Annotated in this window: 42 protein-coding genes and 1 riboswitch; of the genes, 19 read left to right on the top strand and 23 right to left on the bottom strand. The window is 42.6% G+C overall.

Features of this window, described 5'->3' with window-relative positions; translation table 11 throughout:
• Positions 1 to 127 precede the first annotated feature (127 nt).
• The 3 genes from AAC854_RS08705 to AAC854_RS08695 all read left to right on the top strand — a co-directional run bounded on the left by AAC854_RS08705 (position 128) and on the right by AAC854_RS08695 (position 2,464).
• Positions 128 to 1,066, top strand: a complete 939-nt coding sequence (locus AAC854_RS08705; protein ID WP_340616749.1) for a hypothetical protein — start codon at positions 128 to 130, stop codon at positions 1,064 to 1,066.
• 163 nt (positions 1,067 to 1,229) lie between these two features.
• Positions 1,230 to 2,168: a hypothetical protein gene (locus tag AAC854_RS08700; RefSeq protein ID WP_340616748.1), complete on the top strand. Its 939-nt coding sequence runs from the start codon at positions 1,230 to 1,232 to the stop codon at positions 2,166 to 2,168.
• A 158-nt stretch (positions 2,169 to 2,326) separates the two neighbouring features.
• On the top strand, positions 2,327 to 2,464 hold the full coding sequence (locus AAC854_RS08695) for a hypothetical protein (protein ID WP_340616747.1): 138 nt from the start codon (positions 2,327 to 2,329) through the stop codon (positions 2,462 to 2,464).
• A gap of 25 nt (positions 2,465 to 2,489) precedes the next feature.
• Here the strand turns inward: AAC854_RS08695 and dusC are convergent, their stop codons facing one another.
• Both dusC and rhlE read right to left on the bottom strand, forming a co-directional pair.
• Positions 2,490 to 3,422, bottom strand: coding sequence for a tRNA dihydrouridine(16) synthase DusC (gene dusC, locus AAC854_RS08690; RefSeq protein ID WP_340616746.1), 933 nt, complete (start codon positions 3,420 to 3,422; stop codon positions 2,490 to 2,492).
• Positions 3,423 to 3,425: 3 nt separating this feature from the next.
• Positions 3,426 to 4,829 (bottom strand): ATP-dependent RNA helicase RhlE, encoded by a 1,404-nt coding sequence (rhlE, locus tag AAC854_RS08685; protein ID WP_340616745.1) that lies wholly within the window; start codon positions 4,827 to 4,829, stop codon positions 3,426 to 3,428.
• Between the two features lie 368 nt (positions 4,830 to 5,197).
• On the opposite strand from rhlE, the gene AAC854_RS08680 reads away from it, so the two are divergent.
• From AAC854_RS08680 to AAC854_RS08660, 5 genes are all read left to right on the top strand, one after another.
• Positions 5,198 to 5,875, top strand: a complete 678-nt coding sequence (locus AAC854_RS08680) for a transcriptional regulator (RefSeq protein ID WP_340616744.1) — start codon at positions 5,198 to 5,200, stop codon at positions 5,873 to 5,875.
• A 124-nt stretch (positions 5,876 to 5,999) separates the two neighbouring features.
• Positions 6,000 to 7,010, top strand: coding sequence for a secretion protein HlyD (gene hlyD, locus AAC854_RS08675; protein ID WP_340616743.1), 1,011 nt, complete (start codon positions 6,000 to 6,002; stop codon positions 7,008 to 7,010).
• Between the two features lie 9 nt (positions 7,011 to 7,019).
• Positions 7,020 to 8,756: an ATP-binding cassette domain-containing protein gene (locus AAC854_RS08670; RefSeq protein ID WP_340616742.1), complete on the top strand. Its 1,737-nt coding sequence runs from the start codon at positions 7,020 to 7,022 to the stop codon at positions 8,754 to 8,756.
• On the top strand, positions 8,753 to 9,913 hold the full coding sequence (locus AAC854_RS08665) for an ABC transporter permease (protein ID WP_340616741.1): 1,161 nt from the start codon (positions 8,753 to 8,755) through the stop codon (positions 9,911 to 9,913). The genes AAC854_RS08670 and AAC854_RS08665 overlap by 4 nt, the downstream gene beginning before the upstream one ends.
• Before the next feature lie 12 nt (positions 9,914 to 9,925).
• Entirely contained in the window at positions 9,926 to 11,032 is a 1,107-nt protein-coding gene (locus AAC854_RS08660; RefSeq protein ID WP_340616740.1) for an ABC transporter permease, read from the top strand.
• A 103-nt stretch (positions 11,033 to 11,135) separates the two neighbouring features.
• On the opposite strand, the gene AAC854_RS08655 is transcribed toward AAC854_RS08660, so the two are convergent.
• The gene (locus AAC854_RS08655; protein ID WP_340616739.1) at positions 11,136 to 12,332 is read right to left on the bottom strand and encodes an MFS transporter; all 1,197 of its coding nucleotides are present in this window, start codon (positions 12,330 to 12,332) and stop codon (positions 11,136 to 11,138) included.
• A gap of 148 nt (positions 12,333 to 12,480) precedes the next feature.
• Here AAC854_RS08655 and AAC854_RS08650 point away from each other — a divergent pair, with 148 nt between their 5' ends.
• The gene (locus AAC854_RS08650; RefSeq protein WP_340616738.1) at positions 12,481 to 13,071 is read left to right on the top strand and encodes a TetR/AcrR family transcriptional regulator; all 591 of its coding nucleotides are present in this window, start codon (positions 12,481 to 12,483) and stop codon (positions 13,069 to 13,071) included.
• A gap of 213 nt (positions 13,072 to 13,284) precedes the next feature.
• On the opposite strand, the gene AAC854_RS08640 is transcribed toward AAC854_RS08650, so the two are convergent.
• The 8 genes from AAC854_RS08640 to moaA all read right to left on the bottom strand — a co-directional run bounded on the left by AAC854_RS08640 (position 13,285) and on the right by moaA (position 19,380).
• Entirely contained in the window at positions 13,285 to 13,923 is a 639-nt protein-coding gene (locus AAC854_RS08640; protein WP_340616737.1) for a LysE family translocator, read from the bottom strand.
• Between the two features lies 1 nt (position 13,924).
• Positions 13,925 to 14,695 carry a 2OG-Fe(II) oxygenase gene (locus AAC854_RS08635; RefSeq protein ID WP_340616736.1) on the bottom strand — a complete coding sequence of 257 codons (771 nt, stop codon included), beginning with the start codon at positions 14,693 to 14,695 and terminating at the stop codon, positions 13,925 to 13,927.
• A gap of 71 nt (positions 14,696 to 14,766) precedes the next feature.
• On the bottom strand, positions 14,767 to 15,399 hold the full coding sequence (locus AAC854_RS08630) for an alanyl-tRNA editing protein (protein WP_340616735.1): 633 nt from the start codon (positions 15,397 to 15,399) through the stop codon (positions 14,767 to 14,769).
• 853 nt (positions 15,400 to 16,252) lie between these two features.
• Positions 16,253 to 16,963: a Bax inhibitor-1/YccA family protein gene (locus tag AAC854_RS08625; RefSeq protein WP_340616734.1), complete on the bottom strand. Its 711-nt coding sequence runs from the start codon at positions 16,961 to 16,963 to the stop codon at positions 16,253 to 16,255.
• A 222-nt stretch (positions 16,964 to 17,185) separates the two neighbouring features.
• Positions 17,186 to 17,641: a molybdopterin synthase catalytic subunit MoaE gene (moaE, locus tag AAC854_RS08620; RefSeq protein WP_340616733.1), complete on the bottom strand. Its 456-nt coding sequence runs from the start codon at positions 17,639 to 17,641 to the stop codon at positions 17,186 to 17,188.
• A gap of 2 nt (positions 17,642 to 17,643) precedes the next feature.
• Positions 17,644 to 17,889, bottom strand: coding sequence for a molybdopterin synthase sulfur carrier subunit (moaD, locus tag AAC854_RS08615; RefSeq protein ID WP_340616732.1), 246 nt, complete (start codon positions 17,887 to 17,889; stop codon positions 17,644 to 17,646).
• Positions 17,886 to 18,365 (bottom strand): cyclic pyranopterin monophosphate synthase MoaC, encoded by a 480-nt coding sequence (gene moaC, locus AAC854_RS08610; protein ID WP_340616731.1) that lies wholly within the window; start codon positions 18,363 to 18,365, stop codon positions 17,886 to 17,888. Before moaC ends, moaD begins: the two co-directional genes overlap by 4 nt.
• A gap of 34 nt (positions 18,366 to 18,399) precedes the next feature.
• Complete coding sequence (moaA, locus tag AAC854_RS08605; RefSeq protein WP_340616730.1) at positions 18,400 to 19,380, bottom strand: GTP 3',8-cyclase MoaA; 981 nt, start codon at positions 19,378 to 19,380, stop codon at positions 18,400 to 18,402.
• A riboswitch (molybdenum cofactor riboswitch) is annotated at positions 19,370 to 19,526 on the bottom strand. (Overlaps the previous gene by 11 nt.)
• Positions 19,527 to 19,808: 282 nt before the next feature.
• Between moaA and yvcK the strand changes: the two genes are divergently transcribed.
• Positions 19,809 to 20,717, top strand: coding sequence for a uridine diphosphate-N-acetylglucosamine-binding protein YvcK (gene yvcK, locus AAC854_RS08600; protein WP_340616729.1), 909 nt, complete (start codon positions 19,809 to 19,811; stop codon positions 20,715 to 20,717).
• Positions 20,718 to 20,809: 92 nt separating this feature from the next.
• Here yvcK and uvrB read toward each other — a convergent pair whose 3' ends face one another.
• The 5 genes from uvrB to bioB form a co-directional block, all read right to left on the bottom strand.
• Positions 20,810 to 22,837, bottom strand: a complete 2,028-nt coding sequence (uvrB, locus tag AAC854_RS08595; RefSeq protein ID WP_340616728.1) for an excinuclease ABC subunit UvrB — start codon at positions 22,835 to 22,837, stop codon at positions 20,810 to 20,812.
• Between the two features lie 663 nt (positions 22,838 to 23,500).
• Positions 23,501 to 24,184: a dethiobiotin synthase gene (gene bioD / locus AAC854_RS08590; RefSeq protein WP_340616727.1), complete on the bottom strand. Its 684-nt coding sequence runs from the start codon at positions 24,182 to 24,184 to the stop codon at positions 23,501 to 23,503.
• A complete protein-coding gene (gene bioC / locus AAC854_RS08585; protein ID WP_340616726.1) occupies positions 24,174 to 24,947 on the bottom strand; it encodes a malonyl-ACP O-methyltransferase BioC in 774 nt (257 codons plus the stop codon). The genes bioD and bioC overlap by 11 nt, the downstream gene beginning before the upstream one ends.
• Positions 24,931 to 26,082: an 8-amino-7-oxononanoate synthase gene (bioF, locus tag AAC854_RS08580; RefSeq protein ID WP_340616750.1), complete on the bottom strand. Its 1,152-nt coding sequence runs from the start codon at positions 26,080 to 26,082 to the stop codon at positions 24,931 to 24,933. The genes bioC and bioF overlap by 17 nt, the downstream gene beginning before the upstream one ends.
• Positions 26,082 to 27,122, bottom strand: coding sequence for a biotin synthase BioB (bioB, locus tag AAC854_RS08575; RefSeq protein WP_340616725.1), 1,041 nt, complete (start codon positions 27,120 to 27,122; stop codon positions 26,082 to 26,084). Before bioB ends, bioF begins: the two co-directional genes overlap by 1 nt.
• Positions 27,123 to 27,218: 96 nt before the next feature.
• Here bioB and bioA point away from each other — a divergent pair, with 96 nt between their 5' ends.
• The 3 genes from bioA (at position 27,219) to AAC854_RS08560 (ending at position 30,234) form a co-directional block, all read left to right on the top strand.
• On the top strand, positions 27,219 to 28,487 hold the full coding sequence (gene bioA, locus AAC854_RS08570; RefSeq protein ID WP_340616724.1) for an adenosylmethionine--8-amino-7-oxononanoate transaminase: 1,269 nt from the start codon (positions 27,219 to 27,221) through the stop codon (positions 28,485 to 28,487).
• Between the two features lie 386 nt (positions 28,488 to 28,873).
• Entirely contained in the window at positions 28,874 to 29,443 is a 570-nt protein-coding gene (locus AAC854_RS08565) for a hypothetical protein (protein WP_340616723.1), read from the top strand.
• Between the two features lie 218 nt (positions 29,444 to 29,661).
• Positions 29,662 to 30,234 carry a hypothetical protein gene (locus tag AAC854_RS08560; RefSeq protein ID WP_340616722.1) on the top strand — a complete coding sequence of 191 codons (573 nt, stop codon included), beginning with the start codon at positions 29,662 to 29,664 and terminating at the stop codon, positions 30,232 to 30,234.
• A 295-nt stretch (positions 30,235 to 30,529) separates the two neighbouring features.
• Here the strand turns inward: AAC854_RS08560 and AAC854_RS08555 are convergent, their stop codons facing one another.
• Positions 30,530 to 30,913 carry a VOC family protein gene (locus AAC854_RS08555; protein ID WP_340616721.1) on the bottom strand — a complete coding sequence of 128 codons (384 nt, stop codon included), beginning with the start codon at positions 30,911 to 30,913 and terminating at the stop codon, positions 30,530 to 30,532.
• A 36-nt stretch (positions 30,914 to 30,949) separates the two neighbouring features.
• Positions 30,950 to 31,936, bottom strand: coding sequence for a 6-phosphogluconolactonase (gene pgl / locus AAC854_RS08550; RefSeq protein ID WP_340616720.1), 987 nt, complete (start codon positions 31,934 to 31,936; stop codon positions 30,950 to 30,952).
• 148 nt (positions 31,937 to 32,084) lie between these two features.
• On the opposite strand from pgl, the gene AAC854_RS08545 reads away from it, so the two are divergent.
• The gene (locus tag AAC854_RS08545; RefSeq protein ID WP_340616719.1) at positions 32,085 to 32,900 is read left to right on the top strand and encodes a pyridoxal phosphatase; all 816 of its coding nucleotides are present in this window, start codon (positions 32,085 to 32,087) and stop codon (positions 32,898 to 32,900) included.
• Between the two features lie 78 nt (positions 32,901 to 32,978).
• Here AAC854_RS08545 and modC read toward each other — a convergent pair whose 3' ends face one another.
• Genes modC through modA form a run of 3 tightly spaced genes read right to left on the bottom strand, consistent with a single transcriptional unit; the run spans position 32,979 to position 35,517 of the window.
• Positions 32,979 to 34,043: a molybdenum ABC transporter ATP-binding protein ModC gene (gene modC, locus AAC854_RS08540; RefSeq protein ID WP_340616718.1), complete on the bottom strand. Its 1,065-nt coding sequence runs from the start codon at positions 34,041 to 34,043 to the stop codon at positions 32,979 to 32,981.
• Entirely contained in the window at positions 34,037 to 34,729 is a 693-nt protein-coding gene (modB, locus tag AAC854_RS08535) for a molybdate ABC transporter permease subunit (RefSeq protein WP_340616717.1), read from the bottom strand. Before modB ends, modC begins: the two co-directional genes overlap by 7 nt.
• Positions 34,730 to 34,746: 17 nt before the next feature.
• Complete coding sequence (gene modA, locus AAC854_RS08530) at positions 34,747 to 35,517, bottom strand: molybdate ABC transporter substrate-binding protein (protein WP_340616716.1); 771 nt, start codon at positions 35,515 to 35,517, stop codon at positions 34,747 to 34,749.
• A gap of 156 nt (positions 35,518 to 35,673) precedes the next feature.
• Between modA and AAC854_RS08525 the strand changes: the two genes are divergently transcribed.
• The gene (locus AAC854_RS08525) at positions 35,674 to 35,838 is read left to right on the top strand and encodes a hypothetical protein (RefSeq protein ID WP_340616715.1); all 165 of its coding nucleotides are present in this window, start codon (positions 35,674 to 35,676) and stop codon (positions 35,836 to 35,838) included.
• Between the two features lie 56 nt (positions 35,839 to 35,894).
• On the opposite strand, the gene AAC854_RS08520 is transcribed toward AAC854_RS08525, so the two are convergent.
• Positions 35,895 to 36,035 (bottom strand): AcrZ family multidrug efflux pump-associated protein, encoded by a 141-nt coding sequence (locus AAC854_RS08520; protein WP_340616714.1) that lies wholly within the window; start codon positions 36,033 to 36,035, stop codon positions 35,895 to 35,897.
• A 132-nt stretch (positions 36,036 to 36,167) separates the two neighbouring features.
• On the opposite strand from AAC854_RS08520, the gene modE reads away from it, so the two are divergent.
• The 4 genes from modE to gpmA all read left to right on the top strand — a co-directional run bounded on the left by modE (position 36,168) and on the right by gpmA (position 40,699).
• The gene (gene modE / locus AAC854_RS08515; RefSeq protein WP_340616713.1) at positions 36,168 to 36,959 is read left to right on the top strand and encodes a molybdenum-dependent transcriptional regulator; all 792 of its coding nucleotides are present in this window, start codon (positions 36,168 to 36,170) and stop codon (positions 36,957 to 36,959) included.
• 217 nt (positions 36,960 to 37,176) lie between these two features.
• The gene (gene modF, locus AAC854_RS08510; RefSeq protein ID WP_340616712.1) at positions 37,177 to 38,661 is read left to right on the top strand and encodes a molybdate ABC transporter ATP-binding protein ModF; all 1,485 of its coding nucleotides are present in this window, start codon (positions 37,177 to 37,179) and stop codon (positions 38,659 to 38,661) included.
• A 199-nt stretch (positions 38,662 to 38,860) separates the two neighbouring features.
• Entirely contained in the window at positions 38,861 to 39,688 is an 828-nt protein-coding gene (locus AAC854_RS08505) for a CPBP family intramembrane glutamic endopeptidase (RefSeq protein ID WP_340616710.1), read from the top strand.
• A 258-nt stretch (positions 39,689 to 39,946) separates the two neighbouring features.
• Positions 39,947 to 40,699 carry a 2,3-diphosphoglycerate-dependent phosphoglycerate mutase gene (gene gpmA / locus AAC854_RS08500; protein WP_340616709.1) on the top strand — a complete coding sequence of 251 codons (753 nt, stop codon included), beginning with the start codon at positions 39,947 to 39,949 and terminating at the stop codon, positions 40,697 to 40,699.
• 118 nt (positions 40,700 to 40,817) lie between these two features.
• On the opposite strand, the gene aroG is transcribed toward gpmA, so the two are convergent.
• Positions 40,818 to 41,870, bottom strand: coding sequence for a 3-deoxy-7-phosphoheptulonate synthase AroG (aroG, locus tag AAC854_RS08495; RefSeq protein WP_340616708.1), 1,053 nt, complete (start codon positions 41,868 to 41,870; stop codon positions 40,818 to 40,820).
• Positions 41,871 to 42,230: the final 360 nt, after the last annotated feature.

Genomic DNA, 42,230 nt, shown 5'->3' with positions numbered 1-42,230 from the left:
ACCACTGGCGACGCTTTATCACTTGGACTAAAGAGACAATGGAGCATGAGCTAAATACGTTATTGGGAAGTTATGGCAACAAATTTGCAATTAATTTCTCTTGAGGACTTATATGAGATTGTTTTTTATGACTAAGGATAACAAAATTAAATTATCACGATTGTCAACTGCTTGCGATCCTTTCCTGGATGAAGACATTGGCATGCTGGATAAAGAGAAAATAAAAACAGAGGGTTTTATTGAGTTAATAGATGATAAAAAATGTGAAATACGATATGGAAGGAGTAATTATCGGGAAAAGATCTTGCTTGCTTCTTTAGCCGGTTTTTTATTAGGTTTTTTCTTTTTTATTGATGATTACATTACATCATGGAAAGCTAATGAGAGGATTAATTTAAGAATTGTTAGTAACATCAAAGATAAATATGGGGAAAATTTTTATCTAAACCCTAAATTGCCAGATTATTATAAAGCTTATGAGTATATTGCTGATGCAAAGAACATTTCTTTTTCTCAATATTTTCATATTCTTTATACTGATAGTGGTTTTTACGGTAAATCGAGAGCCCGAAAAGGTTTGTTACTAGATGGTGGCTTTTTCCTATTTTCTATTACAATGATTTTAATTCATTTATGGGTGTTGTCTTTAATTCGAAAACTATCCCCTCTTGTTATTGATCGGGAAAAGCAACTATTTTATACATGGCATAGGGGAAGAATGTATGTTGCGCGTTACTCACAAATCGATGTTGTTCATCTCTACGATGTTTTGTATTTAAGAGTGTATGGATTTGACAAAAATAACAAACTGATGATTTATGCTTTTGAACCCCGTATTCCTAACCTGATAGATGATATAATAAGCAAAAAGTATTTATTGGCATTTGTTGCAAAATATCTGATACAAGGAAAAGAATCCGTCAGTTCAGTGGATTTTAAACGTCAATCAACAATATTTCCTTTCCGTAAAAATTCAAAACCAACGGATTGGGAGCAACAGATTTCAGCAATTTTAGCTGAATTAGATAGACTTGGTCCACCAAAAGGAGCTACTGATCCGAGATAATAGTTGTAAAAAATATTAATATAGTGAGTTATATTTTTATTTCAGAAAAAATAGCACCGAAGAATATTACAATTATCTCGGTGCTAATTTTAAAGTTTCAGAAATCATATTATAAATCGTTACTTTATTATTTATATCAAATTGTTATATGGGGTTATTTTGTATGACTAAGGATAACAAAATTAAATTATCACGATTGTCAACTGCTTGCGATCCTTTCCTGAATGAAGATATTGACATGCTGGATAAAGAGAAAATAAAAACAGAGGGTTTTATTGAGTTAATAGATGATAAAAAATGTGAAATACGATATGGCAGGAGTAACTATCGTGAAAAGATTTTACTTGCTTCTTTAGCCGGTTTTTTATTAGGGTTTTGTTTTTTTATTAATGATGTTATGAATACATGGAAAGCGAATGAGGAAAGTTATTTGGAAACTGTTATTCGCACCAAGAAAAAGTATGGAGATGAATTTCATTTAAATCCAAAGTTACCAGATTTTCTTGAACCATATAAGTATATTGCTGATGCAAAGAGTATCTCTTTTTTTCAATACTTTCATATTCGTTATATGGACAATGGTTTTTATAAAAAATCTAGAGTTCGAAAAAATTTATTATTAGATGGTGGATTTCTCCTATTTTCTATTACAATGATTTTAATTCATTTATGGGTATTTTCTTTAATTCGAAAACTATCCCCTCTTGCTATTGATCGGGAAAAGCAACTATTTTATACATGGCATAGGGGAAGAATGTATGTTGCGCGTTACTCACAAGTCGATGTTGTCCATCTCTATGATGTTCTGTATTTAAAAGTTTATGGATTTGACAAAAATAACAAACTGATGATCTATGCTTTTGAACCCCGTATTCCTAACCTAATAGATGATGTAATAAGCAAAAAATATTTATTGGCATTTGTTGCAAAATATTTATTACAAGGAAAAGAGGCTGTCAGTTCTGTAGATTTTAAACGTCAAGAGCGATTACCGTGGTTTCGTAAGCAAAGAAAACCAACGGATTGGGAGCAACAGATCTCAGCAATTTTAGCTGAATTGGATAGGCTTGGTCCACCGAAACGAGCTACTGACCCTAAATGATAGTTGGAAAATATTAATATAGTTAGTTATATTTTTATTTCATAAAAGATAGCATCAAGAATATTACAATTATCTCGGTGTTATCTTTAAGAGTTAAAAAATTATATTTTAATTGGTTGATTTATTTATGTTAAATTGTTATACGGGGTTGGTTTTGTATGGCTAAGAGTAATGAAGTTAAATTAACACGAATGTCAACTATTTGCGGTCCTCTTTTGAAGGAAAATATTGGTATACTGGATAAAGAACAAATAAACTCAGAGGGTTTTATTGATTTAATTGATGATAAAAATTGAGTATTTATTAAAATTCCCCTTTCTTTTATTTGAACAAGATAACACTGGCGATCTCGGTCGATGTTTTTAATGCCCTGACCTGCATAAATAACAGATCTGCTTCCTCATATTCTTTGCGCAAATACCCCAGCCATTGCTTGATACGGGCAACATGATACAACCCCGTATCTCCCTGCTTTTCCAAATAAGTGTAGTTTTGCAGTAATTTGAGCACATCGCTCCACGGCATTCTTGGCTCGTTATATTTGATGACCCGACTCAAGTTTGGCATATGCAGTGCACCACGCCCTATCATCACGGCGTCACATCCTGTGATTTTGATACATTCCTGAGCACTCTGCCAATCCCAGATTTCCCCATTGGCAATCACAGGAATGGAGAGACGACGACGAATCTCGCCAATCGCCTCCCAATTAATGCGTTCTGCCTTATAACCATCTTCCTTGGTTCGACCATGCACGACTAATTCTGTTGCTCCTGCCTGCTGTACGGCATCGGCAATCTCAAACTGACGTGCATCAGAATCCCACCCCAAACGCACCTTTACCGTCACTGGTAAATGTGCAGGTACGGCTTCACGCATGGCTTTCGCGCCGCTGTAGATAAATTCGGGATCTTTCAGTAAAGTCGCACCGCCTCCGCTGCCATTTACCGCTTTGGAAGGACAGCCGCAGTTTAGGTCAACCCCCCAAGATCCCAATTCAACTGCTCTGGCTGCGTTTTCTGCCAACCATTCTGGATACTGTCCCAAAAGTTGAATCCTGACTGGAGTTCCCGATGGTGTACGACTCTGATGATGCAACTCAGGGCACAACCGGTAAAAAGATTTTACCGGTAGTAAGCTGTCAACCACTCGCAGGAATTCTGTGACGCAAAGGTCGTAATCGTTGACTTCACTCAACAGTTCCCTCACCAGAGAATCCAAAACACCTTCCATAGGAGCCAGCAAAACGCGCATCAATTACTGTCCCGATACCGGGGAACGCGATGCTTTTGTGGTTCGCTGACGCCGCTGACCCGATGGGGTTCCTTGGCTGCGTGGGCGTTCACCATTTTGGGTAGCCTGATGTTTTGAGGATTGACCCTGCTTGCCATTTCTACGTTGGCTACGGGGTTGTTCGCTATGTGAGTGATTGTCGCGGAAGCCATTACCACGGGCATTATTTCTACGGGGACTATTATCACGGCTGTTACGCCCGTTTTGGATTGGCTCAGCCTTGATAGAAGGATCTGGCTCATAGCCCGGAATAGCAATGCGTGGAATTTCCCGCTTCAATAGCCGTTCAATATCTTTCAGAAGCTTATGCTCATCAACACATACCAGCGATATCGCTTGTCCGGTTGCATCCGCACGGCCAGTACGGCCAATTCGGTGAACATAATCTTCTGCCACGTTTGGCAATTCATAATTGACCACATATGGCAATTGGTCGATATCCAAGCCACGGGCAGCGATATCCGTTGCTACTAATGCACGAATCTGCCCTGTTTTGAAATCAGCCAGTGCACGGGTTCTCGCCCCCTGACTTTTGTTACCGTGGATCGCGGCAGCAGTCACACCATCTTTATTCAGTTGTTCCGCCAGTCGATTTGCACCATGTTTGGTACGGGTAAATACCAAAACCTGCTGCCAGTTCTGCTTGCCTATCATGTAAGAGAGCAATTCGCCTTTGCGGTTTTTATCTACAAAATGGATTGATTGATCAATCTGTTCAGATGCAGAGTTACGACGCGCGACTTCTACACTCACCGGATTATGCAGCAACTTATTGGCAAGGCTCTTTATGTCATCAGAAAAAGTTGCGGAAAAGAGTAAGTTTTGGCGTTTTGCCGGCAGTTTATTCAATACACGTCGGATATCATGGATAAAACCCATATCCAACATACGGTCAGCTTCATCCAAAATCAGGATTTCAACGTGGGAGAGATCAACGGCATTCTGGTGTTCCAGATCCAGCAAACGCCCCGGTGTTGCCACCAGAATATCCACCCCACCACGCAGTTTCATCATCTGCGGGTTAATACTGACTCCACCAAACACCACGAATGAGCGTAATTTGAGATACTTACTGTAATTACGTACATTTTCGCCAACCTGCGCCGCCAATTCTCGTGTCGGTGTCAGAATCAGTGCTCTGATCGGACGACGGCCTTTTGTCTGAATCGGGGATTCACTCAAAAGTTGCAGAATAGGTAAGGTAAACCCTGCTGTTTTTCCGGTACCGGTCTGGGCACTGGCCAGCAGATCTTTACCAGATAACACAACAGGAATGGCCTGTTGCTGAATAGGGGTAGGTTCCGCGTAGCCTTGTTCTTCAACGGCACGCAAAATATCAGCCTTCAAGCCGAGTGACTCAAAATTCATAAATAAGAAATGCTCCAGACTTCACCATTCCTGATATCAATTCAGGGGCAGTTTTATGGGAAGAAAACAGACGCGTTAAAACGCAAAGAAATTACACAAACTGCGATGTACCATAAGCGCGGCATTATAACAGATATATGATTTCAAACAGCCCTGAAAAGCTAATAATTGGCACGAAATTTCATTGAAAGCGCCCACTTACGAGTATTGACCAAAAATAGGAAAATTATTTTTTATAGATGTCTATTAAAAAGACAGTTTGTGTCAACTTTACATCAACTTACTTTAGTCTTAAAGTCAATCATACGATTGATATATTTACGACACTCCCGGCAATTCTTTTTCTTTATAACAGGATATCTTTTAACATGGCAGCGAAGACGGCTCAGACATCACGAGGCGAACAAGCCAAACAGCCACTTCTTGAATCAGCAATAGAAATTTTTGGTAAATCAGGTCTGGATGGTGCCACGACTCGCAACATTGCCCAACACGCGCAACAAAATATCGCGGCCATTGCCTACTATTTTGGTTCTAAAGAAGGACTATACCTCGCTGTCGTGCAACATATCGCCGATAAGCTGAAATCGGAATTTTCCGCGTTAATTGAATCAATTGACCGTTTTTTTGCCGAAACACCGAAACCCTATCCACAAGAAAAAATTCTGGAATTTATTCATCAAGGCATGGTTAGCTACAACCGCCTGATTTTCGAGAAAAGCAGTATCAATATCAGCCGCATCATGTCACATGAACAACTGACGCCAACAGAAGCTTACAGTGTCATGCATGAACAAGGGCTGGCCCCGATTTATTCCCGTATCAATAAGTTAATCGCCAATTATATCGGCGCTGACGAACGTGAGATTTCAACCCAAATCCACACTCACGCCTTATTAGGGGAGATTCTTTCTTTCCGTCTGGCACGGGAAGCCTTATTGCGCCAAACAGGCTGGGATAATATTGGCACTAAAGAATATGAGTTAATTAACCAAGTCTTGTCTCAACACATCAACTTATTGCTTGAAGGGTTACGAAAAAAATAAGGCAACAAGAATTACAGCAACAAATCGTTATAGACTCAAAAATATGCATACCCGATAAACTTCAAATGACAGCTTAATCCTTTGAAAGATAAGGGTATAAATTGAACAAGGCATAAGGGATAGTATGAACAGTAAAAAGTTTGCTCTTGCCCTATTGGCGCTCATTGTTGTTATCGGTGCTATTGTTGGCACCTATTATTATCAGGAACAAAATGGCAGGGAACTGACCCTGTATGGCAATGTCGATGTCAGAACGGTTAATCTTGGTTTCCGGGTTACAGGTAAGCTGGCTGAACTGCAAGTGGATGAAGGTGATGCCATTACTGCGGGACAGACACTCGGCCATCTTGATGATGCTCCCTTTATTAATGCCTTGAATCAATCCAAAGCCGCCCGGGATGTCGCCAAGGCAAATCTTGCCAAAGCAGAAGCGGGTTACCGCACTGAGGAAATCTCCCAAGTGCGTGCAGAGGTGGCTCAGAAAGAATCGGCATTCCGCTTTGCCGATAGTTTCCTGAAACGCCAGCAGGGATTGTGGCAAAGTAAAACTATCTCAGCCAATGATCTGGAAAATGCCAAAACCGGACGAAACCAGGCATTGGCCGCTTATCAGGCAGCAAAAGATAAATTGCGCCAATTTGAAACCGGTTATCGCATAGAAGAAATTATCGCCGCCAAAGCCCAGCTTAGCCAAGCAGAAGCGGCGGTTGCACAAGCTGAACTCAATCTGAAAGATACCCAACTCACTTCACCATCAGCAGGTGTTATTCTGACCAGAGCCATTGAGCCGGGTACAATGCTGGCGGCCGGAAATACGGTTTTTACTCTGTCACTCACCAAACCTGTCTGGATCAGGGCGTATATTGATGAACCTAATCTGAATCAGGCTACCGCAGGGCGGGAAATTCTGATTTATACCGATGGACGGAAAAATCAGCCCTATCACGGCAAAATCGGCTTTGTTTCTCCAACCGCTGAATTTACTCCCAAAAATGTCGAAACTCCCGATTTAAGAACGGATTTAGTTTATCGTCTGCGGGTTATTGTTCTTGATCCTGATGAAGGGCTGAAACAAGGAATGCCCGTTACCCTGCATTTTGCTGGTACAAATTCTACTGAAGCCAACAATAAGTAAGGCGATAACATGAGCAGTTCAGCTTATACGATCAAACTGAACGGCGTGGAGAAAATTTTTCCAGGATTGGACGCCCCTGCTGTCTCACATCTACAGGCAGAAATTCAGGGCGGATCTGTCACAGGGCTTGTCGGCCCTGATGGCGCAGGAAAAACCACGTTGATACGCATGCTGGCCGGATTATTGAAGCCTGATAGCGGCAATATTGAAATTATGGGGCTTGATCCCATCAAAGATAGTGTCCAGGTCCGTTCTGAACTCGGCTATATGCCGCAAAAATTCGGTCTGTATGAAGATTTGACTGTCATGGAGAATCTCACCTTATATGCCGATTTACGTGGTGTACTTGGCGAGGAGCGCAAAGCTACATTTCAAAAATTACTCACCTTTACGGATTTAACCCGTTTTACTGGACGTCTGGCGGGAAAATTGTCCGGCGGCATGAAACAAAAACTGGGGCTTGCCTGTACTTTACTGGGTAGCCCGAAAGTTCTGTTACTTGATGAACCGGGCGTGGGTGTTGACCCTATCGCCCGCCGTGAATTATGGCAGATGGTACATGAACTCGCTTCCGAAGGTATGCTTATCCTATGGAGTACCTCTTATTTGGATGAAGCCGAGTTATGTCGTGATGTTTTGCTAATGAACCGGGGTGAGTTGCTCTATCGCGGTCAGCCACAAAATTTGACTCAGAATATTGCCGGACGATCTTTTTTACTCGATGTTAAGCAGGGCGACCGACGCAAAACGCTCCAACATGCCCTCATCCTGCCCCAAGTGACTGATGGCGTGATTCAAGGAAGATATGTTCGTTTAATCTTGAAAGAAGAAGCAGATAAAAACGCCTTACTCCAACAAATGGGGCTATCCGAAGCCAATATTCTTGAGGCCGAACCGCGTTTCGAAGATGCTTTTATCGATTTACTGGGCGGCGGCCCGCCCCATCGTTCCGAATTGGCTGAAATAATGCCTCAGATCCCGCCCAATCCGACAGAAACCGTGATAGAAGCCTGTAACCTGACTAAGAAATTTGGGGATTTTGCCGCCACTGATGATGTGGATTTTCAGGTGAAACGCGGGGAAATTTTTGGTCTGTTAGGACCAAATGGCGCCGGAAAATCCACAACCTTTAAGATGATGTGCGGGTTGATGCTCCCCACTTCCGGTAAGGCACTGGTTCTGAAGATGGATTTAAAAACCAGCTCAGGCAAGGCGCGCCAACGCCTTGGTTATATGGCTCAGAAATTCTCGCTCTATGGCAACCTGACAGTTGAGCAGAATCTTAAATTTTTCTCCGGTGTTTACGGGCTGAAAGGCCGGCATCAGAAAGAAAAAATGTCAGATATGATTCAGGCATTCAATCTTGGGCCAATCTTGCAACAAAAAACAGATAGTCTTCCACTCGGTTTTAAACAACGCCTTGCCCTTTCCTGTGCATTGATGCACGAGCCTGACATTCTGTTTCTGGATGAACCCACTTCCGGTGTCGATCCGCTGACCCGCCGCGAATTTTGGCTCCATATCAATGGCATGGTCGATAAAGGGGTTACCGTGATGGTAACAACCCACTTTATGGAGGAAGCAGAATACTGTGACCGTATCGGGTTGGTATTCCGGGGAAAATTGATTGCAGCCGGAACCCCTGACGAGCTGAAACAATTGGTCGCTACGGATGAGCGGCCTAACCCTTCGATGGAAGATACGTTTATCGATCTCGTGGTGAATTACGATAAGGAGCCACAATGAGCCGTTCTGAACATGCAGCATCCCAGAAAGCCGTCAATTTCTCATGGCGTCGATTGAACGCCCTCTGCATCAAGGAAACTAAACAGATTATCCGTGATCCCAGTAGTGCGTTGATTGCAGTAGTGATCCCGCTGATGCTGTTATTTATTTTTGGCTATGGCATAAACCTTGATTCCAGCAAACTTCGCCTCGGTATTCTGATGGAGCAGCAAAGCGAAGATGCCCGTGAATTAGTTCACGCATTTACGGGCTCGCCTTATATTGATGCCACCATCAGCGATAATCGCCACTTCTTAATCAAGAAAATGCAGGAGAACCAAATCCGGGGCATCATCGTCATTCCGGTAAATTTTGATGCCCAACTTGCCCGCGCGGACAGCCATGCACCTATTCAGGTCATTACTGATGGCAGTGAACCCAATACCGCCAACTTTGTTCAGGGTTATACCAAAGGTATCTGGCAAATCTGGATCCAGCAGCGGGGCCAGAATCGGGGTGTCTCAACCACGCCATTGATAGATACGCAAATCCGCTATTGGTTCAATTCGGCGGCTATTAGCCGACACTTCCTCATTCCCGGCGCAGTTTCCATTATCATGACCGTAGTCGGTGCCATCCTCACTTCACTCGTAGTTGCCCGTGAATGGGAACGCGGAACTATGGAAGCATTACTTTCAACCCAAGTCACCCGAACCGAATTATTGCTCGCCAAGTTATTGCCCTATCAAGTCTTAGGCTCTTTTGTCATGGTGCTTTGCATGATATTCACGGTTTTTGTACTGGATGTTCCTTATCGTGGCTCACTCTGGATATTGGCGTTAGTCTCCAGCCTCTATCTTGCCACTGCCTTGGGCATGGGGCTATTGATCTCAACTCTGACACGCAACCAGTTCAATGCAGCGATGATTTCCCTTAACGCCGCTTTTTTACCTGCCATTATGTTGTCTGGCTTTGTTTTCGAAATAGACAGTATGCCGGTGCTTATTCAGGCTTCGACTTATATCGTCCCCGCACGCTATTTTGTCAGTGGCCTACAAACACTCTTTCTGGCGGGTAACATCGGTACGGTATTAATCACAAACCTGCTCCTGCTGATTGCCAGCTCTATCGTTTTTATTGGCTTGACTGCGTGGAAAACTCGTCGGCATCTGGATTAAAAAGGAAAGAGCATGTTTCATCGCTTGTATACGCTAATCATGAAAGAGTTGCAGTCTCTCCTGAGAGAGCCGCAAACACGGAATATTTTGATTTTGCCCGTAATTCTGCAAATGATTTTATTTCCATGGGCAGCAACGCTGGAAGTCAAAAATGCCACTATTGCTATTTATAACGAAGATAAGGGACAAGCTTCGATTGAATTAACTCAACGGCTGGCAAAATCGAAAGCATTTCCTGATGTTATTCTGCTCACCAGTTCGCAAGAAATCCGTCCTACACTGGATAACCGCAAGGCGCTGTTGTTAGTGCGTTTTCCTCAGAATTTCAGTGCCAACATTGCCAGCCATAATCCGACATCAATTCAAGTTTTGCTGGATGGGCGTAATTCAAATAGTGCTCAGATTGCCGCCAACTATATTCAGCAAATTGTGATGGATTACCAGAAACAGTTATTGGGGAATGCCTCTGGTTTCAATAACAGTGAGCTAATCATCCGTAACTGGTACAACGCCAATTTGGATTATAAGTGGTTTGTCGTGCCATCACTGGTTGCCATGATTATCACGATTGGCGTTCTGATCGTCACGGCTTTGTCTGTCGCACGTGAACGGGAACAGGGAACGCTGGATCAATTGTTGGTTTCTCCATTAGCGACATGGCAAATTTTCCTTGGCAAAGCCATTCCGGCATTGGTCGTCGCTACTATGCAGGCAACCATTGTTTTGCTGATTGGGATTCTGTGTTATCAAATCCCCTTCGCAGGTTCATTGTTGCTATTTTATGGCTGCATGTTGATTTATGGATTATCTCTGGTTGGTTTCGGGTTGCTGATTTCTGCGGTTTGCTCCACCCAGCAACAGGCATTTATCGGCGTGTTTGTATTTATGATGCCTGCGATTTTACTTTCCGGGTACATTTCCCCGGTCGAGAATATGCCTGTCTGGTTACAAGATATCACATGGATTAACCCAATTCGGCATTTTACTGATATTACCAAACAGATTTATTTGAAAGGGGCAGATTTATCTGTCATTTGGCCGAATTTATGGCCTTTATTGGTTATTACTACAACGACTGGTGGAATCGCTTATCGGCTGTTTCGAAGTAAGATTGCTTGATAAAAACGCAAATAGGAAAGAGAGCAGGACAGTGATAAATTATGTTCTCTTTCCCCAATATTTCATTCTCTCAGAAAGGCATTGAGCCGTGCGAAGAGTGATTTCAGGTTGTTAACTGGGAAATATGACGTTGTATCAACCGATAACCACAAGAAGCGGCCAATAATACGATAATACCAGCGCTTAATGTGACAATAAATCCGGCCTGAATGCCCATTTCATCAACTACCCATCCCGAAAGCGAAGCTCCCAGCGCAACACCTATACCTAACCCTGTTACCATCCAGGTTAAGCCTTCTGTCAAGTTGCGGGAAGGCACTATACTTTCCACTAACCCCATCGCAATGATCATGGTTGGAGCAAAAAACAAACCAGAAACAAACACTACCGCAGCAAGTGTCAAAACATCGTAAACCAGCAAAAGTGGTACGGTCGTCAGCATTGTCGCCAGTGCTGCAAACATAAACATACGCGGTAAAGGAATATTTATTTTAACTGCGCCAAATACTAAACCCGCCAAACAAGAACCAATAGCATAGGCCGATAAAACAAAACTTGCAGCCGCTGCCTGCCCTTGCCGTTCGGCGAAAGCTACACTGATAACATCAATCGTACCCACAATTGTACCCAGTGCAATTAGGGACAAAATCAATATTTGTACCGAAGGCATTTTCAAGACAGAACCTGTATTTTCAGTTAAATGTGGATACACGGGCGGCTCTGTTCTTTTTTGTAATACAAAAGCCGTTACCCCAATCGCTAATAAAATTGCCGCAACCAATGGCCCTGCTTCTGGTGCTACAACTACACTTAATCCAACAGAAACCGGCGGGCCAATAATGAAACAAAGTTCATCCAAAACAGTTTCAAAAGAAAAAGCGGTATGAAGACGTGGATCACCTCGATAGATTTCAGTCCACCTTGCCCGAATCATCGCGGGCATACTCGGCATACCTCCCGATAACGCAGCAAAAACAAATAATGTCCAATCCGGAGCCTGAAAATGAGTGCAAAGTAATAGGATAAACATCGAAATAACACTAAGTGCAGTCACGTAAGGCAATACGAAACTTTGACCAAAACGATCTACCATGCGTGAAATTTGTGGAGCCAATATTGCCATGGAAAAAGTAAAAGTTGCGGCCACAGTACCGGCAATCCAATAAGATCCTCGCAATTGCGAAAGCATGGTAATAATACCGATTCCCGTCATCGAAATTGGCATGCGAGCAATCAATCCAGCCACAGAAAATGCTAATGCACCGGGCATACTAAACAATTCTTTATATGGATTAGCCATAAATATTCCTGAGTAATGTATGAAATCAGCAGAGTTATAAAATCATGGGCTCTCAAAACACTTACATACGTGACGTATGTTAAGTTACTTGACATACATTGTGTATGTCAAGTATAAAAACCTGACAATATAAATTTGGAGTCGTGATATGACCCGTAGACCCAGATCTGAAATGATTGAAGAAACCCGACGAAAATTAATTGCAACTGCACGCCGACAATTTGGCACTGTAGGGTATGCCAGTACTGTTATGGATGATTTGACAGCCGAAGCAGGAATGACACGAGGTGCGCTATATCATCATTTCGGCGATAAGAAAGGATTGTTTCTGGCTGTGCTGCAACAAATTGATGCTGAAATGGATGCCCGCCTGACAGAAATTTCAATACATGAAACGGATATCTGGACAGCATTCACTAATCGGTGTCATGCCTATTTGAAAATGGCTATTGAGCCAGAAATACAGCAGATTGTCTTATGTGATTCATCATCTGTTTTAGATGCCGAACAATTACAAACTGCCAGATTACAATGCATCACTGCAATCGCCACAATGTTAAGCACATTAATGGACAAAGGCCAAATCGCTTCTACTTCTCCAGAGATTTTAGCTCGCCTAATCAACGGAGGATTGATGGATACCGCTTTATGGATTGCTAAAAACGAGCATCCTGATACTGCGTTATCTGAGGCTTTAAACGCCCTTGATACTTTATTGGATGGATTGCATAAGACATAAATTAATGCAAGAAATACAGATTATTACGTTTGCACATCTGCGGTTGGCAGTTTAGTTGTTTTTTTAATGCCCCGTTAACCCAATATTTCATCGGTTCATAATTCATATTTAAACCAACGTGGATAGTGGCGATATACTGATTTTTATTTTGCCCCCAACTTTGACAACCGAGAGGCTGTTGCCCTCCTTGAACAGCCATTACGGTATCAAGTTTTATACAGATATAAACAACAGTCTGATAGCAAATCCGATCAAGATTAATCCCATAACTCGTTCGAACCAATAGCCCTTTTGTATAAATTTTTGTCTAATCATAAAATTGGAAAAAATTATACTGACCAATACAAACCATAAAGCATTAACCACACACATCCATACCCCATAAATGATTTGTACCGATATCGGCGTACTACTACTTACCACCGTTGTAAAGACAGCTAAAAAGAACAATGTGGCTTTGGGATTAGTCGCATTTGTCATGAATCCCATCAGAAATGCTTTCCATCTACTTTGCAGAACCTGTCCGCCTCCCCCAGTTTCTAAAGCAGTCGGATCGGCAGGTTTACTCCTAATAAAATTGATGCCAATCCAAATGATGTAAATTCCTCCTACTAGTTTTGCCAGCTCCATCAACCACGGAGTGGTATGCATCAGTGCACTAATACCTACCAATGTATAAATAACATGAACCGATATCCCAGCCCCTATACCTACTGCCGTACATATCCCAGCCCAGCGACCAAACCGTACACTCTGCCGTATAGTAACCGCAAAATCCGGGCCTGGTGCCACTACCGCTAAAAAATGAATCACTGCTAATCCTAAAAATTCACTCCAATAGTGATGTAACATATCAACTCCAAAATGACAGCGGATTCGCTGAACCGCGATAACCAATAAAGCATGACAAACTTAAACGCAAATCGTCTGCACCGGCACTCACAGAGTGCATACATCTGGAATTAAAGAGCAACAGCTCACCGATTTCTGGCTGAATCTCCAGTGTTGGCTTGCCAAGCAAAGAAGGCTCAATACCATAATTATCACCACGCATAGCATCAAACTCTTCAGGAGAAAGTTCATCTTTCCAAAGCTGTAAGGCTCCACCTTGATTAGGCATGGCAAGATAAACATTAGCTGCAAACTGTGCCAATAAACTCTTAGCTCTAAAACTATCTGGAGCATCTTTGGCAAAAATATCGTGATGAGCGAGGAAGGTCACACCAGGTCTAACTACCCTTGATAATCCTACATACATTTTTTTGCCATAAAGTGTTTCAAGTTGGGCTCCAGCAGGCCAAATCTCATCCAGAACACATCTCAATGTATCTATTGGAGCTTGATAAGGTGAACAACGTTGCCGCAGATCCTCAATATTTTTAAATACACTTTCAAAATAATCCACCATACGTAATGGTTTATTTTCTGCCTCATAAAATGCCATTCCAATCCGCCCAACGCTAGGTGCATTCAGGTAGTGTTCAAATCCCTGTCCCAATATTTTTTCACCCAGTTGCATCGCCAGATCACTAGGAATAAAGTTCTTCACTCGAATAGCTAGAGCTTTTTGATTAGCAAGTTTTTCTATACATGTAGCATCAAGGCAATTAGTTTCTATAATCATATTTTACTTCTTCTTTTCCATTACCAATAATTATCAGAAAAATATTGTTATCCACCTAATACCGGAAACAATCAGGCAATATCGTAATAAACCGTTAAGTTACCTTTCTTGATCTGCACTGTTTGTATCTTAATACCCTTCAGTTTCCCCAGAGATGCCACGTGAGTTCCCCCACAAGGATAAGGCGTAAAATGACCAAAGCTGACTTCCCGAAACCCATCATCCCGCAGTGTGATATTGCAGGGTAAATCCTGCGTAACGTAATATTCACAACTTATTTGGATGTCCTCTACCGACACATTTTTAGCACCTGCTTCTGGTTTGAAGACCACTTTACTCTCACCCGGCCAATGATGGGCTTTAATTGGCCGCCACATTGCAAGCTCACCAACATGGCCAATAAGATGCCCAGCAGAATGTAAGCGGGAATGTAATTGACGACGATCACCATCAATGCGGGCAAAAACGTTTCCCAATGGCACAGGTTTTGTAGTCAGATGGATGATCTCGCCATTTTCTTCTGAGACATGAACTACTTCTACATCATTGAGCCAACCAATATCACTAGGCTGGCCACCTCCCTGAGGATGAAATATCGTAGATTTCAACCGAATAGAATAACGTTCATCTTCACGGGGAATACAATCAATGACTTCAATATCAGCAACCAGAGTCTGGCTGGACAAATAAATACGCTCTGCCATATATCACCCTACGTTATTATAGTAATCTAGTTTCATTTAATAAAACCAATAAACATAAGTATTCCAAAAATTGATATTCACTTCTAACAACAGGTAAATAGAGATATTTACCTGCAATAAAAAAGCAGGCCTAAACATGAAAGCTTTAACTAAGATGAATTAGTACCATATACACTGATAGATATAACTCAAAATAATCAGCATGCTAATTGAATAGGTAAACTATATTCAAATACCTCATTAAATTTAATAAATATAGAAAAGCAATATATCATAAAACATTATAAATAAATCAAGTTATTTTAATTTAAAATTCCACAAAATTAAGTATATACAATGGTAGGGCAACCACATGAGTGCTCAAATAAAAAAACAGAGTGAATGTAATTTAAGCTACTCTAATCATGACATGTGTTAATTTGCTTTAAATTAAATCAATTTTTGTATTATTTCCACACTAACCGTGTTTATAAAACGTTCACGCGGTTACCCTGCATACAAGAGTCAAAAACACTAAATCCAACTTACTGAGATCATTGCAATTTTCAATTAATACAAATAGTTAATAAAAATCAAACTATCAAATTATCAAATTATCAAATTATCAAAAAGAAAATGTCAAAATGGCATGTGGTTGATAAACAGTTATCAATTTCAAAAAGAGCAGTTTCCCTATATAATCAAAAAGTTAGTACTTAATAGATCAGAATAAATTATTTGAAAATAGAATTTAGTGAATATATAGATTTTACTTTCCCCACTCCTCAATAACATATGTCATTTCCATATCTTTAATATAAAAAGACCCTGCCAAAGCAGGGTTTTTTATTAAAGATAAATTGGATATCAGCAATTACCGACGGTCACCCAAAATACGCAGCAACATCAGGAACAGGTTAATGAAGTCCAGATACAGAGTCAGTGCGCCAGTGATAGAATATTTGCGCATATTCTCTTTATCATTAACATCGATTTGTTCACCCATTTCTTTCAGTTTCTGGGTATCATATGCGGTCAGACCTGCAAAAATAACAACACCGATATAAGTGATTGCCCACATCAGTGCCGGGCTTTTCAGCCAGATGTTTAGCAAAGAAGCCAGAATGATGCCAATCAGCCCCATAAACAGGAAACTACCCAGACCGCTCAAGCTACGCTTGGTGGTATAACCGTAAACACTCAACGCACCAAACATACCCGCTGAAACCACGAATGTGCTGGCAATAGAGCTGGTGGTATAAGCCACAAAGATACTGGAGAGCGTGAGTCCCGTCAGCATGGAATACAGCATAAACAGCCCTGTCGCCAGCGCCCCACTCATTTTATGTACCAAACCAGACAGCACAAACACCAATGCAAGCTGTGCAATGATCAAGCCATAGAAAACAATGGAGTTACTGAAGATGGCATATAAAATTTCAGGTGTATTTGCTACATACCATGCGACAAATGCAGTTAATAACAAGCCACAAGTCATCCAGCCGTAGACTTGTGCCATGTAAGTTTGTATACCAGAACCAGTTTTCTGGACAATCGAACCATTAGAACGTTGATATCGGTCCATGACGATTACCTTTTCATGACAATGTTTAGGGATTAAGAATGTTTAAAAATAAACAATCTATTCAAAACTTATACATTAGCATAGAACATTAATAAAACCATCCGCCAATTAATGGCAATTTCAGTGACATATTATTTATCTACCCGGTTTTCAAGATAACTCACAGAATAAGCTACCACCCACTGTTTCAATGCGTTGTTAAAAGTGATTTTAGTCAGGGTGTTATGCCCAACGATTTGCCGCATCTTCATCACTCTTTCTTGTTTCTACCCAACGTTCACCTTTGGCAAAAGACTCTTTTTTCCAGAATGGTGCCTTGGTTTTCAGATAGTCCATGATGAATTCAGCCGCAGTAAAAGCCGTGCTACGGTGAGAACTGGTAACACCAACAAATACAATTTCATCTCCCGGGTACAATTCACCAACGCGATGAATAATACTGATACGTTGTAGTGACCAACGTTGACGGGCTTCATCAGCAATAACCTGCAACATCTTTTCTGTCATACCCGGATAATGTTCCAGCGTCAGTGTCTTCACACTATCGCCCAGATTATGGTTGCGAACTTTCCCTGTAAAGGTCACAACAGCACCATCCTCATCACACTGCGAGAGCCATTGGTATTCATCACCAACATTAAATATCTCCTGTTGGACACTGATGCGGAGGTTTTCCATTCTCAACCTCCCGTGACAGGTGGGAAGAAAGCCACCTCATCGCCATCATTCAAAGGGTGTTCAACATGGACAAATGATTGATTGACGGCAGCCAGCAGTTTACCTTCCTCCAATGCCAACGCCCATCTCTCGCCTTTTTCAATCAATGCCTGACGAAGATAAGCTACAGTGGGATAGTCATTCGGCAATTCAAGTGAATCTGTTCCCACCAACTCACGGACTTGAGCGAAAAAGAGTACTTTTATCATGCTTCCACCCTAAAATTTCCTGATTTACCACCGCTTTTTTCCAGCAAACGCACCGGCCCGATAACCATATCTTTTTGCACCGCTTTGCACATGTCATAAATCGTCAAGGCAGCCACTGATGCCGCTGTCAGTGCTTCCATCTCCACGCCTGTTTTCCCGGTCAAACGGCAACAAGATTCGATCCTGACACGATTGTGCTCAGTTTGAGCTTCCAATTGAACTTCCACTTTACTCAGCAACAACGGATGGCAAAGCGGGATTAATTCCCAGGTTCGTTTTGCAGCCTGAATACCTGCAATACGGGCCGTGGCAAACACGTCTCCTTTATGATGATCACCGGCAACAATCATAGCCAATGTTTCAGGCCGCATTTCAACGAATGCTTCTGCGCGCGCCTCACGCACTGTTTCTGACTTGGCGGAAATATCCACCATATGAGCTTCACCCGCAGTATTGATATGGGTTAGTTGGGACATTCTTTACTCCTGAAAAATGAGTTTTGCAGTTAAGTTAACCACCAATAAAAGAGAGGTTGGGAGTGATACCACTGTCCCCCTGATGCAGAAAGTGAGTCTCACGCTTATGGCGCAAGCCGCCCTGAATCCGTAGTTTCAGAGCATCAAGAGAGGCATCATCAGACAATAAATCACGCAGCGGAATGCCTTGTTCTCCAAATAAACACAAGTGAAGATTACCAATCGCAGATACCCTCAACCGGTTACAACTTAGGCAAAAATCTTTTTCATAGGGCATGATAAGACCAATTTCACCCTGATAATCGGGATGGTGAAAAACTTGAGCCGGCCCGTCACTGCGCTCTCGTTGTTGTTGTTGCCAGCCTTGTTGCAGTAGTTGGTTGCGAATAACGTCGCCAGAAAGGTGATGGCGATGGAAGATGTCACTACCTTCCCCTGTCTCCATCAACTCAATGAATCGTAATTGGATCGGACGATGTTTAATCCAGTCTAAAAAAGCAGGCAGGTTGATATCATTGACATTCTTCATCAACACTGCATTGACTTTCACTGTGTTAAACCCGGCTTCAAAAGCTGCATCAATGCCACGCATTACCTGAAAAAATTTATCCTGACCAGTAATGGCATGAAATTGACGGGGATCAAGGCTATCCATGCTAACGTTAATCGCTGTCAACCCTGCCTCTTTCCATTGGGATACGTCGCGCTCCATTCGGTAACCATTGGTTGTGACCGCAATTTTTCTGATTTGTGGGTTTTCATGAACTGTCGCGATAATATCGCAAAAATCACGCCGCATCGTTGGCTCTCCTCCGGTCAGTCGGATTTTTTCTGTACCAAGTTCAGCAAATGCGCGGCTGACGCGACGAATTTCCGGTAGGGAAAGAAATGATTTATGGCCATGCGGCCGATATCCATCAGGCAAGCAATATGTGCAACGGAAATTGCACACATCCGTAATAGATAATCTCAAATAATAAAATTTGCGCGAGAATACATCTATAAGTTGTTCCACAATAACACCTTCCAAGTACGGGAGATGAGGGCATTTCTACCTTACATCCTGGTGACTCAGGAGCCACGGCCAGAGCATCATATCAATGTGGTATCCATGTGATAGGACAACGACTTAGACACAGAGGCTAGGAGTTAATATCAGTTAAAAATTTATGTGAAAAATTATGTAAGTAACAATATGCTCGTTGAGGATTCTAACGCCTAAGATAACAAAAAGCTAATCCACACATCGATATATACCTTACTATACAACGAGTTAGATAAAACCCATAACATCAGGTTTCTGTTGTATTTCTACGCGTTCCGCAAAAAATATCAGACAGGAAATAGCACAAAATCACAGCAATTGCTGAAAGCCTTATATTTTATGATAAATTATATGAGATTTATTAAAGCCCTCTACGTTTAGTCAGTAACAGGAACTCTATGCGAAACCGCACATTAGCTGATTTGGATCGCGTTGTCGCCCTTGGTGGCGGCCATGGACTTGGACGCGTTATGTCTTCCCTTTCCTCTCTCGGTACCCGCCTGACCGGTATTGTCACCACAACCGATAATGGAGGATCAACCGGCAGAATACGACGCTCGGAAGGAGGAATAGCATGGGGGGATATGCGCAATTGCCTCAATCAGTTAATCACAGAGCCGACCATTGCTTCCGCTATGTTTGAGTATCGCTTCAGCGGCAATGGTGAACTGGCTGGCCATAATCTGGGTAATTTGATGCTAAAGGCGCTGGATCATTTAAGTGTCCGCCCTCTTGAGGCGATTAACCTGATCCGTAGTCTACTGAAAGTCAATGCTCATCTGATCCCTATGTCTGAACAATCGGTTGATTTAATGGCGATAGATGATCAAGGCAATACCGTATATGGCGAAGTGAATATCGATCAACTCAATTGTGTGCCGAAAGAGCTTTTACTCTATCCCCGGGTTAACGCGACTAAAGAAGCGCTGGATGCCATTGAACAAGCAGATTTAATTTTAATTGGTCCCGGTAGTTTTTTGACCAGCCTGATGCCGTTGCTATTATTGGATGACTTAACCCAATCCCTGCGCCGCAGCAACGCAAACATGATCTATATCGGTAATTTGGGGAGAGAACTCAGCCATGCAGCGGCCGAATTATCGTTAAAAGATAAACTTGAAATCATGGAAAACAGAATCGGCCGCAAAATGATTAATGCGCTTATTGTCGGCCCTCGCACTGATATCAGCCCCTTCAGTGACCGGATTGTAACGCAGCAAGTTTTGGAAGCGCAGGATATTCCCTATCGTCATGATCGCGAGTTATTACGACAAGCAATCGAGCACACCTTGCAAAGATTGGGTTAACAGGCAGATGGAGAGAGATATTATTCACTCTCCATCATTAAGGTATTTATTTCGTCTGGTTACCGCCTATTCAGGTACTACAAATAGGTTACTCAGGAATTAGCAATAAATTGCGCCCTCAATGTCTGTACCTGATCACGAATATGGGCCGCCTGTTCAAATTCCAGATCCCGCGCATGTTGATACATTTTATCTTCCAGTTCACGGATTTTGCTTTCCAACTCTTTCGCCGGCAGTTTATGGTAATCATCCGCGCCCAGAGCAGCTTTGCCTTTTCCTTTGGTTTTTCCTTTACCGTGGGCTGGCTGACCAATTTGCAGAATATCACCGACTTTTTTGTTCAGCCCTTTCGGCACGATACCGTGTTCTTCATTAAATGCCTGCTGTTTGACACGACGGCGTTCTGTTTCCTCAATCGCTTTCGCCATAGAGTCTGTGATTTTGTCACCGTATAAAATCGCCTTACCATGCAGGTTACGTGCGGCGCGACCAATAGTCTGGATCAGGGATCGTTCTGAACGCAGGAACCCTTCTTTATCAGCATCTAAAATCGCCACGAGAGAAACTTCAGGCATATCCAAACCTTCCCGAAGCAAGTTAATACCAACCAAGACATCAAATTCACCTAAACGAAGATCACGGATAATCTCCACACGTTCGACCGTATCAATGTCGGAATGGAGATAACGGACTCGTTCACCATGCTCTTCTAAATATTCAGTTAAATCTTCCGCCATTCGCTTGGTGAGTGTGGTGACCAGTACTCGCTCATTTTTCGCTGCCCGGATACGGATTTCCGACAGTAAGTCATCCACTTGAGTCGATACAGGGCGAACTTCAACTTCAGGATCAATCAGCCCGGTCGGGCGTACAACCTGTTCAACCACTTCGTTGCCCGATTTTTCCAATTCATAACGACCGGGGGTTGCTGAAACATAAATGGTCTGTGGTGCCAGCGCTTCAAATTCTTCAAACCGTAACGGACGGTTATCCAGTGCTGATGGCAAGCGAAAACCATATTCCACCAGCGTTTCCTTGCGGGAACGATCCCCGCGGTACATGCCGCCAATCTGTGGAATAGTCACGTGGGATTCATCCACCACCAGCAAACCATCCGCCGGAAGGTAGTCAAACAATGTTGGAGGGGGTTCACCTGCGGAACGACCAGACAGATAACGAGAGTAGTTTTCAATGCCGGAGCAATATCCTAACTCATTCATCATTTCGAGATCGAATTGTGTTCGCTGAGTGATACGTTGCTCTTCCAACAGCTTACCTGATTCCAGCAACATTTTACGCCGTTGATCCAACTCAACCTTTATTTCTTCCATTGCCTGAAGGATACGTTCACGCGGTGTCACATAGTGTGTTTTAGGATAGATGGTATAACGCGGCACATTGTACTGCACCTGACCTGTCAGCGGATCAAACAGGGAAAGGCGTTCGACTTCATCATCGAACAATTCAACACGCAACGCATGTTCGTCCGACTCTGCGGGGAAAATATCAATCACCTCACCACGTACACGGAATGTCCCACGCTGGAACGCCTGATCATTACGGGTATATTGCAACTCTGCCAAACGGCGTAAAATCGCTCGCTGGTCAATCAACATACCATTAGTTAAGTGAAGCATCATTTTCAGATAACTATCAGGATCACCCAGACCATAAATTGCGGAGACGGAAGCCACCACAACGACATCACGTCGTTCCAGTAAAGCTTTTGTTGCCGATAGACGCATCTGCTCGATATGCTCATTCACCGACGCATCTTTTTCGATAAAGGTATCAGAGCTTGGCACATAAGCTTCCGGCTGATAGTAATCATAATAGGAAACAAAATATTCCACTGCATTCTCAGGGAAAAACACTTTCATTTCGCTATAAAGTTGCGCTGCCAGTGTCTTATTGGGTGCGAGGATCATGGTTGGTCGATTCAAGTTTGCGATAACATTGGCTACCGTGAACGTTTTACCTGAGCCTGTTACCCCCAGCAGTGTCTGATGGGCTAAACCATCTTCCAGCCCTTCCTGTAATTGGTTGATAGCCGAAGGCTGATCACCTCCAGGTCTGAAATCAGAATGTAACTTGAATGCCTTGCTTGTTTCTTTGCTCATTTTTCCCCCACAATCATGTGCACAAGCCCCCATGCCTATCTGTACACAAACAAAACGCCTTTATAATACTGGATAAAAAACCAGCTTCAAGTAAGTTAGTAAAATAATGTTGTTTTTATTTTAAGGGGAAGGCTAAAGAGTTGCAGTAGCGAGAAACCATAATTTATCGCAGGGTGATATTAACCTTTGTTTAACATTAGTCGTGACTATTTTTATCCCCAGATAATGATCTTGCTTTTTTATATTTTTGTATTAGCTACTGAAATGATAAAGCACCGAATGACAAAGGAAGACAAAAATGGATTGCTTTTATTTAATGATTTGATCTTTATAACAAAAAAAATCAAGGAGAGAATAACAGCAAATCTTGCGCAAGCCGCGTATTATCTTGCGTCAGCATACTTGTCTAAAACTAATACACAGGGTTATCCACAGGAATAGTGGATAACTCAGCAAACCCTATTGGGCATGGGAGGTTGCGGAGTCACCCTTGTTTATAAAATTCTCCAATAATAGGAAATTTTTATTCTATTTTAGAATTGGGTTACGCTATTTTTTGTTCAAAAATAGCGCAATCATTGTTGAAATAAGGTATTTTTTATATAGAGAAACTAAATTTAGCTCCCCTCTAGCCGAGGATTTTAACTAACGCAAAGTAAACAATTAGTTAACCAGTGCATCAATGTTTATATATTTCCCTATGTTATTATTATCAATTGACTCTCCCAGATGAGGAATAATCCCTAATAAAGGTGCAGGTATCATGCGTTCCAGCGTTTCCAAATACGCCGACTGGCGTTTACCTGCCGGTTCGATTTCATTAGCAACCCAACCTGCCAATTTCAGTCCTGAATGTTGAATTGCTTTTGCTGTCAGTACCGCATGGTTGATACAGCCTAACTTGATACCCACCGTCAAAATTATGGCTAAATCCTCCTGAATTACCCAATCAGCAAAGGTCGTATTTTCCGATAGTGGGGTATACCATCCCCCCGCCCCTTCAATTAAAACCCAGTCAGATTTTGCCGACAGTACTTCCAGACCTTTTGATAATATTGAAAAATCAATGAGTTGGTTTAATTCGGTGCTCACGATATGGGGAGATGTAGGCTCCACAAATACCAGAGGATTCACTTCCTGATAAGTTAATGGCACTACACTATTACGCTGTAAAGCCAGGGCATCACCATTACGTATCCCTTCAGTTGTTACTTCACTGCCCGATGCGACCGGTTTATAGCCTGCTGTTTGATATCCCTTTTTATTCGCCGCTTGCAGTAAAGCGCAACTGACCACTGTTTTACCTACCTCAGTATCAGTTCCGGTAAGAAAATATTTACTTGTCACAATGAATGACTCCAAAAGCAATTTGATAGCTTAATGGGTAGTTACCATTATTCCGTGGATACGCCTCATCAAGAGCATTTAGGCGTTTTCTGGTCATTAATCCCTGCTGACGTCCATGATGAAGATGCGTTGCACCGATTCCTTTTAAAGAGTTCAGTAAAGGCAGGAGCTGTGAATAATGCTGACGATATTGCCGTTGAATAACCTTATGTCGATACGGTTGACATGCTTGTGTAATGGTTTTCAATGGCAAAAATTGATTAGTGTGCCGATAATCGTCTACCCGCTCCCACGCTGTTTCCAGTTCATGCAGCGAACCTTGTACGAGCGTAGAAAATACGATAAGCCCACCGGGACAGGTAACACGATAAAGCTCCTGCAAGGCACATGACAAATCATTGCACCACTGTACTGCCAGATTGCTGAAACAAATTTCTACGCTGTTATCGGCCAATCCCAAATGCTCGATATCCCCTTGCAGGTAGTAATCAGCCACTTGCTGCCCACGAGCATAATTCAACATACCGGAGGCCAAATCCAACGCGATGACTTGTTTGCCTTCCTGTTTCCAACGGGCACTGAAAAAACCCGTTCCACAACCCGCATCCAATATCTTCATACCGGTATCTTCCACCTGCGCCAGCGCCATCAGGTATTCACCTGTTTGCTGTTGCAGTTTAGCCACCGTGTCATACTTGGAAGCTGCGCGCCCAAATGCACCGGCAATGGCGTGCTTATTAACGGATTTAACAGCCAGATCCATGCAATGCCTCTAGTAATACATCAATATCCTGTTGGGTATGACTTGCCGTCAGTGTAATACGCAGGCGGGCACTTTCCGGAGCAACAGTGGGAGGCAGTATCGCCGTAACCCACACATTTTTCTGCCTGAGCGAATGAGATAATTCGATACAGCGTTGGTTATCGCCTACAATTAGCGGCTGAATCGCTGTTTCTGAATCCATCAAAGCAAGAGGTAAGTGCCGGGCTTCATGGCGAAAGTATTGAATGTTGTTGCGCAACATTTGACGCAGTTCATTCCCGGCCCTGATTTGTTGCACCGTTTCAGAGAGAGCAACTGCCTGCGCCGGTGGCATTGAAGTACTGTAAATCAGGTGTCGAGCGTATTGGAGCAAGTACTCTGCGGTTTGCTCATCACACAAGATTGCAGCGCCGCTCAGCCCAAGTGCTTTGCCAAAGGTGACGACCAGAATTTCCGGTTTGACATTTTTCGCCCAGCAACTGCCGCGTCCTTCCTCTCCCTGAATACCAATACCGTGGGCATCATCCACCATCAGCCAACTCTTTGCAGAACTTGCTTGCTGAGCAATAGCTTCAAGCGGGGCGCAATCTCCATCCATGCTAAAAACGCCTTCCGTTACCACCAACGTTTTACCTGTGCACTTTTTTTCCAGATGCTGTTTCAACGAATTCACATCATTATGTAAAAAACGTCGTAGCTGTGCGGGCGAGTGCATAGCCGCTTCCATTAAAGAGGCATGGCTGAGGCGATCAGCAATAATGCGATCGTTTTTTTCCATCAAAGCCGCAATCACACCTTGGTTGGCGGCATAACCAGAAATAAACAACAAGGCGCGAGAGTAGCCCAACCATTCAGCTAATTGCTGTTCTAATGTGTAATGCGCTGTTGTGTAACCCGTAACATGCCCCGAGCCTCCACTGCCCACACCATATTGCTCTGCGCCTTTCTGCCATGCAGCAATAATCTGAGGATGCCGGCTCAATCCAAGATAATCGTTACTGGAGAAATTAAGATATTGACCATCTGGGGTGGATAAGAAGCGTCCGTCAGAACCCAGATGGACTTGTCTGCCACGCCATAAAGAGGTAGCCCGACGTTCGGCCAAACGTCGGGAGAGTGAATCTGACCAGTTCATCATATTGCCGCATTGTAAAATTGTTCGTTATCAGCACTATTAAAAATGGCTTCAGTCAAGTTTTGTTGCTGTTGATTGTCACCAAATGCCGTCTTTGTCTGTTGAGGGTTAATACCCAACCGGCGGAATAACTGGAGATCTTTATCTTCATCTGGATTTGGTGTGGTCAGCAATTTACAGCCGTAGAAAATGGAATTGGCCCCCGCCATAAAGCACATAGCCTGAGTTTGCTCGTTCATCTGTTCACGTCCTGCGGATAGACGGACATGCGATTTCGGCATCATAATTCGCGCTACAGCAATGGTGCGGACAAAATCAAAAGGATCGACATCTTCGTTGTTTTCCATTGGTGTTCCCTTCACTTTTACCAGCATATTGATTGGCACACTTTCTGGTGGCTTCGGTAAATTTGCCAATTGCACCAACAATGCTGCACGGTCGCGTATTTGTTCTCCCAAACCCACGATACCGCCTGAGCAGACTTTAATGCCTGCATCCCGGACATTATCCAATGTATCCAGTCTGTCCTGATAACTGCGGGTCGTGATGATATTGCCGTAAAATTCTGGTGAGGTGTCTAAGTTATGGTTGTAGTAATCCAGACCTGCCTCTGCCAAACGTTGTGCCTGAGAGTGATTCAGCATCCCCAAAGTCATGCAGGTTTCCATTCCCAATGCTTTGACTTCTCTGACCATTTTTTCCAGATACGGCATATCACGCTCATGCGGGTTCTTCCAGGCAGCCCCCATACAGAAGCGGCTGGAGCCGGCATTTTTAGCTTTATGCGCGGATTCAATGACTTTTTCCACTTCCATCAACCGCTCTTTTTCCAAGCCAGTTTTGTAACGGGAACTTTGTGGACAGTATTTGCAATCTTCAGGGCAGGCGCCGGTTTTTATTGACAGTAATGTACTGACTTGTACCTGCTGCGGATCAAAATGTTCACGGTGTATTTGCTGAGCCTGAAATAACAACTCAAAAAAAGGCTTATCAAACAAATCCTGTGCCTGCTTGATAGTCCATTGTTGACGCTCGCTCACAATCACATCTCCAATATGAAAAAATGTTGTCAGTTTAAATAACGCCGTTATCATGTCAACCAAAACTAACACTCACAGGTTTACAAGTAATTTGTTATGAACCCTTCAGATATTGAATTTGACCAGCGCCATATTTGGCATCCCTATACATCCATGACCCATCCACTTCCTACTTATCCTGTTATATCTGCGACAGGTGTGGAACTGGTTTTATCAGATGGGCGCAAGCTCATTGATGGTATGTCTTCATGGTGGGCTGCTATCCACGGCTATAATCATCCTGCACTGAATAAGGCCGCAAAATCGCAGATCGATAAAATGTCTCATGTTATGTTTGGCGGCATAACCCATCCCCCTGCAGTGGAACTGTGTAAGCAATTAGTAGCAATGACACCGGATTCTCTGGAGTGTGTTTTTCTGGCAGATTCGGGATCTGTCGCTGTCGAAGTTGCCCTAAAAATGGCCTTGCAATACTGGCAGGCCAAGGGAAAAATTCGCCAGCGCTTCCTGACACTGCGTCATGGTTATCATGGCGATACGTTTGGCGCCATGTCTGTCTGTGATCCCGATAATTCCATGCATAACCTGTATAAAGGTTATCTGCCAAACCATCTGTTTGCCGATGCGCCCCAATGTCAGTTTGGTGACGAATGGCAGCCGGAGGATATCGATTCTTTTAAACGATTATTGTTGCAATACCATGCTGAAATCGCCGCCGTGGTTCTGGAGCCAATTGTTCAGGGTGCTGGTGGGATGCGGATTTATCATCCGGAATATCTGCGCCAAGTTCGCCAGCTCTGTGATGAATATCAGATCCTGCTGATTGCAGATGAAATCGCGACTGGATTTGGACGAACAGGTAAATTATTTGCCTGTGAACAGGCTCAGATCGAGCCGGATATTTTATGCTTAGGCAAGGCATTAACGGGGGGATATATGACATTATCAGCAACACTGACAACTCGTCATGTCGCTGAAACTATTAGCCAAGGTGAAGCTGGCTGTTTTATGCATGGCCCAACTTTTATGGGAAATCCTCTGGCATGTGCTGTAGCCAGTGCCAATCTCAAATTACTCTCCGATAGCCCGTGGCAACAACATATTCAGTCCATTGAAGTTCAGCTAAAAGCGGAATTAATTCCGTTAAAATCACACAGTGCAGTCGAAGATGTGCGGATATTGGGTGCTATCGGCGTTGTTGAAATGAAACTCCCTGTTGATGTGGCTTCACTACAACGCCATTTTGTTCAACATGGTGTATGGATCAGGCCATTTGGACGGTTAATTTATTTAATGCCGCCTTATATTATTCAACCAGAACAATTATCAAGACTGACAAATGCGATCGCCAATTCGGTGAGTTAAAGATAATAACCAATATTGGCTGTAACAGTAGTTTATTGAATAACGAAATTATACCCAATAGATTTTGAGTTACATAACGGCGGTAGAAAACAAATCCTCAGAATCATAGAGAATTTATATGATTGTGGTGAGTGGATACCGCCAAATTAACCACATAGAAAACAATAATGTTTCGTAAACAAAAAATAATTGCGTTCTATTAGAACACTAAAAAGTTACTAAGATAAACTTGGTTGATAACCATTAATAATGAGCCAATAAGTACTTTATATCACTTCCCCAGGATTTTCATGATATATTCAAGGCAATAACTTTCTCCAGGAAATTATTCTACATAATACTTACTTAAGAAACAAAAATCGTTTAAAAGGAAAGAGGAATTAACCATGAATAAAGAAGAATTAGCTCTTCCTGACATGGAAGACATGCAAAAGGCATTTGAAGCATCTAAGAAAATATATAAAGATCAACAATCTCACTATGAAAGTGTTTCAAAAGAAAAACCTGAATTAGCACATCTATTTACTATACATCCCAAAATAATTTCGCTATGTGGTTATGGCAATGGGCTGTCAGAATATATTAGTGGTTATTTTAATATTAATACATATCGACAGTGCGGAAATTATCCGTTTATTCAATTATCTTCTTTTGCTACAATAGGGAATGCTCCCAACAATGGACAAAGAGTAAATTTCAACGGGTATATTCAGGGTGGATATGATATGCCTGAAGTTCATTTTGAAAATATTTTTCTTGGTGGAATCGTGCAAAACATTCAATCTATTATCAATGCCCCACTAAATTTTCAACTATTTATTAATCCAGAAAACGTTATTTTACGCCTTTTTGAGTGGAATGTTTATTTAGGTGATTTAGTTACTATATATCAACATAACTTCCAAGCGCCTATGCCCATTGAATTTTCAGGCACGGGTTCTTTTACTTTTGCGTAATATCAATTGGCCGCGCCAAAACAGCGCGGCTCAGTAATCCCTTTGATAATTTAATTCTCCTTTCTAATAAAAAATAAAAGTACGATACCACATCCTCAAAAAACACTCACTGACAAATATTAGTTACCAATTTCTGGCGTATCAGACCACCTAAAAATAAATTTTCTGATATATTCAATCTAGAAATTACATTCATTGAAATAAAACAGGAGCATATTATGAATAATGAAAATTTAATTAATCCTTCTAACGAAGAAATGCAGGCCATATTTGAACAATCTAAAAATAGCTATGAGAAAGAAATTTCACATTATGAAGCTCTGGTGAAAGAAAAGCCTGAGTTAGCCCATCTGTTTGCAGAGAATCTTAAGGAAGAGTCTTTAACCTCTCCTATACGATTACAGACAGAGTTTATTAGTGGGCTTTTTAATATTAATACCTACCATCAATATGGAAGTTATCCCTTTATCCAAGTATCATCTTATCCTGCTATAATTGGACAAGATCCTAATACAGGGAAAAGAGCGAATTTTAACGGCTATATTTATGGCGGATATAACACGCCACTGATAAACTTTAATAACATTCATCTAGGCGGGGTTGTAAAAAACACTCAATCTATTTTAAATGTACCACTCAATTTCCAACTTTATATTTATCCAAGAAGTATTGCCCTGCGTCTACTTAGCGGAAATATCTATTTAGGCGATTTGTACTCTATGGCTCAGAATCATATATTGATTACATACCCTATTGTCTTATCTGGGGTTGGAACTTTTAACTTAGCCTAATTTAAAACAGTATTTATTCGTTATTCTAAAATTAATACATTATTGGATGCCTGATAAATTTTAATTTGCATTTCTGTGGCAAAGGAATGTACCTCCAGCCACATAGTTCGCTATGTGGCTGGAGGTAGCCCATCACAACTTATATTCATAAACATTACAATGAAAGCATAAAATGGCATGTTTTTCATATTAACAGAAAATTGAACTTATCATGTGAATCCAAGCATGTTGAATATTCTTGACGGTAAAAGAGATAAAGGCAGAATTGGGTTTATCGCTAAAAAAATAAGTTAACTTATATTGGCCCTTTCAATCCAATAAGGTTTCCAAATGGATCTTTAACTTGGCACATCCCCAAACCGTTATCAATTTCCATTGGCCCACGGTAAAGTTGAGCACCCAAAGTCTGGAAATGTTGAATTGCTATTTTAAGACAAGGTACAGACCAATATAGAACGGTTCCCTGCTGCCCGGAACTCACTTTTTCGTCTGCTTGTACAATATCTATCGAGAAACCATCAATCTCCAATACAGTGAAATCAAATTCTATCAAATAAATAGCGCGAGCAGATGGAAAGGCGCGTTTATACCATTCCAATCCAGTTTTAACATCAGATACAGGGATAAGTAAAGTAGCAGGCTTCATCTTGATATCCTTTAAGACAAAAATCATAATCATAAAAAATTGCCGCGCCTGAGATAGCGCGGCTGAAATTTACAATGCTAATACCGTTACCCACATCGGGCCTTTGCCAACCGGATAACGCGCCAGTTGAGTGAGTTCTCCCGAATATTTGTCAATGCGTGATACTGAAATATGATCTGATTTTTGTCCCGATGCAATCAGGAAGTTACCACTGTGATCAATGGCAAAACCACGAGGCTGAGATTCTGTTGGATAATGTCCGGCTAATGTCAGGTGGTAGCCATCTTCTGATACGAGGAAGTGGCTAATCAAGCTTTCTGAACGTTCACTGGTATAGAGATGGCGGCCATCCGGTGTAATGTGAATATCAGCCGACCAGCAAACACTGGAAAAATCCGCTGGCAGTGAATTAACCGATTGCACAATGCGATATTTTTCCCATTTACGCAGAACATCAACGGTTGAATCCAATTCATTAATACAATAAATCGCCTGCTTTTTCGGATGGAAAGCCATATGACGCGGACCTGCCCCTGCTGCTGTGGTAATTTCATCAGCCCTGCTTTCTGTCAGGTAACCTTGCCCATCCAAATTGAAAATACGGATGTGATCTTCTTTCAGGCATGGAACCAGTAGTTGACGATTTTCCCGGTCAATATTGGCAGAATGTGGGGCTTGCAGACCTTCCACCACTTGAATCGGAGCCTTGACGATACCGTTTTCATCAATAGGATGAACACTTAAGCTATTGAAACTGTACGAAGCAGAAAATAAAAAACGCCCTGCTCTGTCGGTTGAGATATGCGTAGGACTACCCGGCAATGGGGCTATTGCCTGCTGTTCAAGGCACCCATCTTCCCCGATGGTATAAGTGACGATGCTGAATTGGGGGCGAATCCCCACATATAAATGTTTGCCATCAGGGTGAACTACCATCGGCTGAACTTCACCGGGTGCATTTACTGTCTGAATAAGCGAAAGTTCTCCTGCTACATTAAGCGACCATACGTGAATTTGCCGACTATTCGGGCTGGCTGTATAAACCACCTGTTTCATTTTTTCTCCTTAATGCTTCATTACCATTTCATTGATCTGTAATGACTCTTGAAAACTTTTGTCTGTTAAACTGCCCACATAACAGTTCAACTATTTTTAGCTACTGTATAATATTTGCTTATACCATAGACAACCAAGAGGCCAACTCATGTCATATCGCGTTATCGCGCTGGATCTAGATGGAACATTGCTCGATCCACAAAAACGTATTTTGCCAGAATCACTGGCCGCCCTGAATGAAGCCCGTCAATCTGGTATCAAAATTTTGATTGTTACTGGTCGCCATCATGTCGCCATCCACCCTTTCTATCAAGCGCTACAACTCGATACCCCTGCAATTTGCTGTAATGGGACTTATTCATACGACTACGCTGAAAAGAAAGTATTAGCTTCGAATCCCCTTTCTATTCAAGAAGCCAATCAAGCGCTTTCTTATCTGCAAGGCACGGAAATTGAGCATTTGATGTATGTTGATGATGCCATTTTATATCAATTTCCCCATACTGTAGCTCGAACCCTTGCATGGTCAGACTCTTTGCCTGAGCACCAACGTCCCAATCTCCGGCAAGCCAGTAGTTTTCAGGATGCAATTCAGGATGTTAATTTTATCTGGAAATTTGCCACCAACTCTTCAAATCTAGTGAAACTACGTGAGGTCAGCGAACAAATTGCAGAAAACGTGGGCCTTGAGTGCGAGTGGTCATGGTTTGACCAGGTTGATATTGCCAAAAAAGGTAACAGTAAAGGGATGCGTTTACAGCAATGGGTAGAATCCCAAGGCATGAGTATGAGAGATGTGGTTGCTTTCGGTGATAACTATAACGATCTTAGTATGCTGGAAACTGCCGGGCTTGGCGTTGCTATGGGGAATGGCGTTGATGCAGTCAAAGAGCGGGCAGATCTTGTCACGCAGGACAATACCCAACCCGGCATCGCTGAAGTTATTCGGAAATATGTGCTTTAATTGCCCTTAGCATCAATGGGAGCAATGGGAGCGAACCAGCCATGAATTGTATATTCCCGACTGCGCTCCCCGGATATTTTATAAGTGACGATTTAACGAAACACTCTTTATCTGCGCATACAGCCATTGCCCCGCGCGCAGGTTAAGCTCCTCCTGCGCCCAAGAGGTAATTCTCGCCCACAAGAAATGTTCACTCAACGCCAATTTGACATCAACCTGCCCGCCATCTTCAAAAAACTCGATGACTTTTACCTGCAAGATGTTACGAATGCTACTTGCTTTTGGCGGCTCCAAAACTAAAGAAATATCTGACGCATCAATGCGAATGCGTAAATCAGTCCCCGGAACTGCATCAATTTGTGGTAACCAAAGGGCTTTATCAGCCGCTGCCACGACAGTCATTTGATAACGCTGATGATGCTCCATCACAGACACTTTCAGTATGCTGCTCAGGCTCTCTTTTTGTAGCCACGGACGCAATGCACTACTCGACCAAACATCTTCTAATGTGCCCGTCGCCCTGACTTTTCCTTTATCCATGACAATCACGTTATCCGCCAAACGCAAAATTTCATCCAAACTATGGCTGACATAGAGGATCGGAATTCTGACATCTTCGGACAGTTTTTCGAGATAAGGTAATAATTCACGTTTACGGGGTAAATCCAGTGAAGCTAAAGGTTCATCCATGAGCAAGATTTCAGGGGCAGTCAGCAATGCACGGCCAATCGCTACTCGCTGTTTTTCTCCGCCAGATAACGTGGCAGGAAAACGTGACAGCAAGTGCTCAATACCTAATAAACCAATGATGCTGTCAAACTGCGGTTTCATTTCCGGTGCCATGCCGTATTGTAAGTTGCCTTTCACCCGATAGTGAGGGAACAGACGTGCATCCTGAAAAACATACCCAATCCGGCGCTTTTCTGCTGGCAGACAGATATTTTGCTCCGTATCCACTAACGTTCGACCATTTAAGACAATTCGGCCTTTTTGTGGCTGGGTCAATCCTGCAATGACATTAATTAATGAGGTTTTTCCCGCTCCCGAAAGGCCGAATATGGCAGTGATGCTTTCAGTCGGCAAAGTGGTATCAACCTGCATGTGCAACTCACCCAAATGCTGCTCAAAATCCAGTTCTAACATGCAGCCCCCAGACGTTTTCTACCCCAACGGGTCAGCCACTCGGAAAGCATCAATGAAACCAGAGCCAATACAATGGCTACTACACATAAACGTGCTGCTGCTGTTTCAGCACCGGGCGTTTCTATCAATGTATACATGGCAAGAGGAATGGTTCGGGTTTCTCCCGGTATATTCGAAACAAAAGTGATGGTTGCACCAAATTCTCCCAACGAACGGGCAAATGCCAACACCGCACCAACAATGATGCCCGGTAATGACAACGGCAAGGTAATGGTGAAAAAAACTTTAAGTGGACTCGCCCCCAATGTCCGTGCAGCTTGCTCCAGACGCCTGTCTATATTCTCCAGCGACAACCGAATGGCCCTGACCATCAGCGGAAAGGCCACCACAGCCGAAGCCAGTGCCGCTCCCGTCCAGTTAAATGCAAAACTGACGCCAAACCAATCATAAAGGAATTCACCAATCACTCCACGACGTCCCATGCTGATGAGCAGCAGGTATCCCACCACCACTGGCGGTAATACCAGTGGCAGATGGATAATGCTGTCAAGCAGGGACTTACCAAAAAACTGACAACGAGCCAACATCCATGCCATTAAGATCCCGAATGGCAAACTGAATAACACGGCAATACCTGAGATTTTTAAGCTCAGTAAAATAGCCTGCCATTCATATTCACTTAACATCTCCAAAAGATCAGTTCCTACAGTGGACTAAAGCCATAACGTTTAAAAATTTCAGCGGCTTCAGGGGTTTTAAGGTAGTCATAAAAATCACGCACTGCCTGTTTTTCATGACCTTTGATTATCACAATCGGGTATTCCACCGGCTTGTGGCTTTCTGGTGGAAATACGCCCACAACTTTCACTTTTTTGCTGGCAACCGCGTCAGATCCGTAGACAATGCCCAGTGGCACTTCTGCCCGCTCCACCAGCGCCATGCCACTACGTACGTTGTTGGTACGGGCCATCAGTGGGTTCACCATATCCCATGCTTTCAGATATTGCAGTGATTCCTTGGCATATATACCAACAGGCACATGATCAGGATCACCGACTGCTAAGCGACCATCTGCCAGCAAGGATTTCCATTTTGTTTCCTTATTAATATCGATTTTTTCCAGCTTACTCTCTTTAGGAGCAATCAGGACAAGCTGATTACCCAACAAAGTATGCCGGGTATTCTCAGCAATTAATTGTTTATCAGAGACGTAATTCATCCATTGTTGATCGGCAGAAATAAAGATATCAGCAGGCGCTCCCTGTTCTATCTGACGTGCCAATGTTGAAGATGAAGCGTAGGAAGCAACAATATCTCCTTGTTTTTCTTTCTTATATTGCGCAGCAATATCGTCAAGTGCATTAGTCAATGAAGCGGCAGCAAAAACTGTCACTTTATCTGTTGCCCAAACGTTTCCAACCAGTACAAAAGAAACTACGGCACCAGTCAGTAGCTGATAAACTTTCTTTTTCATTTTATATTCACCTAAAGAATCAATGTGGTGCGTCGTATATAGCAAGATATAACGTTAAATGAAAATGCTATTCAGACATTAATCGGCAAGTTGTGAGCCAGTTTTAGCTTTTGCATTAATTCAATGCAAAAATTGCAGTATCATAATGGCTAACGCGTGCCGCAACAGTGTGAACGGCTACTGACGATTGCTGGCTTAGGCAGGATGTTTGATGCTCTGGATGCCGGCATTCCTGGATCGCTGATGGTAGGCTATCTGGTGGCTGTGGCGGCGGTGATTGGGTTGGGGAAAGAAACGCGTCAAATGGATCTTATGCCGTAATTAAAAAAACAAACCCTGTTATTTCAAACGGGGTTTGTAGCGGCCTGAACCCGGAGTTACTGTTCAATACCTTTCGTTTGGCTTTTGGAAATGAGGTTAAACAATTCCCCCAGCCCATAGATCAATCCCATAATTACTACCATCACAACAGGGATCATGACCAGTGCGAGTCCCATACTTTTAATCAATTCAAGCATACAAACCTCATATCATAAATGACCACTATCCAGTCATTCTAGACAATAAAAAAGTAACAGTAACCGACGAAACGTGCGATTCTTATAGTTATCCTATAAAAACTCTCAAATATTTGCCCGAAATGGATCACTATGCAAGCCGAAATATTGTTAACACTGAAATTGCAGCAACGCCTATTTGCTGATCCACGGCGAATCGAGCTGCTTAAACAGATTAAAATCACCGGTTCTATCAGTCAGGGCGCAAAGCAAGCAGGGATAAGTTATAAAAGCGCTTGGGATGCCATCAATGAAATGAATCAACTCGCAGATGAAGTATTGGTAGAACGCGCCACGGGCGGGAAAGGGGGGGGTGGAGCCTTACTTACACACTATGGCGAACGTCTGTTACAACTTTATGATCTGCTGGCAAAAATTCAGCAAAAGGCTTTTGATGCCCTTAAAGAGGACTCACTGCCCCTAGATAGTCTGCTTGCCGCCATTTCTCGATTTTCATTACAAACCAGTGCCCGAAACCAATTTTTTGGCAAAATTCTTGAGCGTAACCATGAAAATATCCAACAACACGTTCGAGTCCTGCTGGCAGATGGAAAAACATCAATCTATACTGCCTTAACGGAACAGAGTGCAAATCGATTAAATTTAGTGACAGGAAAAGAAGTTCTGGTGTTGATTAAAGCTCCGTGGATAACCTTAACTAAAGAGCCTCTTTCCTCCGTTTCATACGATAATGCCCTGCCCAGCCAAATCAGCCACATTGAAACAGGAACAGAACACAGTGAAGTGATTCTGGCGCTCAATGGCGGTGAATCTCTTTGTGTTACATTGCCCAATCAGGAAATGGAACGCCTGAAACTCCAACCAAATGATCTTGTCACCGCACTTTTCAATGCTGATCAAGTGATTATTGCCACTCTGTGCTGACTACTTGTTCATCCTTTATATCCCCTGATAAACCGCCTGTCAGGGGAATTTCAGTTCTTTTTCTCTTTCAGCAAGACAGTATTCGACGGAACCTCACCATAGATTTCAAAAATCATTACCCCTTAACTATTGACAGACAACTACACATTGACATTGACCATCATTACGCTTATTTCTGATTATTCTTTAGTTGATGTTGCTTAAATAAGGAAGAAGAATGTCTGAATTGCAAATAACGCAAGGTAGTTTCCGTTTAAGTGACACCCGTACTCTGCGGCTACCGTCACTGAAAATTATTTCTGGGGAAAATTGGGCCTTTGTTGGCGCAAATGGCAGTGGAAAATCTTCATTGGCTCGGGCTCTGTCAGATGAATTAATTCAACTGACAGGTGAACGTTATTGCTCATTTCATACACCAATACGCCTCTCTTTCGAACAATTGCAAAAACTCATCGACGAAGAGTGGCAGCGAAACAATACTGATTTACTCAGTGAAGACGAGGAAGATACTGGGCGCACTGCCGCAGACATCATTCAGCTTTATCATAAAGACAATGAGTTATGCCTTGAATTGTCCAACTATTTCGGCATTAAAGATCTGCTCTCGCGACGTTTCAAATACCTCTCAACTGGGGAAGTCCGTAAGGTTTTGCTTTGTCAGGCATTGATGGCTGATCCTGATTTATTGATCCTTGATGAGCCCTTTGACGGGTTGGATGCTTATGCACGAGGCCAGCTTTCCCAATTATTGGAATCGCTGGCAGCAAAAGGCATTACTTTAGTTTTGATCTTGACCCGATTCCATGAACTTCCTGATTTTGTCGAACAAATCGGTGTATTGGCAGACTGCCATCTGACTTTAGCCGGAGAAAAACAAAGTATTTTGGCAGAATCGCTCATAGCCCAATTAGCTCACAGTGAAGGGCTGAACAACATCCATCTTCCCGAAACAGATGAATACCGTGCGGATGAACAACTTCCCACCGATCAACCATTAGTTTCAATGCGTAATGTTATTGTCCAGTATAATGACAAACCTATTTTGCACGGCCTGAACTGGCAAGTGAATCCTAATGAACACTGGCAGGTCATTGGTGAAAATGGTGCCGGCAAATCGACCCTACTCAGTTTGATTACAGGTGATCACCCTCAAGGTTATAGTAATGAGTTAATACTATTTGGCCGGCAACGAGGAAGTGGTGAAACTATTTGGGACATTAAACGCCACATTGGTTATGTCAGTAACAGTATCCATTTAGAGTACCGCGTCAGTATCAGTGTCAGAAATGTCATCCTTTCTGGTTTTTTTGACTCGATAGGGCTGTATCAAGCCGTTTCAGATCGGCAACAACAACTGGCTGATGAGTGGCTGAATTTACTGGGATTATCTGGGGAAACAGCAACCAGCCCATTCCACAGCCTGTCATGGGGGCAACAGCGGCTCGTTTTAATTGCCCGCGCTTTAGTGAAACACCCTGTCTTACTGATTCTGGATGAGCCATTACAAGGGCTTGATCCCCTAAACCGTCAACTGGTTTTGCGTTTCATTGATATCATTATCGCCAATGGAGATACGCAACTTCTGTTTGTTTCTCATCATCAGGAAGATGCGCCAGAATGTATTACTCATCGCCTAAGGTTTATTCCTGATGGTGATGTTTACCGATATGAAACCGACAATATTTTCCAAGAAACTCTGTAGTCCCTTTCTTTTCTTATACCGTGAGCCTTCTCTGTGAGAGAAGGTTCCGCTGTTCTCCCGCCAACCAGTGATTTTGTAAAATCAAATACTATTTTTTGATATTTTTATTATTATTTTTGAATTTTTTAACGATTGCTATAAAATCACCGCCTATTTTTAGACTATTTCGTTGTTTTTTCCAAAGATAATAGGGAATTATATGGCTTGGGCATTACTTGCCGTTTCATTGGCGCTTTTGGATAGTCGCCAGAAGATTGCTTTTTTCATCGCGTTCTTGGCTATCATTGCTGGAATCAGCACTAATGTGCTTACCTACCCCGCCGTAATCACACTAACAGTGATTACCATCTTGGGTGTAGCACACATTTACTGCAAAAAACATTTTGTTCTTAGCACTGTTATAGAGGTGGTATTAGTCATCTCTGGTATTTTGCTGTTTATACATTACCTTCCGGGTTTCCATAACCTCAAGTATCTGGACAAGGTACAGGCAGGCCCGTTAAGTGCACCTTTCTCAATGTATTTCAACTTTGACAAGGCACTGCTGCCATTCATCTTATTATTCTGCCTGCCCACTTTATTTACCCGGAAACCTGTGGTTAATGCACCCTCACATGGATGGGCGCTATTAATTGCAGCTATTCCGGCATTATTGTGGCTTGCAACCTTGTTAGGTGGGTTGTCCGTTGAACTCCATCTACCCAGCTGGTTTCCTGCTTTTGTTGTTGCTAACCTTCTCTTTGTTTCTCTTGCTGAAGAAGCGCTGTTCCGGGGCTATATTCAACAAAAGCTGAGCCAGTGGATGAGTCCTTACTTAGCGCTGATTATCACCTCCCTGCTTTTTGGTGCAGCTCATTTTGCGGGTGGCAGCTTGATGATGATTTTCGCGACATTGGCTGGTTTAATTTATGGCGTAGCATGGATGTGGAGTGGTCGTTTATGGGTAGCTGTTGCTTTCCATTTTTCACTCAATCTGATACACCTGTTGCTTTTCACCTATCCGATAAAATCAGTGATCATGCACTAAGCTGAATTTTACTTGATCAGAATTGTCATCCCCCATTACAGGGATACAATTCTGATCAAAACAATTTGGCTCAAAGCAACTCAGATAAAACATTCTTTTCCTCTCCTCATCAAATAAGTCTCTGCCGTTACTGTCACCAAATATGATTTAAAACAGGAGTTACGAGACTATTGTTTGCCGTTTTGGTCTTTCGCGCCATATAATGCCCGCAGCGATCATTTCATTTCGTATTAAAAAGTACTGATAGGAGTTTAAGCTATGGCTGTAACTAAACTGGTTCTTGTAAGGCACGGAGAGAGCGAGTGGAACAAAGAGAACCGTTTTACTGGCTGGACTGACGTTGAATTGTCTGACAAAGGCCGCTCTGAAGCACAACAGGCAGGGCAATTGTTGAAACAAGAAGGTTTCGCTTTTGATTTCGCCTACACTTCTGTTTTAAAACGTGCCATTCACACTCTGTGGAATATTTTGGACCAAGTCGATCAGCAATGGCTGCCAGTTGAAAAAAGCTGGAAACTGAATGAACGTCACTATGGCGCATTGCAAGGTCTGGATAAAGCAGAAACGGCTGCTAAGTATGGTGATGATCAAGTTAAATTGTGGCGTCGTGGCTTTGCTATCACTCCTCCTGATTTGACCAAAGATGACGAACGTTACCCTGGCCATGATCCCCGCTATGCAAATTTAAAACCAGAAGAACTCCCAGTTACAGAAAGCCTGGCAACCACCATTGAGCGTGTTGTTCCTTATTGGGAAGAAGTGATTAAGCCTCGCGTAGAGAAAGGTGAAAAAGTCATCATTGCTGCTCACGGCAACTCTTTGCGTGCTCTGGTGAAATACCTTGATAATATGGGCGAAGAAGAAATTCTTGAGCTGAATATTCCAACTGCTGTGCCACTGGTTTATGAATTTGATGAAAACATGAAACCTATTAAGCGCTATTATCTGGGCAATGCTGACGAAATCGCAGCAAAAGCTGCTGCTGTAGCCAACCAAGGTAAAGCGAAGTAATCTTCTAAGATTCAAGCAAAGACAGCATTAAGCAAACAGTGTTTAAAAATAGTGTTAAAAAAATTAGCAGAAAGCCGGAATAATCTCCGGCTTTTTTTATGATTTTTTTCGTGATGAATTAGCTTCTGCGGCTCTGAATAGCCTGAGATAGCTGGCGAAGTAACGTTTCCGTATCTTCCCAACCAATACATGCATCTGTCACACTTTGGCCATAAACCAAAGGCTCGCCACTATCCAAATTTTGGTTCCCTTCGACCAGATGACTTTCAACCATCACACCAATAATCGCATTTTCGCCATCTGCGATTTGACCACACACATCGGCCCCCACATCCATTTGTCTCTTGAACTGCTTGGCGCTATTTGCATGGCTGAAATCAATCATCACACGAGGAGGCAACCCTGCTTTCACCAATCCTTCCTTAACAGCACTGACATGTTTGGCACTGTAATTCGGCTCTTTACCGCCGCGGAGAATAATATGGCAATCGTGGTTACCTGTTGTATTGACAATCGCAGAGTGGCCCCATTTCGTGACAGATAAGAAACAATGCGATGAGCTGGCGGAATTAATGGCATCAATAGCGACTTTAATTGTACCATCCGTGCCATTTTTAAAACCGACCGGACAAGAAAGCCCAGATGCCAGCTCTCGATGAACCTGAGATTCTGTTGTACGTGCACCTATCGCGCCCCAGCTCATGAGATCTGCCAGATACTGAGGTGTAATCATATCAAGAAATTCACCCGCCGCTGGCAGCCCCATATCATTAATGCTGAGCAGCAGCTTACGGGCCATACGTAATCCATCATTAATATCAAAGCTACAATCCATGTTCGGATCATTAATCAATCCTTTCCAGCCGATGGTTGTACGGGGTTTTTCAAAGTAAACCCGCATAACGATTTCCAAATCAGCTTTAAGCTCTTCACGCAATTTATTCAAGCGACTTGCATATTCTAAAGCCGCTTGTGGATCATGAATTGAACATGGGCCAATCACTACCAATAGACGATCATCTTTACCAATTAAAATGTTATGAATAGATTCACGTGCTTTACGAACAGTAACAGCACTATCTTCTGTCGCAGGAAATTTTTCGAGTAATGCAACTGGTGGTAGTAATTCCGTTATTTTTCTTATTCTTATATCGTCATTCTGGTAGTTCATTGTCCTTTCACCTAATGTGTTTACAGTTATCTGAAATAATTTTGTGATCTCAATCTAACTGTTAGGCGTGGTGCTGTAAATAATCTTTGTGAGTAAAAAGAGGATACTGTTTCTGTAGAAACAGTCAGTTAATGTAAAAATAATGTTAACTCAGATAATTGAACTAATCAGGAGGGAATAATTTATGGTAAAAAACCAAATAATAGGCCATAGGCAGATTGATTATCTATGACCTGTTATTAGTGCTAATTTAACGCGATGCTCGACTTTAACATCCTATGACGTTGGCTTGTTGAAGCCAGTCGCGTTGACTTTTACCTTGTTTAAAATTGGCAAAAATGCCCAACGTATGAGAAAGCA

It is taken from the genome of Xenorhabdus entomophaga (genome assembly GCF_037996725.1).
Classification (GTDB): domain Bacteria; phylum Pseudomonadota; class Gammaproteobacteria; order Enterobacterales; family Enterobacteriaceae; genus Xenorhabdus; species Xenorhabdus khoisanae.
This window is presented reverse-complemented; position numbering and strand designations above follow the sequence as displayed.

Excerpts from the sequence above, each read along its gene's own strand:
- modB (WP_340616717.1), bottom strand. The coding sequence starts at position 34,729 with ATGTTAAGTGAATATGAATGGCAGGCTATTTTACTGAGCTTAAAAATC.
- AAC854_RS08560 (WP_340616722.1), top strand. The coding sequence starts at position 29,662 with ATGAATAATGAAAATTTAATTAATCCTTCTAACGAAGAAATGCAGGCC.
- bioA (WP_340616724.1), top strand. The coding sequence starts at position 27,219 with ATGAACCCTTCAGATATTGAATTTGACCAGCGCCATATTTGGCATCCC.
- aroG (WP_340616708.1), bottom strand. The coding sequence starts at position 41,870 with ATGAACTACCAGAATGACGATATAAGAATAAGAAAAATAACGGAATTA.
- AAC854_RS08695 (WP_340616747.1), top strand. The coding sequence starts at position 2,327 with ATGGCTAAGAGTAATGAAGTTAAATTAACACGAATGTCAACTATTTGC.
- AAC854_RS08700 (WP_340616748.1), top strand. The coding sequence starts at position 1,230 with ATGACTAAGGATAACAAAATTAAATTATCACGATTGTCAACTGCTTGC.
- AAC854_RS08680 (WP_340616744.1), top strand. The coding sequence starts at position 5,198 with ATGGCAGCGAAGACGGCTCAGACATCACGAGGCGAACAAGCCAAACAG.
- AAC854_RS08665 (WP_340616741.1), top strand. The coding sequence starts at position 8,753 with ATGAGCCGTTCTGAACATGCAGCATCCCAGAAAGCCGTCAATTTCTCA.
- AAC854_RS08650 (WP_340616738.1), top strand. The coding sequence starts at position 12,481 with ATGACCCGTAGACCCAGATCTGAAATGATTGAAGAAACCCGACGAAAA.
- bioC (WP_340616726.1), bottom strand. The coding sequence starts at position 24,947 with ATGGATCTGGCTGTTAAATCCGTTAATAAGCACGCCATTGCCGGTGCA.
- AAC854_RS08640 (WP_340616737.1), bottom strand. The coding sequence starts at position 13,923 with ATGTTACATCACTATTGGAGTGAATTTTTAGGATTAGCAGTGATTCAT.
- modA (WP_340616716.1), bottom strand. The coding sequence starts at position 35,517 with ATGAAAAAGAAAGTTTATCAGCTACTGACTGGTGCCGTAGTTTCTTTT.
- gpmA (WP_340616709.1), top strand. The coding sequence starts at position 39,947 with ATGGCTGTAACTAAACTGGTTCTTGTAAGGCACGGAGAGAGCGAGTGG.
- AAC854_RS08505 (WP_340616710.1), top strand. The coding sequence starts at position 38,861 with ATGGCTTGGGCATTACTTGCCGTTTCATTGGCGCTTTTGGATAGTCGC.
- AAC854_RS08565 (WP_340616723.1), top strand. The coding sequence starts at position 28,874 with ATGAATAAAGAAGAATTAGCTCTTCCTGACATGGAAGACATGCAAAAG.
- modE (WP_340616713.1), top strand. The coding sequence starts at position 36,168 with ATGCAAGCCGAAATATTGTTAACACTGAAATTGCAGCAACGCCTATTT.
- pgl (WP_340616720.1), bottom strand. The coding sequence starts at position 31,936 with ATGAAACAGGTGGTTTATACAGCCAGCCCGAATAGTCGGCAAATTCAC.
- AAC854_RS08635 (WP_340616736.1), bottom strand. The coding sequence starts at position 14,695 with ATGATTATAGAAACTAATTGCCTTGATGCTACATGTATAGAAAAACTT.
- moaE (WP_340616733.1), bottom strand. The coding sequence starts at position 17,641 with ATGGAAAACCTCCGCATCAGTGTCCAACAGGAGATATTTAATGTTGGT.
- moaC (WP_340616731.1), bottom strand. The coding sequence starts at position 18,365 with ATGTCCCAACTAACCCATATCAATACTGCGGGTGAAGCTCATATGGTG.
- AAC854_RS08705 (WP_340616749.1), top strand. The coding sequence starts at position 128 with ATGACTAAGGATAACAAAATTAAATTATCACGATTGTCAACTGCTTGC.
- modC (WP_340616718.1), bottom strand. The coding sequence starts at position 34,043 with ATGTTAGAACTGGATTTTGAGCAGCATTTGGGTGAGTTGCACATGCAG.
- rhlE (WP_340616745.1), bottom strand. The coding sequence starts at position 4,829 with ATGAATTTTGAGTCACTCGGCTTGAAGGCTGATATTTTGCGTGCCGTT.
- AAC854_RS08630 (WP_340616735.1), bottom strand. The coding sequence starts at position 15,399 with ATGGCAGAGCGTATTTATTTGTCCAGCCAGACTCTGGTTGCTGATATT.
- bioF (WP_340616750.1), bottom strand. The coding sequence starts at position 26,082 with ATGAACTGGTCAGATTCACTCTCCCGACGTTTGGCCGAACGTCGGGCT.
- AAC854_RS08520 (WP_340616714.1), bottom strand. The coding sequence starts at position 36,035 with ATGCTTGAATTGATTAAAAGTATGGGACTCGCACTGGTCATGATCCCT.
- moaD (WP_340616732.1), bottom strand. The coding sequence starts at position 17,889 with ATGATAAAAGTACTCTTTTTCGCTCAAGTCCGTGAGTTGGTGGGAACA.
- AAC854_RS08670 (WP_340616742.1), top strand. The coding sequence starts at position 7,020 with ATGAGCAGTTCAGCTTATACGATCAAACTGAACGGCGTGGAGAAAATT.
- yvcK (WP_340616729.1), top strand. The coding sequence starts at position 19,809 with ATGCGAAACCGCACATTAGCTGATTTGGATCGCGTTGTCGCCCTTGGT.
- AAC854_RS08555 (WP_340616721.1), bottom strand. The coding sequence starts at position 30,913 with ATGATTATGATTTTTGTCTTAAAGGATATCAAGATGAAGCCTGCTACT.
- dusC (WP_340616746.1), bottom strand. The coding sequence starts at position 3,422 with ATGCGCGTTTTGCTGGCTCCTATGGAAGGTGTTTTGGATTCTCTGGTG.
- AAC854_RS08655 (WP_340616739.1), bottom strand. The coding sequence starts at position 12,332 with ATGGCTAATCCATATAAAGAATTGTTTAGTATGCCCGGTGCATTAGCA.
- uvrB (WP_340616728.1), bottom strand. The coding sequence starts at position 22,837 with ATGAGCAAAGAAACAAGCAAGGCATTCAAGTTACATTCTGATTTCAGA.
- AAC854_RS08625 (WP_340616734.1), bottom strand. The coding sequence starts at position 16,963 with ATGGACCGATATCAACGTTCTAATGGTTCGATTGTCCAGAAAACTGGT.
- modF (WP_340616712.1), top strand. The coding sequence starts at position 37,177 with ATGTCTGAATTGCAAATAACGCAAGGTAGTTTCCGTTTAAGTGACACC.
- AAC854_RS08660 (WP_340616740.1), top strand. The coding sequence starts at position 9,926 with ATGTTTCATCGCTTGTATACGCTAATCATGAAAGAGTTGCAGTCTCTC.
- AAC854_RS08545 (WP_340616719.1), top strand. The coding sequence starts at position 32,085 with ATGTCATATCGCGTTATCGCGCTGGATCTAGATGGAACATTGCTCGAT.
- hlyD (WP_340616743.1), top strand. The coding sequence starts at position 6,000 with ATGAACAGTAAAAAGTTTGCTCTTGCCCTATTGGCGCTCATTGTTGTT.